This is a genomic window from Xylanibacter rodentium (genome assembly GCF_013166575.1).
Taxonomy (GTDB): Bacteria; Bacteroidota; Bacteroidia; order Bacteroidales; family Bacteroidaceae; genus Prevotella; species Prevotella rodentium.
This window is the reverse complement of the sequence record NZ_JABKKE010000004.1, coordinates 57672-115342: the sequence shown is the minus strand read 5'-3', so window position 1 is coordinate 115342 and position 57671 is coordinate 57672. Positions and strand designations below refer to the sequence as shown.

The window sequence follows — 57671 nt, the reverse complement described above, 5'->3', positions numbered from 1 at the left end:
GCCGAAGCCGACGGTGCTGAAGAGACCATGCAGTATTACGATGTGGTGAACTTCGCGCGCCGTCTGAAATGTCCCGTATTCTATTCTTTCGGATACAACGACGAAACCTGCTCGCCCACATCCACATTTGCCGCTTACAATGAAATCACAGCTCCGAAAACACTCTCCACTACGCCCACAAGCGGACACTGGCGCTTCACGGAGACGAACGACGAATCGGTGGAGTGGATGAAACATTTTTGTAATTGAGAGTTGAGAATGGATAATTATGATTAGCTTCATGACCTTAATTCAAACGGTTCTATGGTTCATACAATATCCTCTTCTGAATTCTGATTCACATCTGAATAAAAAACAAATACATACTACAATGAAAAAGAAACTAATCGGAATTCTGACAAGTATTGTCACCTGCACTATTTGTCTACAAGCACAGCAGGAGTACAAATTATGGTACGACCGACCGGCCGGCAAATGGATTGAAGCCCTGCCGCTTGGCAACGGCCGTTTGGGCGCGATGGTCTACGGCGACCCGTCGAACGAAGAAATCCAGCTGAACGAAGAGACCGTATGGGGCGGCTCTCCCCACAACAACACCAACACGAAAGCCAAAGATGCGCTGGCCGAAATACGCCGCCTCATCTTCGACGGCAAGAACATGGAGGCAACCGACCTGTGCGGCAAGACAATCTCTTCACCACGCGCCAAAGGCATGCCCTATCAGACAGCCGGCTCACTGCATCTCGACTTCGGCAACTTCCGCAGCTACGCCAACTACTACCGCGAGCTCGACCTCGACCGCGCCGTGACCACCACACGCTTCACCTCGGGCGATGTCGACTACGTACGCGAGACGATAACATCACTTAACAACGACGTTATCTTGATGCGGCTAACGGCTTCCAAGCCCGGCAGCATCTCCTTCACGGCCCGCTACACCTCGCCCATGCCCGACACGAAACGCAGTGTGACAACCGACGGCCTGTTGGTGTTGGAGGGCAAGGGCAGCGACCACGAAGGCATTGAAGGCAAAATCCGCTACGCCACCCTGCTGCAATGCCAGCTCGACGGCGGCCGCCAGAAGTCGCAGGGCGACACCGCGCTCGTTGTAAGCAAGGCCAACAGCGTACTGCTGTGCATATCCATCGGAACAAACTTCAAGAACAACAAAGACATATCGGGCGACGCCATGACCAAGGCCAAAGCACTCCTCGGCAAGCGCCCCGCACTGAACAGCTTCGAACAAGCCCGCGACGCACACACCGAAGCCTACCGCAAATACTTCCGCCGCTCGATGCTCGACTTAGGACGCAACGCCCAGGCCGACAAGCCGACGGACGTGCGCATCCGCGAGTTCAACACCCTGTTCGACCCGCAGCTGCCCGCCCTGCTGTACCAGTTCGGGCGCTATCTGCTCATCTGCTCCTCGCAGCCCGGCGGCCAGCCCGCCAACCTGCAAGGTATATGGAACGACAAGGAGCGCGGAGCGTGGGACGGCAAGTACACCACCAACATCAACGTCGAGATGAACTACTGGCCGGCCGAAATCACCTCAATCCCCGAAATGCACGAGCCGTTCCTGCAGCTGATACGCGAGGTGGCCGAAACCGGCAAGCAAAGCGCCTCCGAGATGTACGGCTGCCGCGGCTGGATGCTGCACCACAACACCGACATCTGGCGCATCACCGGCTCGGTCGACAAGCCCTCAACCGGTGTATGGACCACGTGCAACGCCTGGTTCTGCCAGCATCTGTGGGACCGCTACCTCTTCTCGGGCGACCGCCGGTATCTGTCGGAAGTATACCCGATAATGAAGTCGGCATGCGAGTTCTACTTCGACTTCCTGGTCAAAGAGCCCAAGAACGGATGGCTCGTGGTGTCGCCCTCGTGCTCTCCCGAGAACCCGCCAAACATCAACTGCAAGCGCACATTCACCATCGTGGCCGGATGCACAATGGACAATCAGATGGTTAACGACCTGATGCGCAACACCCTCGAGGCCGCCGACATTTTGGGCGAGAGAGACAAGACCTTTGTACGCGAGCTGAAGAAAACCATCAAGCAACTCCCGCCCATGCAGATAGGCCACTGGGGACAGGTGCAGGAGTGGATGCACGACTGGGACAATCCCAAGGACCGCCACCGCCACGTGTCCCACCTGTGGGGCCTGTATCCAGGACGTCAGATAACCGTCAACAACTCTCCCGAGCTGATGGCTGCGGCCATGAAGACGCTCAAAGCCCGCGGCGACCACTCCACCGGTTGGTCGATGGGATGGAAGATAAACTTCTGGGCACGCCTGCTCGACGGCGACCACACCTACAAGCTCATCTCCGAACTCATCAGCGTGTGCACCGAAGAGCGCGGACAGGGCGGCGGCCTTTACCCCAACATGTTCGACGCCCACCCGCCTTTCCAAATCGACGGCAACTTCGGCGCCACAGCCGGCATTGCCGAGATGCTCATACAGAGCCACGACAACGCCCTGCATCTGCTGCCCGCCCTGCCGAGCGTATGGCGCGAAGGCAAAGTCACCGGATTGCGTGCCCGTGGAGGCTTTGTGCTTGAGTCGATGGACTGGCACGACGGCCATCTGTCGCAAGCCACCCTGCGCTCCACCATCGGCGGCACGATGCGCGTGCGTAGCGCCGTTCCGCTGACACTCGACGGCAAAGAGTTGAAGCCCGCCACCGGCGAATGCCCCAACCCGATGCTCCGCTCGCAGACCATCCGCAAGCCATTGGTCAACAAGAAGGCTCCCAAAGATGCGATTACAATCCGCACCTGCCACGAATACGACATAGCGACAACCGCCGGCGGCACGTATGTACTGAAACAGGCCGGTAACAATTAAAATATCACTGCGACAATGAGAATACTCCAATTCTGCATCATGGCGGCGACACTGGCAACATCTGCAGTACTGGCAATGTTCACAGCGCTGCCCGCCTCTGCGCAGGACGCCCCGCGAACCACCAACCTCGGCATCAGCGGTCCGTCGATGACTGCCGTGGGAGGCCCCGGCGCCCACTTCCTGAAGTACAACAGCAACCCCAACGCCGGCAGCGCCGTGCGCGACGGACTCATCCCACCCATAGGTCCGCTCATCGACGCGCAGATACGCGATGCCGTAATCTGCGTGGGGCACGACGGCCGCTACTACATGACGGGGTCGTGCGGCGACGATATATGGAAGCAGAACGACGGCGTGGAGCTGTGGGTATCGTCCGACCTGCGCTCGTGGGACTACATGGGACTGGTGTGGTCGTTCGACCGCGACGGCACGTGGCAGCGCGAATGGCGTCATCACCACCGTCCGGTGCGCGCCCTGTGGGCACCCGAGATTCACTATGTAAAGGGCAACTACTTCATCACCCTGAGCATGCCACCCGGCGACAGAGGACTGCTGAAAAGCTCTACCGGCCGCCCCGAGGGCCCGTATGTCAACGCGCTGGCCGACGACGGTAAGTGGGACGGCGACATCGACGCCTCGCTCTTTGAAGATACCGACGGCACCGTCTACGTGATATGGGGCGGCGGATGGATAGCACGCATGAAGGACGACATGAGCGGCATGGCCGAAGAGCCGCGCCAGCCCATACTCCTCAATCCCGATACCGTGGCCTCGCACCACGCCCGCACATGCCCCAAGCGCTGCGGCGCCACCGACATAGGGCACGAAGGCGCATCGCTGTTCAAGCGCAACGGTCTGTACTACCTCACCGCCGCCGACCAGTACGAGGGCCGCTACAGCAGCATGGCCGCCGTTTCGGAAAACATCTACGGTCCCTACCGCATGCGCCACGAGGCAGTGCCGTGCGGCGGTGGCACCGGATATTTCCGCGACCACAGCGGCAACTGGTGGTGCATGTTCTTCGGCAACGACAACCAGGCACCATTCCGCGAGATGCCAGCCATGATACGTGTTGACTTCGCCACTGACGGGCGAATATTCCCAGCCAGACAACAGCCTCATCTCAATGCTGCAGAGCAGGCACGATGGAATGTGATGTGGAAAAAGAAGTGGAGCTCTTTTTAAATGAGATTCATTTCATGAATTAATGGGGCTGTATCAAAATCCGGTTCATTAAAGTAGGAACATGTTCCTGCTTTAACACAGCCTCCTACCCGATGTTTAGTTCCGGTATTGTAGCTTTGATACAATGATGTGGATTGGATAAGGCTCTGAAATTTCGATATCCATCTACTCCCCTCACAAAAAAGTCAAGTTGTTAAAGCATGCCAATAAACCATAAACGTAATACAACTTAAATATATTTTGAAAGTAATTAACTACGCCGACAGTATATGCTCCTGATAAGTTACGTAACTTTGCATTCAACAACAGAACAACTTATTCATCATTTAAACATTATTCATTATGAAAACAAAAGAAACAATGCCCGTGAACGGAAAATTCGAGTTGATAACACTGCCATACGACGCTAACGCACTTGAGCCCATCATCAGTTCGGAAACCATCGGCTATCATCACGGCAAACATCTGCAAACATACGTGAACAATCTGAACGCAGCACTGCCCGGAAGCCGATACGAAGGAATGTCACTCGAAGAAATCGTAAAGACGGCCGACGGTACTGTGTTCAACAATGCCGGCCAGATACTCAACCACAACATGTACTTCACCCAGCTCTGCCCGCCCTGCGATACAGAGTGTGTTCCCGCATGCAAACTGATGAGCGCCATCGACAGTCAGTTCGGCTCGTTTGAAACATTCAAGCAGGAGTTCGTACAGAAAGGGTCCACTCTCTTCGGCTCGGGATGGGTGTGGCTGTCGGCCGACAACTCCAACAAACTCATCATTACACAAGAGCAAAACGCCGGCAACCCGCTGCGTCAGGGGCTGCGTCCGCTGCTCACCTTCGACGTATGGGAGCACGCCTACTACCTCGACTTCCAAAACCGCCGTGCCGACCATCTGGCCGAGATATGGAAAGTAATCGACTGGGAGGTTGTAGACAAAAGATTTGAGCAATAACTGACCCGACAGCATCAACAATGCATTCTGGTTGGAAAACCAGCAATAGCAAATGAAAGATTGGGACCGGAAAATCATGATTACTCCTGCTGATGGAACATCCATGGAGTGCCAAGAGTGCAAATCATAATTCTCCACTCCCAATCTTTCATTTGATAAATTTCAATTCTACTATAATAAAATCGTCAATTATGCCTGTGTTCTCCATAAAAAGCCATACCTTTGTATGGTGATAAGAAATCAGAAAATCTATCAGACAAATCAAACGTAATAGAATGAAAAGCGATCCGAAAAACTGTCTCTATTGTCAGAACAATGAGACACTGAAAAGTCTTATGATTGAAGTGGCGAAATTGAGTGTTTCGCGTGTGTTCATATTCAAGGAGCAGACCTACAGGGGACGTTGCCTCGTGGCATACAACGGACATGTGGACGACTTGAATCTGATGAGCGACGACGAGCGCAACGCTTTCATGGCCGATGTGGCCAATGTGACACGAGCCATGCAGAAGATATTCAATCCCGCAAAAATCAACTATGGAGCCTATTCCGACACTTTGGAGCATCTGCACTTCCACCTCATCCCCAAGTACGAGGACGGTCCCGACTTCGGCGGTGTGTTCCGGATGAACCCCAAGCAGGTGTATCTTACCGACGAGGAATATGCCCAAATGGCAGAAGCGTTGAAGAAAGAACTGTGACAGATTCTTTCCATCAGCAATCAATAAAGCCTTGGGTCCAAATGCACAATCATGATTGCGCATTTGGACCCAAGGCTTTATTGATAAATAAACACTATACTTAATCAGCGCTGTTCTCCGGACGGAGCTGGCGCACGGTCTCTGCAGCACGCCACATTTCCATGTTACGCATGGCCTCGAGTTCCTTGTTGAGCCCTTCGCGATAATCGGCCTTTGAATTGCTGTCGATGGAAATCTGCGCCTCGTTTCCGGTCTTCACGGAGTAATATAGCCACTGCATGACAGGCTTGATGGCGTCGCGGAAACGGGGAGCCCAGTCGAGCGCGCCACGCTGTGCCGTGGTAGAGCAGTTGGCATACATCCAGTCCATACCTTTCTGCGCGAAAAGCGGCATCAGACTCTGTGTAAGTTCCTCAACAGTCTCGTTGAAAGCCTCCGACGGCGAGTGGCCGTTTTCGCGAAGCACCTCATACTGAGCTTCGAGCAATCCCTCGATAGCACCCATCAGCGAACCGCGCTCGCCTGTGAGGTCACTCGTTGCCTCACGCTGGAATGTAGTCTTGAAAAGATAGCCCGCACCGATACCTATACCGAAAGCAATAGTCTTCTCCTCAGCCTTGCCCGACGCATCCTGATAAACGGCATATGAACAGTTAAGTCCGCGACCCTCAAGGAACATTGTGCGGAGCGATGTGCCCGAACCTTTGGGAGCAACGAGAATAACATCTATATCCGACGGAGGTATAACGCCTGTACGGTCACTCCAGTTGATTGCAAAACCATGTGAATAGTATAGAGTCTTGCCAGGTGTAAGATAAGGCTTGATGGATGGCCATGCCTGAATCTGGCCTGCATCCGAGAGCAGCATACAGATTATCGTACCTTTCTCGGCAGCCTCCTCAATAGAGAACAGTGTCTTGCCCGGCACCCATCCGTCGGCCACAGCCTTGTCGTATGTCTTGCCCTGTCGCTGCCCTACAATGACGTTGAATCCATTGTCACGCAGGTTGCAGGCCTGTCCCGGACCCTGGATACCATATCCGATTACAGCGATGGTTTCATTTTTCAACACTTCACGAGCTTTCTCCAATGAAAATTCTTTGTTGGTGACAACTGTTTCTATTACGCCACCGAAATTCATTTCTGCCATATTATATCTGTTTTTTACAGCGGCTACGTCAACTGTTCGCCGCGGGTTATTATTAATCTTGTCACTAAAATGAGCTGCAAAAGTATAAAATTAAAACGAAAACACCAAATTTACTTTCATTTTTCTACAAATTCAATCTTACATCTGCACACTTCGGTTTCTTTTGAGCCGGTATCCTCACACTTTGTTATGCGCACGCAGCACTCATCGTCAGCCGTTTTTTCGCTGTAGAAATTCAGCCTGTCACCGGCATGACTCTCGGCCACATAGGCTATATCGAAACGGTGCAGCCGGTATATCCGGTAGAAGTCGACAGAAAAGAGGTCGAGCACATGCTCTATATACTTAACCGAATTGATGTGTCCATTCACATCCACATCGTTATAATATGTATCTATGGTACGCACAAGTTCAGCGCCGCCACCCATCTTCACACGCGAGCTCTTCTCTATGGGGCATTCACGCTCCGTCTCTATCCATTCGCGGATGGAACCATCACGTATGGCGAATATATCCTGCGGCTGTCTCGTGTCGGTGTCAATCATGGCCCATACACTGCGACCATATCCGAACACACGGCCGTCTTCACCAACCACACTGAAATTACGGTTTGTGAAATATCTCATAGCGCTCTCCACCCATGTCTCCACATAAAACTTGGAATACTGCTCCGGCATCTCCTCCATCTCTATAGCCAGCCGGGACAATACCCATGTCTTGTGTATCGGATTGAGATAGTTCATTCCGAAACCGCGGTCGGTTGAGTGAAAGTCGGCCGCATTGAGCATGTGGTTGCCGAGGTGCCCCATAAATAGCCTGTGCGAGAAATCACAGTGGAACGGCTCTGCCATAAAGAGATATTTTCCTGTCTTATCCATAATAAATGCGGTTTACACTTTACCTGATTTCCTCTTTTCCAAATAGTCGGTAACTTCCTCCTGCGTGCTCCGAGTCACGGCTATACGCCCCGAGCGCGTGTACTGCAGGACACAGCCGAAGTCATCGAGCACCCTGTACAGACTCAGGATTTCTTCCGTGCGTCCGTTTTTCATCACAATCACATATGTGGGATTCACCTCGGTAATTGTAGCCTCATGACGTCGTATTGTGCGCGATATTTCCGGATTTCCCAGCACCACGTCAGTGGCGAGCTTGTACAGTCCAGTCTCTCGGATGAACAGTTCGTCATCGGTATAGAACAGAGCTTTCACCACATCTATCTTCTTCTCTATCTGCCTCGTTATCTTCGTTATCTGGTCTTCGTCGCTCCATGCCGTTATGGTATACTTGTGAATCCCCACAATACTCGATGCCGATACATTCAGACTCTCTATATTTACCTGACGACGTGTAAACACGGCAGTAATCTGGTTGAGAATACCGGCAAGGTTCTCTGAATAAACCAACAATGTATATAGTTTCTTATCTTCCATTCTTTATTGTCCTCTTGCTTTTCTTTCTAAATGTCTATCGCCAGCATCATCTCGTCAATGCTCTTGCCCGGAGGTGTCATAGGCAGCACGTTGTCGTCCTCCTTTATGGCGCATTCGAGGATATAAGGCCCACCGGTGGCCAACATCTTTCCGACAGCCCCGGCAAGGTCAGACCGGTCCGTAACTACAGCATAGGGGATACGGTAGGCCGCCGCTACATGACTATAGTCCGGATTCATCATACGTGTGAACGACTGCCTGTGTCCGAAAAACATGTCCTGCCACTGACGCACGTTGCCAAGATAGTTGTTGTTCATCAGAATCATCTTGACGGGTGCCTGCTGTTCCATGATGGTACCTAACTCCTGAATGCTCATCTGGAAGCCTCCGTCACCCGAGAACATACACACCGTGCGTCCCGGGGCACCGAATGTTGCACCGATGGCTGCGGGAATGCCGAATCCCATAGTGCCCAGGCCTCCGCTCGTAACGATGGAGCGCTTGCGGTTATACTTGAAGTAACGACTTGAGAACATCTGGTTCTGTCCCACATCGGTCACCAACACGGCCTCGCCTCCGGTTGCCTCAGCCACGGCATTGACAACCTCACCCATCAGCAGCGGACCACCGGCAGGATGTATGGCCGGTTCTATAACAGCCTCACGCTCCTGCTCATAAAGCGGCTTGAAACTGTCAGTCCACTCATGATGGTCATTCTTTCTGAGCAGACGGGTTATGGCCGGCAGTGTCACCTTACAGTCGCCAATCACAGCCACATCGGTCTTTATGCACTTGTCTATTTCAGAATGGTCGATGTCGAGGTGTATGACCTTGGCCTGCCGGGCATATGTTGATGTGAGTCCCGTAACACGGTCACTGAAACGCATTCCGATGGCGATGAGCACATCACACTCCTGTTCCTTGATGTTGGGTGCCAAATTGCCGTGCATGCCCAACATACCCATATTGAGCGGATGGTCTGTCGGTAAAGCCGACAAACCGAGCAGCGTACGGGCTGCGGGTATGTCTGCCTTTTCCAAAAACTCCACCAGCTCGTTGTGCGCTCCGCCCAATTCCACTCCCTGTCCAACAAGAGCCAAAGGGCGTTCCGCATTGTTTATCAGATCTGCTGCAGCGGCTATGGCAGTGGCGGACGGTTGGGGATAAGGCACATAGCTGCGTACAAAATCAACATGCTCAGGCTTCCATTCCGTAGTGGTTATCTGAGCGTTCTTCGGGAAGTCGAGTACCACCGGACCAGGCCGGCCCGTGCGGGCTATATAGAAAGCCTTGCTCACCGCCCATGCAATATCTTCCGCACGGCGAATCTGATAGCTCCATTTCGATATAGGCTGCGCCACTCCCACGAGGTCGACCTCCTGAAAGGCATCGGTGCCGAGTGCCGCCGTTCCCACCTGTCCGGCTATCACGACAATGGGTGTAGAATCAAGCATGGCATCGGCCACACCCGTAAGCGTATTGGTGGCGCCCGGACCGCTCGTTACTATGCATACCCCTACCTCACCGCTCACACGTGCATAGCCCTCGGCTGCGTGCGTGGCAGCCTGCTCGTGGCGCATCAGTATGTGATCGAACGTCTTCTTATCGCCCCTCGTATAGTCGTAAAGCGCGTCAAACACAGGCATTATCGAACCGCCGGGGTAACCGAAGATGGTATTCACACCCTCGTTCCTGAGGGCAAGCATAAGTGCTTCTGCTCCTGTAATCATATATTTCTGTTTCTTTTTTGGTTCTTTCAAGGAGTTATTTGGAGTTAACGGGAGTTATCGTTTCGCTGCGCTCCACTCAGGAGTTAAAGACAATAGTCCTATGTCTGTCTACCGAAGCGAAACGTCTGCAGCACACCACCCAAGCCATTGTCTTTAACTCCTGAGTGGAGCGCAGCGAAACGATAACTCCCGTTAACTCATTTAACTCCTAAAAAAACTCCTAACTTTCTTCTCACTCAATCACTCTCACCCCACCCCTGTCGGCCGAGCTTACGCTTCGGGCATATGCCCTCAGCGCTTTCGAAACCACACGGTCACGGGTGAGCGGTTGCTGCGGACGTGCGGCCAGTTCTTCGTCGGTGAGACGCACGTTAATCAAGCGGTTGGGAATGTCTATCTCGATAATGTCGCCATCCTTTATCTTTCCGATGTTTCCACCGGCAGCAGCTTCGGGAGACACGTGGCCTATACTCAGCCCGCTCGTACCACCGGAGAAACGTCCGTCGGTAATCAAGGCACATTCCTTGCCAAGGTGCATGCTCTTTATATAAGAAGTGGGATAGAGCATCTCCTGCATACCCGGCCCGCCCTTCGGACCCTCATAAATGATTACCACACAGTCACCGCTCTTCACTTTTCCACCGAGAATACCGTCACAAGCCGCTTCCTGCGAGTCAAACACCTTTGCCGGACCGCTGAACCGCCATATACTTTCGTCCACGCCGGCCGTCTTCACCACACATCCGTCCTGTGCGATGTTGCCGAAGAGCACAGCCAGCCCGCCGTCTTTAGTATAAGCATGGTCAAGGTCGCGGATACAACCACTGGCGCGGTCAGTGTCGAGCGTGTCCCACTGTGTGTCCTGGCTACCCATCTTCGTAGAGAAGCGTCCTCCGGGAGCACTCCGATATATCCTGTCTGCCTCGACATCCACCGTACTGCCAGTGATGTCATATTTCTCCATGGCCTCGGCCAGTGTCAGTCCGTCCACACGGCATGTGGCTCCGTCGAGAAGTCCGCCCTTGGCGAGTTCGTTCATTATACCGAGTATTCCGCCCGCCCGTCCGCACTCCTGCACGCTGTACTTCTGAGTATTGGGAGCCAACTTGCACAGGCACGGCACACGGCGGCTCAGACTGTCGATGTCCTTCATCGTAAATTCAACACCCGCCTCCTGCGCCACGGCCAGCAGATGGAGCACAGTGTTGGTGCTTCCGCCCATGGCTATGTCGAGAGTCATTGCGTTGAGGAACGCGTTGCGGGTGGCTATCGAGCGCGGCAAGACACTCTCATCGCCGTCCTCGTAATAAGCAAGCGCATTCTTCACCACTTGCCGCGCGGCGGCCTTGAACAGCTCCACGCGATTCTTGTGTGTGGCAAGAACAGTTCCGTTGCCGGGCAACGACAGTCCGATGGCCTCGGTGAGGGAGTTCATAGAATTGGCCGTAAACATGCCCGAGCAACTGCCGCAGCCGGGACAGGCACAGCCCTCTATCTCGGCCATATCCTCATCGCTCACCGACGGGTCGGCCCCTTTTACCATTGCCGTTATCAGGTCGGCATTCTCGCCGCGCCAGCGGCCGGCCTCCATCGGGCCTCCCGAGCAGAACACCGTCGGTATGTTGAGCCGCATCGAGGCCATAAGCATACCCGGCGTAACCTTGTCGCAATTGGATATGCAAATCATGGCGTCAGCCTTGTGGGCATTGACCATATACTCTACCGAATCAGCAATGATATCGCGCGAAGGCAGCGAGTAGAGCATACCGTCGTGTCCCATGGCAATACCGTCGTCAATAGCTATCGTATTGAATTCGGCCGCATAGCACCCCATAGACTCTATCTCCTGCTTGACAATCTGTCCTATCTCGTGCAGATGCGTGTGACCGGGAACAAATTGGGTGAACGAATTGACCACCGCAATGACAGGTTTGCCAAACTGCTCTCGTTTCATACCTGTAGCCACCCACAATGCGCGGGCTCCGGCCATCCGCCGTCCTTCGGTACATACGGCACTTCTTAACTTATGCTTCATATATTGTCTATAATTATTTTCGTGATTAGGTATGTTACGAATTTTATGCAAAGTTAATCGGTTTTTCCGTAACAGCCAATATTTTTCCAACTAACTTGCGGTAATATTTTGAAATCATAAGAAAAACAGGCTCAAAAATTACAAACTGAATCAAATATTGCACTATCAATGACGTTTTGTGCATAAACATCAGCCATTGTCAAGCATCATGAAGCACGGGCGGTGACAGAAAGACATGATGAACACGATACGGTACAACAGAAAAATATCTTCACAATTGTTGCTATATAAAGAAACTTTTAGTATCTTTGCAGAATGAAAGAAGAACGGAAAATCATAGCATACAAGCATTATTTTGCCGATTTTATAAAATCGTTAGGTAGTGCGGAAGCAAAGAAGGTGATATACGTGCTCGACATGCTTAAAACAAAAGAGCGCATAAGCACCAAGTTTGTGAAAGCGATACGCGACGGTCTGTATGAGATAAGAGTGGAATGCGCCGGAAATATATACCGTGTGTTTTTCATTTTCGATAATGGCAACATCATCATTCTGTTCAACGGCTTTCAAAAGAAGACGCAGAAAACACCTGCGAGTGAGATAAACAAAGCAATGAAACTAAAAGAAGAGTATTATGGAACTAAAAGAGATAGACAAAAACCTTTATAGTGTTGACGATTGGATGGATGAAAAGTTCGGCAAAGTGGGCACGCCCGAACGCGAGGAATTTCGCAAGGAGGCTTATGCGTACTGTGTGGGACAGATAATATCTGACGCGAGAAAGCAGGAAAAGGTCACCCAGAGCGAACTGGCAAAAAGGGTTGGCACGAACAAATCGTATATATCGAAGATTGAAAACGGAGTCATCGAGCCGGGCGTAGGGCTCTTCCTGCGCATCATCGACGCACTCGGACTGAAATTCGATATAGTCAAACCTATTATATAATGTAATATCCTATCCCCTCCCATTGGAGGGAGGCCGGGAGGACACTTTGTTATTTATTTTCTTAATTTTCCGCACTTTTTTATTTCCATTCTGGAAAAGCTGTAAGGCCCTCTCTGCTTTCTTTACACGCATTTCTTACATGGTTTTCTTGCCGTAAAGGCCTCCCGACCCTCCCATTACGGCGTTGTTGTCTTCCCGCGGCGGCCTCGTTGCAGAGCCGGGAGGCCCTTACGGCAACCTCGGGATGGCCTCTCTGCTTTTCTTACATGGCGCTATTGCGCGTCATTACGCGTAAGTAACTGATTATCAGTGCCTCCTATTTTGAACGAAAAATGCGCTATTTTGGGCCGTAGGCGGCAAAACGCGATTTTGTGCAGAACGACGAAGTGTTTTGTAAAGATATATCAGTCCCTCCTAACCTCCCCAAAGGGGAAGAACCGACCGCACATGGTAAACCATATTTCACCACGGTACGTCCCTACTTTGGGAACTGCGGCTGCAAATTCTTCATTTGAAAAAGATTCTTCACTCTTCATTCTTCACTCTTCATTTAAGATGATTCTTCATTTAAAATCGTTATTTTTGCATACGGATAAATACACATCAGACAATGGAGCCACGAAAATTCAACGTCAGCGAGTTCGGTTACAGCATCGAACAGACATTCGATACCGACGATACGGGCCGCAACCGCGCCGGCGGAGCATACACGCCCGAGTCGCAGGAACAGTTTTTTGAGGAGCTGGAGCGGGCACTTGCATTCGCCCCAAACCATCGCGCCGTGTACCGGATGATGGGCCGTACATACACTCGTGTTATCGACCTGCACACGGCTTTCACGCGCCTCAACCTCGTGGGAGCGTTTGCCAAGACCGACTATCTGCTGAAGGAGGGCCACGCCGACGCGGCGCTGGCGAAGGCGATAAACGACACCCGCACGCGGTTGCGACGGCAGGGCGAGATGACCGACGGCGAGATGGAGGAGTGGCACCGCCACGACTTCATGCACCTGTGCCTCTTTGTGGCCTATATATATAAGGTGGAGGTGCCGGAGGATTTGCGCCGGCAGTTCCCCACCGGGACGAAACAGCGGCAGAGCCGACGGCTGCTGGGCGAATATATGCGCGTGGTGGTGAACCGCTGGGACGACGAATACATATATGCCGACACTGCCGACGGAGACGGCAGAGAGGTACAGGTGTGCTATACCCACGGCAACACCATATACGACTACGACCGCTCGTATCTGCGCGACCTGATGTACCGCGGCGCACAGCTCAACCTGTTGCGCCCGAGGGCCGACACCGACGGCACCATCTATCCCGAGCTGTTCGTCTTCGAGCCCGACTATCTGGTGGACGTGAGCGCCGTGGCCCACTGCTTCACCCACTATGCCGAGTCGCCCTACGTGCATCTGCTGCGCAAGTTGCAGCCCGCGGCCTGTTCACAGCCCATATTGCTGGGTAACTTTGCCGGTCAGATGCTCGACGAGACGATACAGGACAAGGCGGGCACCGACCGGAACTACAGTGAGAGCGTGCGCACCTTCTTCAACGACAACGCCATGCAGCTCATTTCGGCGGGCGTGGACAAGTCGTTCCATACCGACGCCATGCAACAGAAACAGAACATAGACCATGCCATGCGAGTGCAGCTGCCTGGAGCGGTGAAACGGTATGACGCAGGCAACGGTGTGGTCGAGCCGTCGTTCTTCTCGGAGATGCTCGGTCTGCAAGGACGTATGGACTACATACAGACAGACCATGGAGTGATAATAGAGCAGAAGTCGGGCAAGGGCGCTTTTCCCTACGACAACTTCATCCGTCCGCGACACACGGAAGAGCACTATGTGCAGATATTACTGTACATGCTCATATTCAGATACAACTTCCGCGAGGTGTACGAGAAAAACCGGCGCGAACTGTTCCCTTTCCTTCTATACTCCCGCTACCGTGAGAGTCTGCTCGGAGTGGGCTTCGCTCCCGAACTGGTGTTCAGAGCGATGAAGCTGCGCAACAGAATAGCATGGACGGAGATGATGTACACCAGTGAGGGAGGATTCAGAATTCTGGAAAACATCACCGCCGAGAAGATGAACATGAAGAACGTGAAGGGACGGTTATGGGAAGAATGGCAGAAACCTCAGATAGACATGCTGATTACTCCTATACACGAAGCCGACACACTGGAACGCGACTACTTTTTCCGCTTCATGACGTTTGTTGCCAACGAGCACACTCTGTCAAAACTGGGCAACAAGTCAAAGGAGAACTCGGGATTTGCCGCCAAATGGCACGACTCGCTCGACGACAAACTGCAGGCCGGCAACATATATTGCAGACTGACCCTGATAAGTCCAACTGCCGATACCGAAGGACATGTGTCTATTGTCACCCTGCGCTTTGACGAACCGGAGGCAAACGACATGTCAAACTTCCGCACGGGCGACATCGTGATACTATACCCATACGATGAGGGCAAAGAACCCGACGCCCGAAAGAGCATGGTGTTCAGATGTATCATTGAGGACATCGGCACCGACACGCTCCGGCTCTGCCTGCGTCACAAGCAGGCCGGAGCGAAAGTCTTCGTACGCGACAAAGACAGGCCGTGGGCCGTAGAGCACGACTTTTTCGAGTCATCAATGGATTCACTCTACCGCGGACTGCATGCCTTTCTCCGTGCGCCACACTCGCGACGTGATCTGCTGATGCTACGCCGCGAACCCGAAACAGACACAAGGATTACATTGAAAGGCGACTACGGACAATTCAACGAACTTGCATTGCGGGTGAAGCAGGCACGCGACTTCTTCCTGATCATCGGGCCGCCGGGCACGGGCAAAACATCATTCGGCATGCTCTACACGCTGAAGGAAGAGCTGTTGGAGGAGGCGTCGAATGTAATTGTGCTGTCATATACCAACCGTGCTGTCGACGAAATTTGCAGCAAACTCGCAGCCGACGGAATCGACTTCATACGACTGGGCAGCCGGCTGAACTGCGCCGAGGCATATCGCAGCCACATGCTCGGCACACGGGTGGAAGGATGTGGAAATATAGCGGACGTGAAAGAGATGATAGCGGCGGCACGCGTCTTCGTGGGCACAGCCACGGCACTAAACGGCAACATGGCTCTTTTGGACATGAAACAGTTCTCGCTCGCAATAATAGACGAGGCGTCACAGATACTCGAACCTCATCTCATCGGGCTGCTAAGCGCCAATCACGGCACACCGTCCATACGCAAGTTCGTGATGATAGGCGACCACAAGCAACTGCCGGCCGTGGTGCAGCAGAGTGCCGAGGTGTCAGCGGTGAAGGAGCAAAGCCTGCGCAACATTCTGCTCACCGACTGCCGCCTGTCGCTTTTCGAACGACTGCTGCGACGCTACCACGACCGCGACGACGTGCGGTTCATGCTCAGCCGCCAGGGACGCATGCACCCCGACATTTCACATTTCCCCAACCGCGAGTTCTACGGCGGCCGCCTGTTGCCCGTGCCGCTACCGCACCAAAAGGGGGCCCTGCCGCCAACGGTCGATTCGTCCGACGGCATTGTCCGTCTGCTGCGCACACGGCGTATAGCCTTCATTGCCACAGAAACTCCCGACGATGATAATCTGGACAAAGTCAACACCGTGGAGGCCGAAATGATAGCGGCCACAGTAGTGAAGATTTATGAAATCGAACATGAGGGATTCGACGCCGACACTACCGTAGGCGTGATAGTGCCCTACCGCAACCAGATAGCCACCATACGCAGCTGCATAGCCCGCTACAGCATCAACGCACTGCACGACATCACAATCGACACCGTGGAGCGATTTCAAGGCAGCCAGCGACGGTATATCATCTACGGATTCACCATCCGCCATTATTATCAGCTGCGATTCCTTACCGACACCACTTTCGAAGATGTGGACGGCACCGTAGTCGACCGCAAGCTGAACGTTGCCATGACACGGGCCGAGGAGCATCTCATAATGCTGGGCCACGCCCCGCTACTGGCAAAAAGCCCCGTCTTCTCACGTCTGATGGACTTCATGCGGAAAAAAAACTGTTTCCTCGAGGTGGGAAGAAAAGAGTATGTGGCGGGAAAATTCTGAAGGAAGGCATTTTTACATGCCATTACTTTGCCAGTTCCAACTGGTTCTTTACCAATTCGTAATAATACCCCTTGGCTGCGACCAGTTCATCGTGACAGCCGTTCTCCACTATCCTTCCATGTCTGAGCACAATGATGTTGTCGGCATTCCTGACTGTTGAAAGGCGGTGGGCTATCACCAGCAGCGTACGGCCGGAAAACTCCCCTATGATGTTTTCCGTTATCTTACGTTCGTTCTCGGCATCAAGAGAACTTGTAGCCTCGTCCAAAAACATGTATGCCGGACGCTTGTATATGGCACGAGCAATCATTATCCGCTGTTTTTCACCACCACTTACACCATACCCATCGGCACCGATACGAGTATTCATACCAAGTGGCAGACTGTCTATATATTCGGTGAGACAGGCCATTTCCAGGGCTTTATCCAGCCTTTCCCTATCGTATTCCTCACCCAATATAATATTGTTCTTGATTGTATCGGAGAATATGAAGTTTTCCTGCATAACTATGCCGGAAGCCTTTCTTATGGAATCAGCCTTGTAGACACTGATGTCCTCTCCCCCTACTGTGATTTGTCCCCCGACTGGACTGTAGAATTTCAGCAGTAGTTTCATTAGTGTGGTCTTTCCGCTTCCGCTCTCACCGACAATAGCCGTCATTTTGCCGGCCGGTATCTTCACACTGACGTCATACAGGGCCGCCTTTCCCGTACTGCCTGTATATCTGAACGTGAGATGTTCCATTTCAATATCCATAGGCCGGTCTGAAGGCAGAACGGCCAAATCGTCGGTATCCTCGTTCCTGCAAAGATAGACTTCTTCTGAACGTTCAAGACTTATCTTTGCGTCCTGAAACTGCTGCAAGAAACCTGTGAGTTGTGCCAAAGGTCCGTTTACCAGACCTATTATGGTGGAAATGCTCATCATCATGCCAAGTGTAAGATTTCCGTCAACAACCTCCGCTGCAATCCAATACGTTATAAGTATATTGCGGATTTGCCCTATCATGGCATATCCGGTCTCCTGTATCTGTCCTAAACGCAACACTTTCTTCCCCATCCTATATCTCTCTTCCTGCATCCTTTGCCATTCCTCTATCTTATATTGACTGTATGCATTGATCTTGATGTCGGTTATACCGTTCATCATCTCATACAACTTATTTTGGTTTTTGGCTGCAATTCTGAAATTTTCATAATCCAAAGATTTCCTTTTTTCCCAAAAATGGCTCATCCACAGAGCGCTCAAGGCGGTAAGCGCAAGATAGGCCGCAAGAACAGCCATGCTGTAATATCCGATAACGGTAAGCAACACGAAAGCTGAAACTATGGAAAAAGCAATCTGCATGGTGGAACCGGTGGCAAATCCCTGCAGGCGGGCATGGTCACCGATGCGCTGGTTGTAGTCGCCCACGCTCTTTGTCTCGAAAAATGTCATGGGAAGACGGAGCAACTTGCTGAGATAATCCTGAAGAATATTTATGTTTATCCGTGTAACCATATACAGCGTAACCCAACTGCTGATGATATTCATGGAAAATGAACCAATGAAAATGAATATCTGGGCAATTAGCAACGATGTTATCACAGTCATGTCACGGCGGCCTATACCTATATCGACCATTGCTTGAGTAAGAAACGGGACTACCAATGACAAAAGGATACCTAACGACATGCCGAAAGCAATGACCATCAACTCACGCTTGAATGGCCACACATACTTACGGGCAAACCTTACCAGACTGTGCTTCTCCTTCACCGCTTCCCGCTCAAAAAAATCATCGGCTGGCTCACACGCCACTGCCACACCCTTGCTATCATTCAGCCAATAACCGGAAAACTCTTTTTCACTGAATGTATGCCGGCCGTATGCGGGATTGGCCACGCAATACTTCCACTCCCCGCCAATACGGCTTTTCTTCACATCATACAGCACGACAAAATGGTTTTGCTCCCAATGTAGTATGGCTGGAAGTGGACATTTGTCCCTCAGTTGTTCTATTGTCATTTCAAAAGAAGCCGAACGTATCCCGATTTCTTTCATGGCATTGCGTATACCGGCCACACTGACCCGATACATCCGGTGCAATCTTCCGTGCAAACACATCTTTGTCTTTCACTATACCCGGCAGGTCGCTCATATCGAGCACTGCCGGACGGCTGTTGTTGCGTGTCTCCCAGCAGATATATCTCAGATCGTAATTGACAACAGTCGGTGCCAGTTTGGGATTGTTCATGATGACTGTCTGTGCAAAACTCTCGTCGGGAAAAAGTGTGTCCGTATAATATCGCTCTATGAAACCGCTTTGTCCTATCATATATTCCACACATTCACGTGTCAGACTCCACCATGCCGGTCCTCCATATAACGGCACATCGGGCAACACCCTGTACTCATGTAACTTTTTCTGCTGTTCCAGTTCTTTATGGTATTGACTGTTGTCTTCCGGTTTTACCCTTATGTCATACTTCTCAAGTCTATGGTAAAACACAATCTTGTCATAAGGATTCTTCGATATATCACCATTTTTCTCCCATTTACAGTAATTCAAAAATTCCTACCCCTATTCTTCACGAAGAAACGTTTGAATGTGTCCACGTCTTTTGTCAAAGCATCCGCATCGCTTATCAAGTGCAGATATTCCACATCGCCATACTTCAACGCCTCTTCACACAACCGGAGCGTGGCTCTTACTATGCCATAGCTTGCCCAGCAAACCGGGAAAACCTGTCCCACATAGCATACATTCGGTAGACTCTCCAGCGAGTACCTGTCCTCCTGAGTCAGTACGGATTTCCTGTCCCAGTGTATGAAGATGCGGAAATCATCATCAAACCGCTTTACGAGCTGCCTCACATATTCTATGTTATGATAGGCAATTATAAGGATGGCATGTTTCATATACTATTTCTTTTTCGGTTGTTTGTTCAGCTTGTAAACAGCACGCAGCATGGCATACTGCGGAATGCTGTTCACCCATGTCTCCACACGTCCCTGACCGTTGATGGTATAGTTGATGTTGCTCAGATTGCCCAATATGTCGAAGCCCTCAAGTGCAACGGTGAACCGCCCCTTATCGAAACTCTTTGCCAATCGGGCGTTCCACACCAGCTCGTCGGTGTTCATCGAACGGTTGCTGTAGCCCCGGCGGCTGTACATCGTCAGATCGGTTGAAAACTCTATGCCCCAAGGAAGATTCAACAGAGCATTCATGCCATAGTCAATGTTGGCCGCATTGATGCTTTGAAAACCCTCACGACTGTTACGGACATTGGAATAGCCGACACGGCCTCGCACTCCCACCTTATTCTTTCCGAAACGGTAGTCCATTCTCAGGTTCTCCCGGGCCCACACCTGACGCACAATGCTGCGAGACGGGGCCACAGCGGCATCAAGACTGACAAGGTCAACGTTATGACCATGATCGACCTCGGTGGCGGTGCTCAACGTAACACGCCGCTTACGGTCGACGGGAGTGGTGAAATATACATGCAGCCAAACGTCCCAGTTGCCATCAACATTATCTGGCTGATAGGTGCGTATGCCTGTTGTCTTGTCGTAAACATAACCCATGGCAACGGCATCGTCCACATGTGAGTAGCCGGCGTTGGCAGAAAGCATCCTGCCCGTGCCTTGCAGCCATTTGTCGGCACGATAGCGGAAATCGATGCGGTGACGCAAAGTATTCTTCAGATTCGGATTTCCGAGGTGGATGTTCAGCGGGTCGCTGTCGAACATCATATCGATGAGATTGAACATATCGGGAGTGTTCACCGTCATACTGTAGTCAAGGTGTAGCTCGTGACGGTAGCCTGGAGTATTATAGGACGAGTTGAAACGAGGAGAAGGCAGCCATCGGCCTATGCATCGGCGGTTGTCAATGAGCCCGACAAAGTGCATACGTTTGTCCTCGTAAGTATGGGCGAAAGGCTCCACGCGGATATACAGGCGGCTCTCGTTGCCTTTCCTGTTTTTCCAGCGTTTGTAGTTGAGCATGATGACAAACGAGAGATAGTGTGTAGTGATGTGTTGCTCGGTACGGTAGCTGTTACGTGGGTCGAGAATGCGCATCAGATTGTCGGTTACTGACGGCAACAAATCATCACCCATTCCCAATGAATCCGGCATATTGTAACCATAAAGGGTATTGGTTTTCTTCTCATAACGATGCGACATGCTGTAAAAAGGCCGCAACAACCAATTCTTGGTCCTGATGTAATACTCTGCACTGAAATTATAATTGTACTTATGTCTGTCCATATCCGTATATTGGTCCCGAAAATCATTGTTCCCCGCCGCATAATTCAAGAAATATCTGTCAAACGACTCGAAGCCTGAATTTTCATGGCTCGTGGCTGCTACAATAAAAAGACCATCTTCTGTATGTGGCATTTTTATGGAGCTGTTTATGGTTACTTGGCTTTTCATATAGTTCCCTTTTCCACTAAATATCCTCAACTCCCTGTTCAACAGAGCCATACTGCCGGTGTTGCCGGTAAACAAGCTGTCGTACAACATACTATAGACTGATGGTGACTGCGAAAATGTGCCGCTCAACCGGTTGTAGTCTGACTCGGTTCGCTGATACCGGAAAAAAGGTTTTATCAAAATATAGTTATACCATTTTTCCTTTCCCAAATAAAGTTTCAGACTGTTGTCGGTCAATATTTCTGTTTCCTTGTTATCGGCATTATACCACGATCGATCGTATGTATCACCATCCGGAAGAAAATTCTGTTGTTCTCTCCGACTTTGATAGTCGTTGCCGGTATTTTTTGCCTGTACGAATCCCTCAAAGTCGTATCTTTTCCATTTGTCCGATATATTGTAATCGAAGCCTCCCATTTTGGTTGCCGTAAGACCGCCATTAAGATCCGACGGTGACCACTCTCCGTTTTTGCCGGGCTTGCGCTTGTCATTAAGATTGTTGATATTGGCAAAAAAAGACAGGCGTGAATTTGGAGTGAATCTAAGCGCGAACAGTCTTCCGAGATAGCGGTCTTCTGTTCCTCCTCCCAGTTCAGCATTGGCAAACCACCCTATCTCATATTCGCGTTTTATCTGAACATCCATAACATAACGTCCCTCATCAACTTTCGTACCCAACATTTTGCTTAAATCACTTTCCTCTTCATATACTTTGAGGTTTTTTACCGTATATGCCGGCAGATTCTCAAGCAAGACTTCATTCTTGCCTTTGAAAAAATCCTTGCCGTTGAGCAGAAGATTATCCACAAACCGCCCGTTCACATATATACGTCCGTCGTCTTTCAGTTCCACTCCGGGCAACTGACTTATAAGAGCATCAAGCATTGAGCCTTCGGCCAGTTGGAAGGCATCAGCATTATACACAAGCGTATCTCCCTTATAGAAGAACTTAACTTTGGTCGACTTTACTACGATTCCGCCAAGCGCTATTTCTTTTTCTTTCATGCTAAGCCTGCGCATCACCACATCTCCCAATGACACATTATTCGCCCGACCATAAAAAGATACTGAAACCGGCCGGTATTCCGTCTTATAATCAGGATGAGAAAAACGAACAATAAATTCTTTCTTTGTTCCGCGCAAGCCCTTGACATCAATAAGGAAGAAATTTCCCGTCCAACCGGGTTTATATCCGGTACTCAAGCATGAATCAACCAAAGTACTGTCAAGATCAAGTACCTCCATCTTGATATTTTCCTCAATCATTTTTCTTGTAAACGAATGTACCAAAACGCCTCTTATGGTGGTCGTCCCTTCTTTCTGGGCAAGAGCAGTGGTATTACCAGAAAGTAATATTACTATAGAAATCAGTAATATGTGTATAATACTATATTCTTTCATACTTGTGTTTATCTTATAAAGTCATCCATGACCATGAACAAAAGTTTCCATTTGCATTTCGAGTAATGCGAGTTTGTTGTCCGTATGGAATATGTGAGGACCATACTGATGAACATGAATCCCTTCGGTCTCTGTGCAATACACGTTGCCACCCAAATGAGAACGCCGATCTATCACAAGACAACGTTTGCCACGCTGTAAAGCAATATAAGCAAACACAGCATTGTGCAGTCCTGCGCCAACCAATAGATAGTCATACTCACTTTTCATGGTACATGATATTATTATGTCATAATTTCAACTGCCCGTAGAACAAATATACACCACACTTAATCTTGTATTCATCTATGCAAAAAGTTTCTCCGACAGTACTACAGCACCATCATCTGCAAAATACAATTGACATTGAACAGTAATTAAAGTGCAACAAATACATTCTTATTCATAGGTTATAAATCAGTTACAAATATATTCAAAATAATTGATATAAAAAAATATCATCGGGTGTTTTTAATATATTTAACATTAATTCTATATAAAAGTAAGTAAAAATAATTGATTGTACTATTTTCCACCCTCTAATTGAATATTTATATGCATATATTTTATATCCAACGCACGTTATTTCACCACCATTTTTATCAACAATATACATCAAAAAGAATATTACAACCAATCACTGGTGCTTCGAATTGATCCGTCGTTTTCTGAAAACCATACCATGACCAATGGACAGTCATTGCTGTCACGGCATATACATTCCATTCAGACAACAGACCTGCATTGCTCACAGACCGTTCCATGATGTCGTAACAGGCTGCGAAATCACGGAATACAGTGTCCTTCTGCACTTCCAGATCAACGTTTTTATATATTGCAGTCCGCTAAACTTTCCACGGTCATGTGAACGTCACACCGTTATCTCGCCCGAACCGTAGCAACGATGGTGCCGTTCGTCGTAGACCACACAAAACTGACCCGGCGCCACGCCCTGTATGGGCTGTTCGGCATGCACGATGTAGCTGCCGGGGCCCGTCTGCTCGAGCACGGCGGGATGATATTCGGGCGTGTGGCGTATCTTGAATGTTATGCGCTGCATGTCCACAGGCATGGTGAGAAAGTGGAAGTCGTGGATAGGAAAATCCTGACGGTAGGCCGTGCGCGGCTCGAAGCCGTGGCTCACATACAGTATGTTGCGCTCCACGTCCTTCTTCACGGCATACCACGGGCCACCGCCGAAACCGAGGCCGTGGCGCTGACCGATGGTGTGGAACCATAGTCCGCGGTGGCTGCCTATGCGCTTGCCAGTCTCCAGTTCGAGCACGTCGCCCGGCCGCTCGCCGAGATAGCGGCGCAGATAGTCGTTGTAGTTCACCTTGCCGAGAAAGCAGATGCCCTGCGAATCCTTGCGGCGGGCTGTGACAAGATGCTCACGCAAGGCTATCTCCCTCACCTCGTCCTTTACATAATGTCCTATCGGGAAGAGCGCCTTGCGTAGCTGCCAGTCGTATATCTGCGCGAGAAAGTCGGTCTGGTCTTTCACCGGGTCGGGACTGGTTACGAGCCACTTACGGCCCTCCGCGTCCGTTTCGGTACAAGCATAGTGACCGGTGGCAATGAGGTCGTAGTCGCGGCCCCGCTTCTCGTGAAACGCCCCGAACTTTATCAGTCTGTTGCACATCACGTCGGGATTGGGCGTGAAGCCCGCACGCACCTTGTCCATCGTGTAGCGCGTCACGCGGTCCCAATACTCCTTGTGACAGTCCACCACCTCAAGCCGGCAGCCGTAGCGCGACGCCACTGCCGTAGCCATTTCAAGGTCTTCCTCACTCGTACAGTCCCATTCGGCCTCTTCTTCCGGCCCTATCTTTATATAGAAGCAATCGGGCTTGAGGCCACGACGCGCCAGTTCGTACACCACCACCGAGCTGTCCACTCCTCCCGAGAGCAGCACGGCTATCTTCTTTTCCACAATATTGTCTGTTGTATTCATATCATAAAAACGTCAATCTGTACATACGACTGTATGAAACGGCATGACGAAAAAACGTAGCCGCTTTAAAATCTGCCTTTAATAAAAATCAAAAAGCCTCACGATATTTGTTCTCGTCCTTATCGTCGAGCATGCTCAGGTACGACTGGTAGCGGCTTTCGGCGATATAGTGTTCCTCCAAAGCACGCAGCACGGCACAACCAGGCTCATGGCGGTGGGTGCAGTTGCTGAAACGGCAGTCTTTGGAAAACCGGAATATGTCACGGAAATAGCCCGTCAGTTCCTCCGGCTCTATGTCGAACGTACCGAAGCCCTTTATGCCCGGCGTATCTATGATATATCCATCGGCATGCACATTGCCATCGGTATTACTGTCTTGTGTGGCAGACGGAGAACCGCCGGCACGCGGCAAAGGCAGCATCTCGCTGAAAGTAGTGGTGTGCATGCCCGTGTTGTGAGCGTCGCTGATTTCTGCCGTACGCAGATTTGCACCCGGCAGTATGCTGTTGATAAGCGTCGACTTGCCCACACCGCTGTTACCGCTGAGCACCGTAATCTTGCCGGCAAGCAACTCACGCAGCCCATCGATGCCGCTGCCTGTGGCAGCCGAAACGGCACGACACTCATAGCCAATGTTCTCGTAAAGGGCTATCACCATTTCCTGATACCGACGCTCATCGTCATCGAGTATATCAGTCTTGTTGAACACCATAACCACAGGAACACGATAAGCCTCGGCCGATGCAAGAAAACGGTCGATAAACGTAGTGCTGGTCTGCGGACGGTTGACCGTGACCACAAGCATGGCCTGGTCGACATTGGCAGCAATGATATGACTTTGCTTCGACAGATTGGGCGACTTGCGTATGATATAGTTGCGACGTTCCTCTATAGCAGTGATAAAAGCTGTTCCCTCGTTATTGGGTACAATCTCCACCCTGTCGCCTACGGCCACAGGATTGGTGCTGCGGATGCCTTTCAGGCGAAAGTTGCCTTTTATCTTACAATCCACCTGCCTGCCTTCATCAGTCTTTACCGTATACCAGCTACCGGTGTTTCTTATTACCAAACCTTTCATATCCTGTTTTTTACTTTATCTTCAGGAGTTAAAAGAATTGTACCATTTATATTCAACGTTTATACCTGTATATTTAAGTTCATACCTATGGAAGTAGGCAGACGCCCTGCAAGGGCAACAAGCACATAGCCCGGGGCAGAGCGTAGCGGCACCCCAGGGATTCATACATTGGAATTCCCTGCGTCCTGAAAGGACAAAAGCGTTAATAGCCATACATATTATCTTTGTGCGCTTTTGCCCTTTCAGGGCGTTGAAAATTGTCCGATCTTTGAATCCCGGGGTGCCGCTACGCTCTGCCCCGGGCTATGTGCTTGTTGCCCTTGCAGGGCGTCTGCCTACTTACATAGGTATAAACGTCTGAACAAAACGGTAAAACCCCATTTAATTCCTTAAAACAAAAGCGGATTAAACCGTCATTATCTCCTTGTTCTTTGCGGCAAGCAGATCGTCAACCTTCTTGATATACTTGTCATGAACTTTCTGAAGTTCGTTCTCGGCATCCTTCTCTACATCTTCGGACAGTCCGTCCTTTATCGCCTTCTTCAACTTGTCCTTCAGTTCACCCCGCACATTACGGATCTGCACCTTTATGTTCTCGCCATACTTGTTGCACTGCTTGGCCAGTTCCTTGCGGCGTTCCTCTGTAGGCTGCGGTATTCCCAGACGGATCATTTCACCGTTGTTCTCGGGAGTGATGCCGACATCGCTGTCCATGATAGCCTTCTCGATGCTGCGTATCATCTTCTTGTCCCAAGGACGGATGGCTATCGAGCGGGCATCGGGGGTTGACACTGTTGCCACCTGATTGAGAGGTACCATCGAGCCATAGGACTCCACTTTAACACCGTCAAGAATGGCAACGTTGGCACGGCCTGCACGCACACGCGACAACTGTTCGTCAAGGAACATCACGGCCATCTCCATCTTCTCCTCAGCCGAGGTCAATGTTTCTTTTACGTCTATCATAATATATAAATGTGTATATGTTTGTTTCGTTTTACAAATGTAAGTATTTAATTCCACACGTACAAGTAATTAAGTTTTTTTTTCTAAAAAGCCATAGCACAACAACTGCCCGTCAGGCGCAAGAACGTCGGATCTAATCCCGCGTTTTCTCGCCATGACAGAGTTGGAGCAAGTTTCACTCTTCCCATACAGCTTGACGAACACGCCCCTCTCCATTATGAACACAGCCCAACGAAAATACATCATTATTAACACACAAGGCAATGCCTGTTCCGGGATATTTCCGTATCTTTGCCCAGTCATTCACTAACACAACAACAATTATGAAGAAATTAGCAAAACAACTCACAGACCTTATCGGAAACACACCGCTGCTTGAACTCGGCAAATTCTCGGCACATAACGGAATCGATAAAGCAATAATAGCCAAAGTGGAATACTTCAATCCAGGTGGCAGCGTAAAAGACCGCATAGCCTTGGCGATGATAGAAGATGCCGAACGCTCCGGCTTTCTGAAACCCGGCGCCACCATCATCGAGCCCACAAGCGGAAACACCGGCGTCGGACTGTCACTGGTATCGGCTGTAAAGGGCTATAGGCTTATACTGACCATGCCCGACACGATGAGCATAGAACGCCGCAACCTCGTCAAGGCATACGGAGCCGAAGTGCACCTCACGCCCGGTGCGGAAGGCATGGCCGGGGCCATCAGAGCTGCCGAAGAGCTGCGCGACTCCATTCCCGGTTCCGTGATACTACAGCAATTTGAAAACAAAGCCAACCCGAAGAAACATTATGACACCACCGCCAACGAGATATGGAGTGACACCGACGGCAACATAGACGTCTTTGTGGCCGGTGTGGGCACGGGGGGCACCATATCGGGCGTGGCGCGCCGCTTGAAAGAGCTCAACCCCAACATCAAGATAATAGCCGTCGAACCGTCATCGTCGCCGGTACTCAGCGGCGGCAAAGCCGGCCCCCACAAGATTCAGGGCATCGGTGCGGGCTTCATTCCGGCTATATACGATGCCGATCTGATAGACGAGGTGGTAGACGTGGACAACGACGACGCCATACGCGCCGGCCGCCAACTGGCCATGCAAGAAGGACTGCTCGTTGGAATCTCATCGGGAGCCGCCGCATTTGCCGCCACCGAAATAGCCCGGCGTACGGAATACGAAAACAAGAACATCGTGGTGTTGTTGCCCGACACAGGCGAACGATATCTGTCAACGGTGCTCTATGCCTTCGACGAATATCCGCTCTAACCGGAAGTGGGGATGTCGCATAATTCATGCCCGTTAAGTCGGAATCATACGGCATGTGCTATATTCCCGGCACGCCGGCATTCATATTTTTCTTTACTTTAACATATGTTAAACGACATCCGAATCGCTGTTTTCCGGTTACGGCCCGAAAACAGCGATTTTTTGCGTCAAAAGGGAAGCGCTGACTGTCAGCACTTTACGCCGGCACAGCTTTGTCAAGAAAGCAGAGAGGGCCTTATCACCATGCAATAAGGCCCTTACGGCACTGCAACGGAGGCCTCGTCGCACCACGAAACGGCCGTTACGGGATTGCAGGGAGGGCCTTACGGCAAGTTGACCATGCCAAAAACGTATGTAAAGAAAGCAGAGACGGCCTCTCGGCTTTTCTATTTCACGGAAAAAGAAATGCAAAAAATTAAGAATTAACAAGACAAACACCGACATCCAGGCACTTCACGCCGTCAGTGACAAAAGAAAAACACGGATTTATTTGGTTATTAGTTTGGTTTTCAGTATCTTTGTGCAATAAAAAACATATCATTATTAATCTAATGACACTATTAAATGTCCACAAGAATACTCTCGATATACTGCATAATAATCATATGTCTTTCGGCTGTCAGCGTAAAGACAAGAGCACAGAATGAGCGTCTGCCACAATACACATTGGAACACCCGCTCATATATGAAGACATTTGGGATTTGCCGCCATACACATTCCTCACGAAAGAAGGAGACCCTGCCGGATTCAATATCGACCTGATAAAAACGATACTGAAAAGGCTCGACATACCATACATCATACGTCTGAAACCTACAGCCGAGGCATATCAAGATCTGAAAAACGGCAAGTCAACCCTGATGCTGGGTATGCACACCGACTATCATTCACAATTCGGACGCTATGGCAATTCGGTCGTGGCACTGTTCACACACGGAGTGGCACATTCAGCCGACCAATATTGTGACATAGAAGACATGAACGACCTGAAAAAGCATAAGGTAGTGGTCCAGAACAACAGTTTCAGCCACCGCAAGATGGTGACTGACGGAATGGAAGAATATGCAATGCCGTCCAACGACATTTACGACGCTATGAAGCAAGTGGACTCGCGGGACAGCGGGCAAGTACTGTGGAACACGTTGTCTCTGAAATACGTCATAAAGAACTACAATCTGAAGAATCTCACAATCTCTCCAATCAATATTCCAAACGGCGAATACCGGTTCATGTCACATGACATGAAACTGCTCAGTATGATAGACAGCGTATATGAGGTGATGACCATCAACGAAGAGCTGCAACCCATGCGGAACAAGTGGTTCTATCCGGAAGTGAAGCCGAGCCGGATACCCAATTATGTATGGTACATTGCCGGAGGGCTGGCACTTACGGTGATAATACTGATGGTGTACCACAAGGCACACAAAATAATGGAAAACAACTTGAAACGAGACAACGAGAACCTTAACAAGCGTCTGTCACTATACATGCGCTCGGCAAAGATACAGATGTGGACATACGATATCCGACATAACATATTCACAACATTCAAACCCGACGGAGACATACGTGAGATTTACAAAGAAGCAAGTTTCGCCATGTTCTTCAATCCCGAAGATTTCAACAACATACGCAAGGCAATACAAGAAATATCCGACGGACATACAACATCGAAAACCATGCTGACACGGGGTCACAAATTTGAGACGGAATACGAAAACGAACTGTATTTCAACATAAAGATTTCCATATTACACACCAAGGACGACAAACCCGACATATTGCTCGGAACCCAACAGGACGTTACCGACGAACACCGCAAACAGCTTGAGACACAGAATTTGCTGATACGTTTCCAAACCGTGTTCAACACAGTGAATGTGGATATGGCCGTATATGACAGTAACGGAATATTGACAAATATCAATACCTGTGCACGCAAGACATTTACAGGCAAGGAAGAACGCTTCAACAGCCAGACAGACATCAACAATGTGCTCAACAATGTGGCATTCGACATGAAGAGCCCGGAAACAGTGTATGCTTCGTCAATAATAGACCACAACAACGAAAAGACCGACGCACACAAACAGTCTGTAATGCCGGGACACATCAAGAACTACGAAATGATGGTGTTGCCAATATTGAAGGACGAAGGCAACCTGATAGGATATTTCGTAACAGGAAGAGACGTGACCGAACTGGCAGAAAGCATAAAAAAAGAAAAAGAAGAAGCCAAATTCATAAAAAAGGCTTCGGAACAACTGACCGAATATCTCAACAACATAAATTACGCGCTCAGCGTGAGCCGTATCTGGCTGGTGAACTACAATCCCGACAAGGAACAGATAGAAATAACGCACGATCTGAAGAAGCCGGTGATGAAGCTGTCGCAACTGAGAGCCACAAGCAAACTGGTCAACCCTGACAAGCACAGATTCATGAAACTGATAAACAACATGGACAGACGCAAAACCAAAACGTTCTGCATAAAAGTGAAAACAATATTCAATGACAGCCACAAACGGGACATATATCTGCAAGTGAACGGAGTACCCATCTACGACAGCAACGGGCATCTGGACCATTACTTCGGACTATGCCGGGACGTCAGTGTATTCGAGGAGACCGAAACACGCCTTCTGGAAGAGAGAGAGAAAGCGCAAGCGGCAGAAACAGTCAAGAACACGTTCATGAAAAACATGAGCTATGAGATACGTACACCACTCAACACTGTGGTAGGATTTGCAGAACTGTTCAACACAGAACACGATCCGGCCGACGAACCGCTTTTCATGGCTGAGATAAAGAAAAACTCAAACATACTGTTGCGGCTCATCAACGACATACTTTTCCTCTCACGGCTCGATGCCGACATGGTGGAAATAAAAAAAATGCCGGCAGACTTCGCTGAAATATTTGACGCACACTGCATGATAGGCTGGAACATGGAAATAAGCAATGACGTAAAGACCGTAATTGAAAACGATTACGAACATCTCGTGGTAGACATAGACGCAGGATATGTGGGACAAGTGATAGAGATTGTAGCGTCGAACGCAGCCCACTTCACCAAAACCGGCGTAATACACTGTCACTACGAATATCACCACGACGAACTCGTGATATGTGTGAAGGACACGGGAATAGGCATAGACGAGGACACGCTCAAAAAGCTCTTTGAACGTGAAGAGCTGTATGAAGACGTTGACCGTTGCAGTATACGTCTCGGACTGATGATATGCAAAAAACTTGTGGAAAAAATGGGCGGACGATTCGACATGGAATCGGAATTGGGCAACGGTACCACCGTATGGATAACCATACCATGCGAAGTAACGGCAAACAAGAAAAAGAACAATTTGATCTGATGACAGACGATATGACTACAAAAGCATTTCATACCATATATATACACCTGACGGCAGTTCTGATAATGATGTCAGGGTGCTGTACGTCACTGTATGCCAAAGACAAGACAAACATATTGGACTACACTGAGCAGCGGCCGTTGAGAATCGTGTCCGACTGGAACCTCGCACCGTATGAGTACTACAGCATGAATGGAGAACCCGACGGATACAACATAGAAGTGCTGGAGACCATACTTGACAAACTGGACATACCCCACGTGTTCATGCTAAAGAAATGGGAACAGGCCGTAAAACTGTTTGACAATGGAGAGGCCGACCTCATAATAGAGCCTTTCAACAACAGATACAAATATAAAAACACCACTTTCCGCGGCAGGAAAACCCTGTCCACATATAAAATCAAGATCATATACCGTCGGGGGACAAAACCTGTAACAAGACTCAAGGACATAGACAAAAACTCCAAAGTGGCATTGAAAAAATACGATTATTCAACGTTCATCGCTCTTGAGCGAAACGACATAAACAACAGCCAGCTTATATTCAAGACGCCCAAAGAGGCCCTGCAAGGAGTGAACAACGGGACATACCAATACTTCATCTGGGGAGAGAGACCTGCCACCAAGATGATAAAGGGGCTCAATCTGAACAAGCTGGCAATGAGCGACATCGACATTCAGGGTGGAGACATGCGCTTTGTCAGCCACAACAAACAGCTCATCGATGAACTTGACGAGCAATTTGCCCGCATGGAACAGTCGGGACAGATAAACAACATACGCAACAAATGGTTTTATCCGGAAAGACTGCAAAACGACGCGTCACCCACTTCACTGTTTATCATCGCCATAATAACTGTCTGCATAATAGCAATAACAATAACCAACAGGATGATTAAGGCAAGAATCAAAGAAAACATGCAGAACATATTGGAGAAAAACAAGATAATGCAGGAAGCGCTGAACATGAGCGACGGTTACGTGGTCCGGCTTGACATAATCCATCCTATGGTTTACAATATACATGGAAATCATCTGCCACCGTCAGGAATAACCGCACAGGAATATCAGGACCGGATACATCCGGACGACAGGAAAGCCATGTGGCAATACACCGAAAATATCATAAACAGGAAGTACCGGGGTGACGGCATGAAATACAGATACAATACAGGAACAAAAGAGAATCCGATATGGCGGATTATGTACAACCAGTCGACAGTGGAAATCAACAAAAACGGTAAAGTAACAAACATAATAAGCACACTGAGTGACATCACGGAAAAACAGGAAAATGAACAAAAGAGCCGTGAACTGGCTGACAAATACAACAAAATATTCGAAATGTCCATAATAGGAATGGCATTGTACGACAAGCACGGCCATCTTATAAGCACCAACAAAAGAATGCGCAGTCTGATGAAGTTTGAAAATAACAACGACGAGTTTTACCGCAACAAGAACCTCTTCGGATTTACACACATACACAACTGCATATCACCGGAAAACATCGAAGATGTAAACTGCTGCGCAAGAATAAACATTCCCGAGCGCGGAGTGCTGGAATACGCGGAAATGTTCATACGCCCGATAAGGAACCAGAAACAGGAACTCGTGTACATTCTTCTCACCATGCGGTCCATAAGCGAAGAACGCAACATCTATCTGCAACGCAGCGAGAACAACAAGAAGATACGCACATTGTACATGAAGATAGCCAAAGCCGAAGAAGAACTGCGCTATCTGCTAAACGAGAGCGACATGAAAGTATGGCATTCTTCATTTGCAAACCGCGAGATAACATTCTTCAAGGACCCGCGCAACTACGAGAAAAAAATAAGCTTCGACGACTTCGTGGAACATGTGATCGACGAGAACGACAAACCGCTGGTACGGAATTTCATCGAACTGCTGCACAACGACATAACACCAAAGACAAGGGAACTCAACATGAGAGACCTGTTCAGTGACAACGGACAAAGACGCTGTTACTCCGTCAACAGGATACCGGAATACGACGACAAGGGCAACGTAACGGGATATTTCGGACTCATCCGCGACATAACCGATATCATACAGGCTCAGGACAAACTGCGCGAAGAAACCAGGAAAGCCAACGAGTCAGAACAGCAGAAGAGCATATTCCTGGCCAATATGAGCCATGAAATACGTACACCGCTAAATGCCATCGTCGGATTCTGCGACCTGCTGTCGACAATAGACAGTCCTGACGAAAGAAAAGAGTTCATACGCATAATTCACAATAACTGCAACATGCTGCTCCACCTTATAAACGACATACTGATGGTATCAACGATGGATTCGGCCGGTCTTACCATAGAACGCCGTGACATTGATTTTGCCGGATCATTCGATGAGGTGTGCTCGACACTGGCACAACAGGTTGCGGAAAAAGGACTTGAATTCATCAAAGAAAACCCATGTACCTCATTGTGGGCCAAAATGGACTTTGACAGAACACAGCAAGTCATCATCAATTTCATTACAAACGCCATAAAGCACACATCACAGGGACATATACGTCTCGGATACAGACCCGAGAACGGCGGTATACGCATATACTGCGAAGACACCGGCAGCGGCATTCCAAAGGAGAAGTGTGAAGACGTGTTCAAACGTTTCGTGAAGCTCAACGACTTCGTACAGGGCACCGGCCTCGGACTGAGCATCTGTAAAGCCATTGCCGACGGATACGGAGGCGACATCGGCGTAAAGTCAGACACCGGTCAGGGAGCCACATTCTGGATATGGATACCGTGCGAGACAAGCAAACTTGTGTATAAAGAATGACAACAGCAACAACCTATAAAGCAATAATAATATGCAAATCAGCAAATATGTCTTAGCCAACGACCGCGACATGCAGTGGGGACTCACCGTGAGTACCGTAGGATATGAAGAGATAGCCCCGGGCGACCCCTATCCCACCCGAGGCCATGCCGACGGATATTATTTCCACGTCGAAGAAGGGCGCGAACTCAACGAATACCAGCTGCTCTACATCACAGAGGGAAAAGGTGTATTCACAAGCACTCACCAGCAGGAAACGGAATTGAACGAGGGAGACATGTTTCTGCTCTTCCCCGGTGAATGGCATACATACCACCCGGATCCCGAAACAGGATGGAAAAGCTATTGGATAGGATTCAAAGGGAAAAACATAGACGAGCGCGTAGGACTGAGATTCCTCCTGCGTGAAAAGCCTATATACCACATAGGATTCTCCAGCGTGATAGTACAACTGTACGAATCGGCATATGCCACAGCAACGGCAGAGGAAGCATACTCGCAACAACTGCTCGCCGGAATAGTAAACCATCTCATAGGCATGATGTACTCACTCGAACGTAATATAGAGCTGAACAAGAACCACGCCCACGTCGACATGGTAAACCGCGCACGACTGAGAATACGCGAGGCCTTGGAGAGCAGCCTCACCATACAGCAAGTGGCCGAGGAACTTGGAGTGAGCTACTCCAACTTCCGCAAACTGTTCAAGGAATACACCGGACTGAGTCCCGCGGCATACCAGCAGGACCTGAAACTGCAACGTGCCAAAGAACTGCTCAAAACCACCAACTTGAGCATAAAGGAAATTGCATATAGGCTCAACTTTGACTCACCGGACTATTTCTCGGCAAAATTCAAGATAAAGACAGGCCGAAAACCAAGTGAGATGAGAATGAGACGGTAATATATTCTTATTATTGGAAACTGGGAATGCTGAATTTTTCATTCTGCATTCCCAATTTCCAATTTCACATTTTCAATTCTGAGACAGATTCGTCTAAAAGATGAAAGTCTTCTCCAACCAGTAACAGCCTATACCGGCCATATAGCCCACGAAAGCAATCCACGTGATATGCTTCATATACCATCCGAAAGAAATCTTCTCCAGCCCCATCACAACGACACCGGCAGCAGAACCGATAATGAGCATAGAGCCGCCAACACCGGCACAATATGCAAGAAGTTGCCAGAAAATACCGTCTACAGCCATATCACCTACAGCCTCAACAGGATACATACCCATACAACCGGCCACCAAAGGGACATTGTCGACAATGCTCGAAAGCACACCGATGATACCTGTAACCATATAATAATTGCCGTCAAAGGCCACGTCAAGTCCCTCGCCCAACATCGTCAGCACGCCGATGGTCTCCAAGCAGGCTACAGCCATAAGTATACCCAGGAAAAACAATATCGTACTCATATCTATGCGTGTAAGTATCCTGGTGATACGCTTTTGGGTATCATCCCCCTCATCTTCACCACGACTGCGATAGAATATTTCTGTAACAGTCCAAAGTATACCCAAAACAAGAAGTATGCCTACAAAAGGAGGCAAATGAGTTATCGACTTGAACACAGGAACAAATATCAGTCCGCCCACCCCAAGCATGAATATCACTTTGCGTTGAAATGCCGTAAGACCGCTACCCGTATCTGTCGACTCGTCACTTCCGTCAACTGCAGCAAAGCTGCCTTTCAGCGAGAACGACAAGATATAGGCGGGAATAACCATCGACACCACCGAAGGAACGACAATTTCACTTATCACACCAAGTGCAGTAATAAGACCCTTGTTCCATAGCATAATAGTAGTAACATCACCGATAGGCGAAAAAGCGCCACCGGAATTGGCTGCAATGACCACAAGCGAAGCATAGACAAGACGGTCTTTGCGTTCAGACACAAGTTTACGCAAAATCATTATCATCACAATACTCGTGGTCAGATTGTCGAGAATGGACGAAAGAATGAAAGTGAGCAGAGCTATGCGCCATAACAATGCCTTTTTGCTTGTGGTACTGAGCAAGTCGCGCACAAAATTGAATCCGCCGTTCTGGTCTACAACCTCAACAATAGTCATGGCACCCATCAAAAAGAACAACGTTGTAGACGTACTGCCGAGGTGCTTCTCCATCACCTCACTGACAGCCAAAGCGGCATGCTCGCCAACCGCATCGGCCAGATAGCTGCCCGGATCGAGCATGAACAGTGTCCAGCAGAACACAAACATCAGCAAGGCTATGGCAGCCTTGTTCACCTTAGTCACGCTTTCGATGGCTATACACAGATAACCTGCGACGAAAACGATGACAATCGCAAGAGTTAATGTTGTCATTTTTTGTTATTGATTAATTTGTTTTTTTAGTTTGTTTTTCCGTCATTTATGGCCAGCAGCATACAGTACTTCCCCAAGCCGGAAGGCTTGACGCATAAGCATTTACGCCCAGCCTGCGACAGCCATACCTCCGCTTTCAGTGCAAAGGTAACAATAAAATCGGTATGCGATACTGCCTTACGGGCTTTTTTTCACGTAATCGTTTTCTCACCCTCTCATGAACGGTTGTGACATTACTTCAACCACAATTCCAACAAGACATATTACATGACCTACAATCGTCATCACAGTCCCACGCTAAAATTATACAGACAAAACTTTTGGTACAAAAATCAAATAATAATGCCGTCAATTAATAATAAAATGTTATCTTTGCAAATGGAAGTTTTAATACTAACACTGCTAACAAAACAAATCAATGGAAAATAACAAGAAATATTTCTTCGCTGTCGATTTGGGCGCTACCAGCGGCAGAACCATCATCGGAACTTTGGGTGACAAGCGCATCGAACTGGAAGAACTGACACGATTCGACAACAATCTGATAGAGACCGGCGGACACTTCTATTGGGACATCTATGCACTATACAATGAAATAATAAAAGGTCTCAAGCTCGCCGCACAACGTGAGTTGCCAATCTGTTCCATCGGTATTGACACATGGGGCGTAGATTTCGTTTGTGTGGGACGTGACGGTGCTCTGCTACGCAACCCGCTGGCTTATCGTGACCCGCACACTTTCGGAATGATGGAAGAGTATTTTGACAAAGCCGTGGAAAAGAAGACGGTATACGACATCACCGGAATACAATTCATGAACTTCAACTCGCTGTTCCAACTCTATGCCATGCGACGCGCCGGCAATACGGCATTGGAAAACGCGGATAAGATTCTCTTTGTGCCCGATGCACTGAGCTACATGCTCACAGGCAAGATGGTATGCGAATATACCATAGCATCAACAAGCCAGATGCTCGACCCGAGAACCAAACAACTCGACGAACGCCTGCTCAAAAGCGTAGGGCTGAACCGAGACAATTTCGGCGAGATGGTCAATCCGGCCGTAAAGATAGGCATGCTTACCGAAGAGGTACAGAAGATGACCGGACTGGGAGCTGTGCCTGTCATAGCCGTGGCAGGACATGATACGGGCAGTGCAGTGGCTGCCGTACCGGCACGCGACGAGAAATTCGCATACCTGAGCAGCGGCACTTGGAGCCTTATGGGCATAGAAACAAAGGATGCCATAATCAACGACCTGAGCTACAATCGCAACTTCACCAACGAGGGAGGCATAGAAGGCACCACACGCTTCCTGAAGAACATCTGCGGCATGTGGATATACGAACGCTGCCGCAAGGAATGGACCGACGCCCCGAAATCGCACACCGAACTGCAGGCCGAGGCTATGAAACAGCCGGCTTTCCAAAGCATCATCAATCCCGACGACACCATGTTCGCCAATCCTTCGTCGATGATAGAGGCGATACAGACATATTGCCGCGAAACGGGACAGCACGTGCCCGAGGGATACGCCGAGATATGCCGTTGCATATTCGAGTCGCTCGCATTGCGCTACCGTCAGGTGTTCGGATACCTCAAGGAAATGGCATCATTCCCGCTCGGTGTTCTGCATATAATCGGCGGAGGCTCGCTCAACAACTATCTGAACCAGTTCACGGCCGACTCGCTCGGTGTGGAGGTGCTGGCCGGACCGCAGGAAGGAACTGCCATAGGCAACATCATGTTGCAAGCCAAAGCCTCGGGCGACGTGAGCGACATATGGGATATGCGCCGCATCATCGCCAACAGTATCGAACTGAAACGCTTCGTGCCGAAAAACACCGAAATGTGGGACAAGGCATACGCACGGTTTGTCGAAATCGTAGAAAAGAAGGGATAGAAAGGGACATAAGAAAACGAGAAGACAAGGGATTCCTAAAATCATTCCCATGTATCCCGTCCTTCCCATAAAATAAATATATCAACAAACTAATAATTATAAAATCTAAAAACAAAATGAAAGAAGAATTGGTAAAGAAGGCATACGAAGTGGCCAAAGAGCGCTACGCAGCCATTGGAGTTGATACGGAGAAAGTGCTGGAGCAGATGCAGAACTTCCATCTAAGCATGCACTGCTGGCAAGCTGACGACGTCGCAGGATTTGAGAATCAGGGCGGATCGCTGACAGGCGGCATTCAGGTGAACGGAAACTATCCCGGCAAAGCACGCAACATTGACGAACTACGCTCGGACATCCTCTACGCGAAGTCGCTCATACCGGGTACACACCGTCTGAATCTGCACGAGATCTATGGCGATTTCGGTGGAAAATACGTTGACCGCGACCAGTGCGACGTCACACACTTCCAGAGCTGGATTGACTGGGGTAAAGCCAACAATACACTGCTCGACTTCAACTCTACATCTTTCTCTCATCCGAAGAGCGGCGATCTGAGCCTCGCCAACCCCGACAAGGGTATCCGCGACTTCTGGATTGAACACTCAAAGCGTTGCCGCGCCATTTCCGAGGCTATAGGTAAGGCTCAGGGCGACCCTTGTATCATGAATACATGGGTACACGACGGAAGCAAGGACCTCACCGTTAACCGACTGATGTACCGAGAACTGCTGAAAGATTCACTCGATCAGATTTTCGCACAGAAATATGACAACATGAAAGACTGTGTGGAGTCTAAAGTGTTCGGTATCGGTTTGGAGAGCTACACTGTCGGTTCAAACGACTTCTACACATCTTATGCCGCAAAGAACAACATGATGATAACTCTCGACACCGGTCATTTCCACCCGACAGAGAGCGTTGCCGACAAAGTTTCTGCCATGTTGCTGTTCGTGCCTGAGCTGATGTTGCACGTATCTCGCCCGGTACGTTGGGACTCTGACCACGTTACCATAATGGACGACCCTACACAGGATTTGTTCAGCGAAATTGTCCGCGCCGGCGCTCTCGACCGCGTACACTACGGTCTCGACTATTTCGACGGCACGCTCAACCGCATCGGTGCTTACGTCATCGGTAGCCGCGCCGCCCAGAAATGCATGCTCCGCGCCCTGCTCGAACCTATCGCCACACTGCGCAAATATGAACTTGACGACAAGAAATTCCAGCGCCTGGCACTGCTTGAGGAGTGCAAGAACCTGCCATGGAACGCTGTTTACGACGAATTCTGCTTACGCAACAATGTTCCTGTAGGCGAGGAATTCATCACTGCCGTTGAGAAATACGAGGCTGACGTGACTTCAAAGAGAGCATAACACTCTTTCCCTCGAGTCAAAGGTAAAAGGAATTATCGCGGACCAAGCCCGCGATAACTCCTTTAATTTATTTAACCCCTAAAATAAAAAGAACATGGAAATAATATTCGGATTACTAATCATAGCCATCGGCGCTTTCTGCCAGTCGAGCTGCTACGTGCCAATCAATAAAATCAAAGATTGGTCATGGGAGTCTTATTGGATTGTACAAGGAGTGTTTGCATGGCTAATCCTGCCGCTGCTTGGCGCCATGCTGGCCGTACCGGCTGGGCACAGCTTGTGCGAACTCTTCTCAATGAGCAGTTCGTTCAATCTGTGGATGACAATGCTATTCGGCGTTCTGTGGGGCGTGGGCGGCCTTACTTTCGGTCTGTCCATGCGCTATCTCGGTGTAGCTCTCGGACAGTCGATTGCCTTGGGAACATGCGCCGGATTGGGAACAATCATGGGCCCTGTGCTGCTCAACATATTCTTCCCCGAACTTAACGCGCTCGAATCACTCACCTTTGCCGTAATTCTCGGTGTTGCCGTTACACTCGTCGGCATCGCCATCATCGGTGTCGCCGGTTCGATGAAAGCAGCATCGCTGTCTGAGGAAGAGAAGAAAGCGGCCGTGAAAGACTTCAACTTCCCCAAAGGTCTGGCCATCGCATTGCTCGCCGGCTTCATGAGCGGTTGCTTCAATGTCGGTCTGGAATTCGGCAAGGAAATCAACTTCGGCGACCTTACTCCCGATATGTACAAGACGTTGCCCGCAACATTCCTCGTTACACTGGGCGGATTTGTTACCAACGCTATCTACTGCTTCTTCCAAAACAACAAGAACGGCACGTGGGGCGACTATAAGAAAGGCAACGTATGGCTGAACAATGTTGTTTTCTGTGCATTGGCCGGTGCATTGTGGTACAGCCAGTTCTTCGGCCTGTCACTCGGCAAAGGCTTCCTCACAGAATCCCCCACGCTGATGACGCTGTCATTCTGCATCCTCATGGCGCTTAACGTGGTGTTCTCGAATGTATGGGGCATCATTCTCAACGAATGGAAAGGCTGCTCACAGAAGACCATCACGGTGCTGGTAATCGGCATTATCGTATTGATAATATCGTCATTCCTACCGCAGCTCATATAAAGAGTGAAGAGTGAAGAGAATCTAGTTAAGAGTGAAGAGTGAAAAGTGAAGAGGTATGATTACCGCGCAAGCCCAAAGCCTTTATGCCGGTAATCATACCTCTTCACTTTTCACTCTTCACTCTTAGCTTTTCACGAGGCTCTAAAGCTCCAGGATGAGCGTCTGACGGGGACGCAGCCTCACATTCTTGTCAATCATGACTGTTCTTCCGGTGATGACATCCGTGGCTTTCTTTTTGCTGCCAATGATTTCTGCATAGCGGGCAACAACCAGTTGCGCAGGATCCTTGGTGCCATTGACGATGGTCATCACGCTCTTGTTCCGATACTGGCGGGCTATGACGTAAACACCTTTCTGAGGAGTGAACTGCACCTGGTTGCCTTCGGTTATCACCTTGTTGCCATGACGCCAGTGCAACAGTTTACTCAGCCAGTTGAACATGTTGTTCTCTGCTTGTGTTCTGCCTTCAGCTGTAAAACAGTTGTGCTCGTCACCGGCCCAACCTCCGGGAAAGTCCTTACGCACATTACCGTCTGTCTCCGCCTTAGTACCGTTCATCAACACCTCAGTGCCATAATACAGTTGCGGTGTGCGGTTGATGGTGAGCAGAAGTGCAAGCGCCTGCTTCAAAGCCATGGTATCCTTGCCCGTGCCGAGAAAGCGGTCGGTGTCATGGTTCTCCACAAAAGCCATCACGCTCTTTGGATTGGGATAGAGATAATCGTAGCAAAGCACGTTGTAGATGCGGTTCATACCGTTCCACCAGTCATCGGTAATCTCGTTCTTTGCCTGGTTGATGCGGTCAAAGAACGCAAAGTCCATCACCGTCTTCAGGTAGCTGTTCTTCTCCGACAGTTTTGAATCTTTCTGCCATGCGGCGGTATAAGCAGGTTCGGTGACCCATGTCTCACCCACTGTGTTGAAGTTGGGATACTCCATGTCGAGGGTCTTCATCCACAGGGCCATCGCGTCACGGTCGGCATAAGGATAGGTATCCATACGTATGCCGTCAATGCCCACACTTTCTATCCACCATTCACTGTTCTGGATGAGATACTTTATAACGTGAGGATTGCGTTGGTTCAGATCGGGCATGGTAGGAACGAACCAACCGTAGACAGTTTCACGGAGGTCTACTTTGCTGGCATAGGGGTCAAGTACAGGCGTCAGTTTATAACTGGTCTGCAAATACTTGTCGTTCACACTGGCCGTACCGTCCATGGTGCCTATTGACTTCTGATGCTCTACGCCCTTATTCTCGGGAAAAAGCCACTCCGGAGTGTTGAACCAATCCTTCGACGGCATGTCAGCAATCCACGGATGGTCGAAACCACAATGATTGAAGATCATGTCCATCACAACCTTTAAACCTTTGGCATGCGCCTCAGCAATGAGTGCCCTATACTCCTCATTGGTTCCAAACCGCGGGTCTACACGATAGTAGTTGGTCGTGGCATAACCATGATAAGTGCTATTCTTGCCATCGTTGGGAGAGTCATTCTCCAACACCGGTGTAAACCACAAGGCTGTCACGCCCAACTCGTTGAAATAGTCGAGATGCCGGCGGATGCCTTCCAAGTCGCCACCATGACGCAGGCTCGGAGCCTGACGGTCACACACTTTGTCGCGCATGGTCTTGAAGGCGTCGTTATCGGTCCGACCGTTGGCAAAGCGGTCCGGCATCAGCATATAGAGCACGTCGGCGTTGCTGAAACCGATGCGTTTCTCACCGGCCATCTCTCGGTTCTTTAAGGTATATGTCACCTCTTTTGTTTTCTTGCCTTGCTTGAAGTTCAATGTCATCTCGCCGGCTTTCGCTCCATGCAGGTTGAGATAGACAAGCAGGTAATTGGGTGACTCCAGACGTACGAGGGAATCAATACGAACGCCCGGATACTGCACGTCGACATCCAGATCCCGGATATCCTTGCCATAGACCATCAGCTGCAACGAGGCATCTTTCATACCCACGTACCAGTCCGTGGGCTCTATTCGGTCAATCTTAAAACTTGCATTCATGTTCATGACACAGAGAAGCAACGTTAAGGTTATTATTATTTTTCTCATTATATAAATATAATTGATACGTTTATGAATCGTTGTTTTTATGCAGTCGCAATAACTCCTTACGGAACAACAACTCTCTTTAATTCCTTAATAAAAAGCATTTGTCTTTAACTCCTGAGCGACCTCAGGGAGCGATAACTCCCGTTAACTCCTTTACCCCCCCCGATAAATCAGTAACTCATTTCTCGAAGAGAATCAATGCCGACTGTGCATCCACCTGTACGCGGCTGCCTTCCATCGTACCCATGCCCTCCTCATTGATGACAGCATTGTTGCAAACGATGGTATAACTGCCTTGGGGTACATTGACCGTCTTGGCAGACTTGTTACCATTCAACACAACAACAATGCGCTTGCAGGAGTCTATGCCCTTCAGGTCTTTCAGTTGGAAAGCCACGAGACAATCCTCCGTTTTCAGGAACTCCAGATGACGTCGCACCTTGTCAGCCTCAGCCAGACGGAAAGCCGGATGGTTCTTGCGCAACCGGATTAGACGGCTGTAATAGTCGAACACCTGCGGATATCTCTTCAGGTTATCCCAGTCAAGGCAGTTGATACTGTCGGGAGAATTGAAGCTGTTATGTACACCTTTCTTGTCGCGGAGCATCTCCTCGCCACTGAGGATGAGGGGAACACCCTGCGACGTAAACACAGCCGTCTGGGCCAACAGGTCAAGGCGTATCAACTCTGCCATACGCAGATACTCGGGCTTCGAATTATCCTGCAAGCCAGGTACGCTGGCCTTCAAGCGGTCAACAAGACACATATCGTCGTGGCAGCTCACATAGCTTATATGCTGGGTTGGTTGGGCTGTCCAAGGCTTTTTGTCGTAGTTCACCTTCGTCATGTCCACCTGCGGATGGGCAATGCCACCCACAATGCCGAACTTCAGGCTCTCCTCCTCACCGGCGATACCTGCCAGAAAAGCTCCTTTCGTGTCATCGCTGAACGGTCCGCGCAGAGCGTCACGCATGTCATCGCTGAAAGCACCTATGCCGTTCAGCCTGTATGTCCGAGCCTTCATCGCCAACTTCTCCTGCGGATATGCACACGTGCCGGCACTCCATCCCTCACCATATATATAAATGGAAGGGTCTATCCAGTTGACTGCATCACGTATCTGCAGCATTGTCTCAATGTCGTGAATACCCATCAAGTCGAAACGGAAACCGTCGATATGGTATTCGTCAATCCAATATTTCACGCTCTCCAACATGAATTGGCGCATCAGCGGTCTCTCCGAAGCGGTCTCGTTGCCACATCCGGAGCCGTCACTATACGTGCCGTCGGCTGTCTTTCTGTAGTAGACATCGGGATATGTCAGCTGGAAGTTGCTGTTCTTAATGTCGAAAGTATGATTGTACACCACATCGAGAACCACCCTTATACCGGCCTTATGCAAAGCCTGCACCATCTGCTTGAACTCTTTGATGCGCACGGCCGGCGTAAAGGGGTCTGTAGAATAACTGCCCTCCGGCACGTTGTAGTTCTTCGGGTCATATCCCCAATTATACTGCGGCACGGTCAATTGGGTCTCGTCTACCGAAGCATAGTCGAATGACGGAAGGATGTGGATGGCGTTGATGCCCAGATTCTTCAAATGCTCTATGGCCTTGGGCTCTGTCAGAGCCAGGAACTTTCCCTTATGCTGCAAGTCAGAAGAAGCGTCGATGGAGAAATCGCGCCAGTGCATTTCGTAAATTACGAGATCAGCCGGACTCTTCACCTCCGGACGCCTGTCGTTCTCCCACCCCTCGGGGTCGGTCTGCTTCATGTCGATGATGGCACCACGTTGCCCGTTGATGCCCACCGCCTTGGCAAAGACACCGGGACATTCACCCCTGCCGATATTGAAGGTATAGAACTTTCCTTCCAGATTCCCCTTTACCGTCACCTCCCAACGGTCAGCGCCCACAACCTTCATATTGACAGTCTGGACAGCCTTGCCGCCCTGTCCTTCATTGTAGATGCGCACTTGCACCTTATGTTTCTGTGCTGTAGGAGCATTAAGCCGGAATACGGTTTCTCCTGCGGAATAGCTTATCTCGTTGAATGTCTGCTGTGCCATAACGGTTTGAGGCAGGATAGCCGCTGCAAAAGCGACGGCTATCATTCTGTTTATGTAATTCATCTTCTTTTCTCTGTATTTATTGTCAAACAGCCTTTAATGATACGGCGAAACCGCCACCGCGAGCCTCCTTTATCTTCAGCGTGTCACCCTTCTTCACTGTCTTGTGCACAATCTTGTAAGCCTTGGGATTCTTCTCGTAGTCGGCATCGGCTGCATCCTGATATATGGCACACTCATACTTTCTGCCTTTGTCGAGGAAATCGAGCTTTACCACAGCCAGATGCTCCTCCTCGCCCGTCTTGCCGCCAACGAACCAGTCGTCGGTTCCCTTCGCCTTGCGGGCCACGGTGATATACTTGGCCGGTTCTGCCTCTATATACTTTGAGTCATCCCAATCACAAGCCACATCGCGTATGAACTGGAAGGCATCGTCATATTTCTCATAATGCTCAGGCAGGTCGGCCGCCATCTGAAGCGGACTGTACATGACAAGATAAAGCGCCAGCTGACCGCAAAGCGTAGTGTGGACATAACTGGTATTATTGCTCCATGTTGAGAGCTGTGTCTCAAAAATACCCGGTGTATAATCCATCGGACCACCCTGAAGACGTGTGAACGGCAACATTACCGTGTGATAGGGAACGCTGCCGCCGAATGCTTCGTACTCCGTGCCACGGGCACTCTCGTTACCCACGAGGTTAGGCCATGTACGGCAGATACCTGTGGGACGTGTCGCCTCATGGGCATTGACCATGATGTGGTGCTTCGCAGCCGTCTCTATGACATGCTGATAATGATTGTTGCTGAGCTGACTGTAATGATACTCGCCACGCGGGATGATGTCACCCACATAACCCGTCTTCACGGCATCGTAGCCATACTTATTCATCAAGTTGAAAGCGTCCTCCAAATGCCGCTCATAGTTCAAGATGGAAGCAGAAGTCTCATGATGCATCATCAGCTTCACACCCTTCGAGTGGGCATAGTCGTTGAGCATCCTGATATCGAAGTCGGGATAAGGGGTAACGAAGTCGAAGACATCGAGCTTCTGGTGACCGAACCAGTCTTCCCAACCTTCATTCCAGCCTTCCACCAGCACCTCATGCAGACCGTTCCTGGCGGCGAAGTCGATGTACCGTTTCACCTCCTCGTTGGTAGCACCGTGAACGCCGTTGGGCTTGCACTTGCCATAATCGGTGACACCCAGACGCACAGAAGGATAATCATAGGTGTAGGCCCAACTCTTGGTCCCCACTATCATGTTCCACCACACACCGCAGTACTTGGTGGGATGAATCCATGATGTATCGTCTATCTTGCACGGCTCGTTAAGGTTCAATGTCAACTTGCAAGAAAGCATGTCACGGGCGTCATCACTGACCAAGACCGTACGCCATGGAGTGTTGAACGGCGTCTGTATGAAACCTTTCCGGCCCACGGCATCCGGCGTCAGCCACGACTCGAAGGTCAGCGTCTTCTCATCGAGGTTGAGGTGCATCGTCGGATAATCCAGACAAGCAGCCTCGTGGATATTAATATAGAGACCGTCGTTGGTCTTCAACTGCAAGGATGTCTGCACACCAGTGTCAGAGAATACTGTAGTGGAAGAGTTGCTCTTGTAAACCTCACGGTTATTGCTGATCACCTCTCGTATTCCCGTCATAGGAGTTATCTGATACTCATATTCCTGAGTGTCATAATCACCCGGTATCCAATATGCCGTATGGTCATCGGTCATGGCAAACTGAGTGTGCTCCTCCTTTATGACAAAGTAGTTGAGTTCGTTCTGCTGTGGAAACTCGTAACGTAAGCCCATGCCGTAGTCATATACACGGAAACGGATGGTGATGTTGCGTTTGGTAGAAGGCTGATTGAGGTTCACCTCAAGCTCGTTGTAGTTGTTGCGGATGGTAGCCGTCTCACCCCATACCGGCTTCCATGTCTCGTCAAACGATGACGTCTTCGATCCTGTCTCACTGAAGCCGTCCATCAGGTCGGTTTCGTCCTTTCCTTTTGACGCATGCTTGTCCTTGACCAGCTCCAGACCGAGATGCGACGGCTTGCACACCGTCTTGCCCTTGTAGCTCATCTCGTAAGTAGGCTGTCCGTTACCCGTTAAGGAAAACTTCACCTCTACGTTACCGTTGGGAGATGTCACACTTTGTGCCATTGACATCATAGGCAGCAGCACGAGAGACATCATTGCTGATTTCTTATTCATAGACATAAACAGTATTATTATTTTTTACTTTATTTTCTTCTCTACAATCTCCCCGACTGCAACATCAACTCCTTCATTTCCGCCATGAAATCGTTGTCTGCCATCAGGTCCTCTATGTTGAGATGCATCCTGTAACGCCAGTAGTGCTTGGGATTTGCCGGGATGTTGATGCGCTCGGCGTTGGCATCTACCAGACGTATCCTCCCGCTGATGGCCAGCCAGTCCTGTATGCTCAAGATGCAGAGCATCGACGGAGAAGTAAGATGACGGTAAATGATGTCCTTTGCCAACCAGTCAGGCAGCGGATGGGGAGCAGCTCCCTGCCGGTGGAGCATGTTGTTGTAATAGTCCTGCGTGCGCTCCCAGTTCTCGCCCCACCACTGGCGCAGTGTGGGCATGTCATGACTGGAGATGGTACATACCGAACGATACGGATAGCTGCTCAGATGTCCGAATCTCACCGTCGGGTCTTTCGGCATGCTCTGCAGTTCAAGACTCAATATCTTCAACTCGCTCATCACCCATGGCACACAATCGGGCACCATACCCAAGTCTTCAGCACACACCAACATGCGTGTGGCCTCCACCAGCTTGGGCATCTTCTTCATGGCCTCCTTATACCAGAACTGGTTGTTGCGACGGTAGAAGTAGTCGTTATACAGTCGGTTGAACGATGCCTTATCGTTGTCGTAAAGCGACTCGTAAATGAAATCGAGTTGCGCCGAAATACGCGGGTGGAACATGTTGCTGTCCTTCCTGTCACGCACAAAGAGCACGTCACTGATAAGGGCATAAAGTCCGTCTCTGAGCCAAAGTTCTTTCTCTTCAGTGACATCGGCAAAGAGAGCCGCCACCTTTCTCTGCGTGTCCACCTCCGGTTTCATCGCATAACGCTCGTTGTCAAGACGGTCAAGATATTTCTCGCGCACCTCAGCGGCACGCTCACGGAACACACGGTCAAGCACCCAGTCGGTAATGAACGGTTGGGTGAAGCGCTCCTCCTGAAAGTTGAGCCCGTATGACGCTATCTCCTCACGCGACATGGCCAAAGCCGGCGAGAACTGTCCCAGCAGTCCATGTACGGCATTGACAGGAATCTCCCATATGCGGAAGAAGCCCAACACATGGTCTATGCGGTAAGCATCAAAAAACTTCGACATGTTTTGGAAACGGCGCACCCACCAGGCACAATCGTCCTTCAGCATCTCGTCCCAGTTGTAAGTGGGGAACCCCCAGTTCTGACCGTTTACGGAGAAGTCATCAGGCGGTGCACCTGCCTGTCCGTTGAGATTGAAGTATTTCGGCTCCATCCACACGTCGCAGCCGTAACGGTTGACACCGATGGGGATATCGCCCTTCAGAATAACCCCTTTCTGCTTGGCATAGTCATGAGCCTCTTTCATCTGCGTGTTGAGCACATACTGCATGAAGTAGTAGAAGGAAACCTCCTTATACGCCTTACATCTCGGAGAACAGAGAGCCTTACGGTCATCCTCGTTCCATGTATTGTGATCGGGCCACCGTGAGAAATCGGCCGTGCCGTACTTGTCTCTCAGCATGCAATACTGACCGTAGGGCACAAGCCACAGCTCTGTATCCCTAAAAAACTCCTTGAAGCCGACGCTTTTCATAATCGTTTCACCTTCCTGGTCAAACACTTTGCGCAGATAGCCCACCTTGAAGTCGTTGACACGCTCGTAGTCTATCTGCGGCAGTGCGTTGAGCTCGGCACGCGTCTTCTCAGCCTCGGCACGTTCTTTGGCATCGGCAAGTTCAGGCAGGGCACGGAGATCGGCATACTGCGGATGCAGAGCGAAGATACTGATACAGCTGTACGGATAGGAGTCGGTCCATGTGTGAGTTATGGTAGTGTCGTTAACGGGCAAGAGCTGGAGCAACTTCTGACCGGTCTTTTCCACATAGTCTATCATAGTTTTCAGGTCACCGAAGTCACCCACGCCGGCACTGCCACCGCTTCTCAACGAGAACACAGGCACCAATGTTCCTGCCAGTTTGCGGTCGCAATGGGTGAAGAAAGCCTGCCCCATATGGTATACCACCATTTCGCCGGCCTTCATCTCCGGCAGGTCGACGATACGGTTCATGCACGTCTCCCAATGTTCGTTCCCTGTCGTCTTGCTGTCTGAACCCACAAACTTGAATTCCATCCGACTGTCCTCCAAAGCCTCAGCGTCGATATCCACAATCCACTCGTTGTAAACATGTTGCGTCATCCTGACGGCAAGGGCTATGTTCCAGTCGCCCAAAGCCTTGCCGGCACCTGTCACCGTCAGTACCTCACCATCTCTCAGCTGCGGTGCTCTCACCTGCAGGCGCACAGTCCGGACAAACTCCGAAGGCTGCACCACAGCAGGCTGCTGATGGTTGATGCAGTCAGTAAAGGCGCTACTGTATAGATAAGCATCCTCCGGCATCGTTTGCCACCTGTCATAAACCACATAGGTGTCTGCGCGGCCGGCGGAAATATCCAAACGGTGCATGACCACCGTCCATTCGCACCTGCTCACCTTGCCGTCACGCATCACGCTATAATAATAGGAATATGACTGCTTCGGAGTCTTCACCGCCACGGTTTGGCTCCACCGAACCCCATCGCTTGTCAGCATGTGATACTTTGTCAAGCTGCCACTTTCCCAAATATTCAAGACGAGACTCTCACCGAAAGTCGTCCTATAGTCGATGTTGAATTGAATTGTCATGGCTGTTTTTACATTTTAGTTGTCATTTATTCTTTATATTGGCCACTGCCAACGAACCGCAGACCATCAGTATACCTGCCACAATCATCATGTTGCTCTGATGGGAGCCTACAATGCCAAGGACGCTGCCGCCACATACGGCCGCCACAATCTGCGGTATGCAGATTGTTCCGTTGAACAGACCCAGATAAGCCCCCATGTGTCCGTAGCCCTGCAAGGCGTTGGTAACAAAAGTGAATGGCATGGCCAACATGGCCGCCCAGCCCGCACCTATCATCAAGAACGGGATAATCTGCAGATACTGGTCGTGCAGAAACGGTATCAGGACGAAACCCGCACCGCCGATTACCAGACTGACGGAATAGGCAACCTTGGTATTCTTGAACATCGGGAGCACCACGGCCCACGCCACACTGCCTATTGCCTGTACGGCAAAGAGTATGCCCACCCAGTTGCCGGCTTCCTGAAACGGTTCGGAGCCTGGGTCGGTAGTGTTCCAAACGGTCTCGGCGATGGCACCGGTGGAATAGTTCCAAAGATATAGGAACGCGGCCCAGCTGAAAAACTGCACCAGACCCACCTTCCAAAATGTCGAGGGAGCCTTGCGGAGCAGAGAGAGCCAGTCGCCCTTGTCTTCCGTCGTGTCTTGCTTCAGCTCTTCGCTCTGTCCGTTATATTCGGCATATTCCTGCGGATTCCACTCCTTCACATTCATCGTGGTGTAAATGGCACACAGAATCAGAATGACGGCACCTATATAGAACGACCAAATCACCGAGTCTGGCACCACACCCTTGTCTGCCACATTCTTGATACCCAAGAAAGTGAAGAGGAACGGGAAAATGTAGCCCACCACCGAACCGGCATTGCAGAGAAAACTCTGTATGGCGTATGCCCTGGCTTTCTGTTTTTCATTGACCATGTCACCCACCAGCATCTTGAAAGGCTGCATGGCCATATTTATGCTCGTGTCAAGAAACATCAGGGCAATCAGACCGAAAAGCATGGCTCCGCCTACTGCCAGGCCCAACGAGCCGGCATTGGGCAGGAGGCACATCACAATGACGGCTACCACAGCACCTATAAACAGATAAGGTATGCGGCGACCGTAACGGCACCATGTCCTGTCGCTGAATGTGCCGACAATGGGCTGCACAAGGATTCCCATCAGCGGAGGCAGAATCCAGAAATAACTCAAATCGTGAGGATCGGCCCCCAACGTTGCGAAAATACGCGAGATGTTCGCACTCTGCAGAGCATAAGCTATCTGTACTCCAAAGAAGCCGAAACTCAAATTCCAGAGTTTCCAGAATGGTAAATCAGGTTTTTGTTTCATTATCGTTATATATTTTATTGTTTCAGGTCTCTTATCATATATATTCACAATCACCGAAATGCTATTTTTTAAACACCCAAGCAAGAGCCGCTATCTCGTAGTACCTCTTATCACCAAGCTGGTTCTTACCATACCACGCACCGTTTTATCCATCGGAAGAGAGCCTTCCACCAATCCTATCAAGATGTCGGCTGCCTTCTTTCCCACCAAAGTGCCTCTCTGATCCACTGTCGTAAGCAGCGGGTCGCAGGCTTTGGAACGGTCGCCATTGGTGAAGCCACAGATACTGATATCATCAGGCACTTTAAATCCCATGTGTTTCGCCGTATAAAGTATACCTATAGCCGTATCGTCGTTGATGGCAAAGAATGCGTCAGGACGAGGATTCTCCCGCAAAATGGGGGGGGTAAATGCCTCAGCCTCAGCACGATTATCGCATAATTTCACCCAGTCGGGATTTTCCCTAAGTCCATGCTTGACAAGAGCATCATGATAACCATTGTATCTGTTCTTGGATATCTCCATATTCATTGGCGAACCATAGAACGCTATACGGCTGCAACCGGATTCAATCAAGTGGGAAACTGCTGTATAAGCTCCCATATAGTCATCTACAACCACTCGCGAACAATTTATCCCCGTACAGATACGGTCATAGAAAACCAACGGTATACCATTTGACATCAATTTCTGAAAATGACCATACTGCTTTGTATCTTTCGCTTGCGACACAATGATACCACACACCTTGTTCTTGTAGAAATCATTGCAGATGGCCACCTCCTTTTCATAACGTTCGTTGCTCTGAGCCACCATAACACTGTATCCGCGCGAGCGGGCTTCTTCCTCAATACCGGAGAGGACAGACATAAAGAAATAATGTACCATTTCAGGCAAGATTACTCCAATCACCTTCATCGGCTTCACTTTGCTATGCCGTAATGCTTCACCTATCATATTGGGACAGAAGTTGTACTCACGTGCATACTGCTGTATACGTTCCTTCTGGACAGCACTGATACGTGGACTGTCCATCAACGCTCTACTCACCGTGGATACTGATACGCCGAGGTCGCGAGCAATATCTTTCATTGTTTTAGGCATTATCTTGCTCATAGATTGAGGCTTTGACTACGTTGGCAAAATTATTAAATATTATGATAATATTCCATCTTTCGTTTACTTATATCCCGCTTTTTATCATGCAATCGTTTGCACTACAAAAGTAACGGATTTTAATCAATAAAAGTACATGGAATAGTAAAACAAACTACTTTTGTAGCTATAAAAGTCCAAGATGTGGGTATAAAGCCAACTAAAACATTTATTACTATAATTAATATTAACTTAAAACCAAAACGACGATGAAGCAGGTAAAATTCAAATTGCCTCTAAGGACATTGACTCTCGCTGGAGGTCTTCTCCTTGCTGCAAGTTCCTTTGCGCAATCAAATGCCATCAAGGGACAAGTAAAAGATGCTTCGGGTGAGCCCGTTATGGGTGCTACCATCACAGCCAACGGCAAGCCTCTCGGCATTACCGACATCGACGGTAACTTCTCCGTCAATGCCGCACCTGGTACAGAACTGACTTTCACCTATTTGGGAATGACCGCCCAAACCGTAAAAGCTACTACCAACATGGCCATCGTCATGAGCGATGACACCAATGCATTGAACGAAGTTGTTGTCATCGGTTATGGCCAGGCGAAAAAGAATGACCTTACCGGTTCGGTTACAGCCATCAAGCCTGATGAAAAGAACCACGGTCTTATCACCAACGCCCAGGATATGATGCAGGGCAAGATTGCCGGTGTGAATGTCGTAAGCAACGGTGGCTCTCCCGGTAGTGGTGCAAGAATCCGCATCCGTGGCGGTTCGTCACTCAACGCCTCCAATGACCCGCTGATTGTCATTGACGGTCTGGCTATGGACAACCAGGGCGTGAAGGGTCTTTCCAACCCGCTTTCTATGGTCAACCCAAACGACATCGAGAGTTTCACAGTGTTGAAAGACGCTTCTGCCACCGCTATCTACGGTAGCCGCGGTTCTAACGGTGTCATCATCATCACCACCAAAAAAGGACGCAAGAACATGGCTCCGCAGGTGAGCTACAACGGAAGTGTATCCATCTCCACAAAGACCAAGACTCTCGACGTGCTTGACGGCAATCAGTACCGCGAGTTCATAAAGAGCTATTACGGCGAGGAATCGGATGCCGCCGCCCTTCTCGGTACGGCCAACACCGACTGGCAGGACAATATTTACCGCACTGCCGTCAGCCACGAGCATAACCTCACCATTTCCGGCGGCATAGCCAACATGCCATATCGTGTGTCGGTAGGTTACACAGGCCAAAGCGGTATTCTTAAGACAAGCGGTTTCCGTCGCACGACAGCCAGCATGACCCTCAATCCATCGTTCTTTGATGACCACCTGAAGTTTAATGTCAACGGTAAGTTCATGTATGCCAAGAATCAATACGCCAATACCGACGCTATCAGCAACGCCGCACGCATGGACCCGACACAGCCTGTGTACAGCTGGAACAGTCAGTTCAAGAACACCAACAGATACTTTGACTGGATGATTGCCGGAACGACGCTGAACGACCCCGATTATCCGCTCATGCACAACAAAAACGCCACTTCCAACCCCGTAGCAATGCTCAACGAAAAGGATGACAGGGCAAACTCACGCGACTATATGGGCAATGTTGAGGTTGACTATCAAGTACACGGTTTTGAAGACCTCCGTCTTCACATGAATTTCTCCGGTGACTGGGCCAACGGCAATCAGTACACGACATACGCCCCATGGGGACCGACGAACTTCTACTATGGCAACGACGGATTTACGAAAGAGAGCAAATACAACCTCACATACACTGCATACGCACAGTACTACAAAGACTTTGCAAAGACGCAGCACTTTGATATAATGGGTGGTTACGAGTGGTCGCACAACAAGTATTGGGGCAACTCACACTACGCAGGCATCTATCCGTCCACCAACACGGAGACTGACAAAGTGGGGACACTATATAACGAATCGATAAGCGAATGGAAACAGGAGAGCTATCTCGTCAGTTTCTACGGCCGTGCAAACTACATCGCCTTCGATCGCTACATGCTCACCGCCACCGTCCGCCGCGACGGTTCGTCACGCTTCAAAGAGCATTGGGCAACATTCCCGTCTGTAGCTCTCGGATGGAAAATCAACGAAGAGGCATTTCTCAAGAATGTCAAGGCACTGTCAGAGTTGAAGCTCCGTCTCGGTTGGGGTAAGACAGGCCAGCAGGACGGTATAGGCAACTACAACTATTTCGCTTCTTACAACGTAAACAGCACCAACACCAACGGCCGTTACCCGATCAATGGCGTGAACGACAGCGGTCTCCTCTATCGTCCGGACGCTTACAACGAGAATCTTTCGTGGGAAACGACCGAGACATGGAACGCCGGTATCGACTTCAGCTTCCTCAACAACCGCATTACAGGTAGCGTTGACTACTATTACCGCAAGACAACAGACCTTATCAACACTGCGACAGTGGCAGCCGGCTCAAACTTCCGTAACCAGGTGTCCTCAAACATCGGTTCGCTGAAAAACACCGGTGTCGAGATGTCACTCACCGTGCGCCCCATCCAGTCAAAGAACTGGAACTGGGAGGTCACAGCCAACGCAACATACAACAAGAACGAGATTACCGAACTCACAGGCAAATCGGCCATCGTCATGACAGGAGGTATATCCTCCGGTACCGGCAACCTATGCCAGGCTCACTCCGTAGGTCATCCGGCAAACTCGTTCTATGTGTTCCAACAGGTATACGACGCTGCCGGCAAACCGCTTGAGGGCGTGTTCGTCGACCGCAATGCCGACGGAAAGATAACCAACGACGACCGTTATTTCTACAAGAGCCCCGCTGCTCCCTGGATTGCCGGTCTCAGCTCGCGCCTCCAGTACAAGAACTGGGACTTCGGTTTCTCTCTCCGCGCAAGTTTCGACAACTATGTATTCAATGACACACAGGCCGGATACGTGAATGTCGAAAAGAGATACGACTCCTCATTCGACTATCTGCAGAACGTCACTCCTTCCGCTCTTGCCAACGGATGGGTGACATACGACAAGGTGCTCTCCGACCATTTCGTGCAGAACGCAAGTTTCCTTAAATGCGACAACATCACATTGGGTTACTCTTTCGATAATCTGTTCAAAAGCAAAGTATATGACGGACCCTCGGGCCGCATCTTCCTTGCAGCTACCAATGTCTTTACCATCACAAAATATGACGGCATCGATCCGGAAATTTCAGGTGGTGCCGACCGGAACAATCCCGATGGAATCGACAACTACATCTATCCGAGACCGTTCACCATACAGTTAGGACTTAGCCTCAACTTCTGACAACTCATTAAAAGATTATGAATATGAAACTGAAATATTTAAAGAATATACTTCCTGTAGCAGCTCTCATGCTCACAGCAGGATTGGCATCCTGCGTCAACGACCTGGACGTTACACCTGCCGATCCAAGTACGATCATGACTCCTGATGAGCCCGCACTTTACACCAAGTGCTACGCCAACATGGTTCTTGCCGGCCAGACCGGTAAGGACGGTGACTGCGATATCGACGGCCTTGACGGCGGTACAACCGGATTCGTCCGTCAGCTGTTCAACGCTCAGGAACTGGGCACCGACGAGTCGATTTGTGCATGGAGTGACCCCGGTATTCCCGATTTCAACTACAATCAGAACACAGCGGCGCATCCGATGTTGAGAGGATTCTATTACCGTCTGTACAACGGTATCAACTACTGCAACCATTATCTCAACGTGTGTGGCGGTATTGACGGTACACGTACTGCCGAAATCCGTTTCCTCCGCACACTCTATTATTACTATCTGATGGATCTGTACGGCAATGTACCCTTCACATTAAATCTTTCGGCCTCCAACGCACATCAGATAGCCCGTGCCGACCTTTTCAAATGGATAGAGGCAGAGCTTCTCGGCAAGGTTGTCACCATCAATGCCATGGATGATCCGTCTGCCGTCATAGTTGAAACGACAGAAGACGGATGCCTCGCAAAGATGCAGGCTCCCGTTGCACGCACAAGCTCAAAGGCCGACGGCTACGGACGTGCCGATCAGGATGCCGCCAATATGCTCCTCGCACGTATGTACCTCAACGCCAAAGTTTACACAGGTGAAGAGCGTTGGAGTGAGGCCAAGGAATATGCCGAAAAGGTAATCAACGGCCCTCACAAACTCTGGACTACGGGCAAGGGTAAGTGGACGGCTTACCAGATGCTCTTCATGGGGGACAACGGCGAGAGCGGTGCTTCCGTAGAGGCTGTCCTTCCGCTGCTCAACGACGGAGCCATAACCACTGCCTACGGTTGCACCTACTTCCTCATATCTTCTACTTGGAAAGCAGATATGGAAGTGAACGCTGCTGACGCCAGCTGCGGCGACCCATGGTCAGGCAACCGTGCCCGCAGCGTACTGCTCCGTAAGTTTTTCCCCAACTCCGATGCCCCCACTGTCAATATAGAAGACATGGTGGCTGCAGCCGGTGACGACCGTGCTCTCTTCTACGGCATCGACCGAGAGCTTGTTGTCACCACGCCGACAGAATTCTCAAGCGGTTATTCGGTTGGCAAGTTCCGCAATTCCTATTCTAACGGTGGTGCACAGCACGACCCGAAGTGTCCGGACGCCGACTTCTTCCTCATGCGTTCAGCAGAGGCTTACCTCATCGCTGCAGAGGCCGACGCACAGCTCAACGGCGGCGTGACGACAGCCACAGGAACAGGCTACCTCAACCAACTCCGCACCCGCGCCAATGCAACGACCATGAACCAATTCTCGCTCAACCAGATTCTTGACGAGCGTGCCCGCGAACTATATTATGAGGGCTTCCGCCGTACCGACCTCATACGTTACGGATACTATGGCGGCAATACCGACTACAAATGGGAGTGGAAAGGCGGTGATCCCAACGGTGTGAGCTTCAGTGAGACAAGAAACATCTTTGCATTGCCTGATGACGATATCAATGTCAACAAGAAC

General features: G+C 49.9%; 37 protein-coding genes and 1 pseudogene (2 of these 38 cut by a window edge). 17 read left to right on the top strand and 21 right to left on the bottom strand.

Annotated elements, in window-relative coordinates:
• From HPS55_RS03840 to HPS55_RS03820, 5 genes are all read left to right on the top strand, one after another.
• Positions 1 to 249, top strand: the 3' end of a protein-coding gene (locus HPS55_RS03840; RefSeq protein WP_172176397.1) for an acetylxylan esterase. It extends 1047 nt beyond the left edge of the window; the window shows 249 of its 1296 coding nt (coding positions 1048-1296); its start codon lies off the left edge, out of view; its stop codon occupies positions 247 to 249.
• A gap of 121 nt (positions 250 to 370) precedes the next feature.
• Positions 371 to 2854: a glycoside hydrolase family 95 protein gene (locus HPS55_RS03835; RefSeq protein ID WP_172176399.1), complete on the top strand. Its 2484-nt coding sequence runs from the start codon at positions 371 to 373 to the stop codon at positions 2852 to 2854.
• A gap of 15 nt (positions 2855 to 2869) precedes the next feature.
• Positions 2870 to 4039, top strand: coding sequence for a family 43 glycosylhydrolase (locus HPS55_RS03830; RefSeq protein ID WP_172176401.1), 1170 nt, complete (start codon positions 2870 to 2872; stop codon positions 4037 to 4039).
• A gap of 342 nt (positions 4040 to 4381) precedes the next feature.
• On the top strand, positions 4382 to 4999 hold the full coding sequence (locus HPS55_RS03825) for a superoxide dismutase (protein WP_172176403.1): 618 nt from the start codon (positions 4382 to 4384) through the stop codon (positions 4997 to 4999).
• A 275-nt stretch (positions 5000 to 5274) separates the two neighbouring features.
• Positions 5275 to 5700 carry an HIT family protein gene (locus HPS55_RS03820; RefSeq protein WP_172176405.1) on the top strand — a complete coding sequence of 142 codons (426 nt, stop codon included), beginning with the start codon at positions 5275 to 5277 and terminating at the stop codon, positions 5698 to 5700.
• Positions 5701 to 5800: 100 nt separating this feature from the next.
• Here the strand turns inward: HPS55_RS03820 and ilvC are convergent, their stop codons facing one another.
• The 5 genes from ilvC to ilvD form a co-directional block, all read right to left on the bottom strand.
• On the bottom strand, positions 5801 to 6850 hold the full coding sequence (ilvC, locus tag HPS55_RS03815) for a ketol-acid reductoisomerase (protein ID WP_172176407.1): 1050 nt from the start codon (positions 6848 to 6850) through the stop codon (positions 5801 to 5803).
• A 116-nt stretch (positions 6851 to 6966) separates the two neighbouring features.
• Complete coding sequence (locus HPS55_RS03810) at positions 6967 to 7728, bottom strand: acyl-[acyl-carrier-protein] thioesterase (RefSeq protein WP_172176409.1); 762 nt, start codon at positions 7726 to 7728, stop codon at positions 6967 to 6969.
• Positions 7729 to 7740: 12 nt separating this feature from the next.
• Complete coding sequence (ilvN, locus tag HPS55_RS03805) at positions 7741 to 8283, bottom strand: acetolactate synthase small subunit (RefSeq protein ID WP_172176411.1); 543 nt, start codon at positions 8281 to 8283, stop codon at positions 7741 to 7743.
• 26 nt (positions 8284 to 8309) lie between these two features.
• Positions 8310 to 10013: a biosynthetic-type acetolactate synthase large subunit gene (gene ilvB, locus HPS55_RS03800; RefSeq protein ID WP_172176413.1), complete on the bottom strand. Its 1704-nt coding sequence runs from the start codon at positions 10011 to 10013 to the stop codon at positions 8310 to 8312.
• A 232-nt stretch (positions 10014 to 10245) separates the two neighbouring features.
• Positions 10246 to 12048: a dihydroxy-acid dehydratase gene (gene ilvD, locus HPS55_RS03795; protein WP_172176415.1), complete on the bottom strand. Its 1803-nt coding sequence runs from the start codon at positions 12046 to 12048 to the stop codon at positions 10246 to 10248.
• A 315-nt stretch (positions 12049 to 12363) separates the two neighbouring features.
• On the opposite strand from ilvD, the gene HPS55_RS03790 reads away from it, so the two are divergent.
• Complete coding sequence (locus HPS55_RS03790; protein ID WP_172176416.1) at positions 12364 to 12717, top strand: type II toxin-antitoxin system RelE/ParE family toxin; 354 nt, start codon at positions 12364 to 12366, stop codon at positions 12715 to 12717.
• Positions 12683 to 12994: a helix-turn-helix domain-containing protein gene (locus tag HPS55_RS03785; RefSeq protein WP_172176418.1), complete on the top strand. Its 312-nt coding sequence runs from the start codon at positions 12683 to 12685 to the stop codon at positions 12992 to 12994. Before HPS55_RS03790 ends, HPS55_RS03785 begins: the two co-directional genes overlap by 35 nt.
• Positions 12995 to 13398: 404 nt before the next feature.
• Here the strand turns inward: HPS55_RS03785 and HPS55_RS14285 are convergent, their stop codons facing one another.
• Positions 13399 to 13530 carry a hypothetical protein gene (locus HPS55_RS14285; protein ID WP_256372658.1) on the bottom strand — a complete coding sequence of 44 codons (132 nt, stop codon included), beginning with the start codon at positions 13528 to 13530 and terminating at the stop codon, positions 13399 to 13401.
• Between the two features lie 74 nt (positions 13531 to 13604).
• On the opposite strand from HPS55_RS14285, the gene HPS55_RS03780 reads away from it, so the two are divergent.
• Positions 13605 to 17102 carry an AAA domain-containing protein gene (locus HPS55_RS03780; RefSeq protein WP_172176420.1) on the top strand — a complete coding sequence of 1166 codons (3498 nt, stop codon included), beginning with the start codon at positions 13605 to 13607 and terminating at the stop codon, positions 17100 to 17102.
• A 22-nt stretch (positions 17103 to 17124) separates the two neighbouring features.
• Here the strand turns inward: HPS55_RS03780 and HPS55_RS03775 are convergent, their stop codons facing one another.
• The 8 genes and pseudogenes from HPS55_RS03775 to frr form a co-directional block, all read right to left on the bottom strand.
• Complete coding sequence (locus tag HPS55_RS03775) at positions 17125 to 19146, bottom strand: peptidase domain-containing ABC transporter (protein WP_172176422.1); 2022 nt, start codon at positions 19144 to 19146, stop codon at positions 17125 to 17127.
• On the bottom strand, positions 19112 to 19654 hold the full coding sequence (locus HPS55_RS03770) for a beta-1,6-N-acetylglucosaminyltransferase (protein ID WP_172176424.1): 543 nt from the start codon (positions 19652 to 19654) through the stop codon (positions 19112 to 19114). The genes HPS55_RS03775 and HPS55_RS03770 overlap by 35 nt, the downstream gene beginning before the upstream one ends.
• Positions 19651 to 20004, bottom strand: a complete 354-nt coding sequence (locus HPS55_RS03765; RefSeq protein WP_172176426.1) for a beta-1,6-N-acetylglucosaminyltransferase — start codon at positions 20002 to 20004, stop codon at positions 19651 to 19653. The genes HPS55_RS03770 and HPS55_RS03765 overlap by 4 nt, the downstream gene beginning before the upstream one ends.
• A 3-nt stretch (positions 20005 to 20007) precedes the next feature.
• The gene (locus tag HPS55_RS03760; RefSeq protein WP_172324695.1) at positions 20008 to 22932 is read right to left on the bottom strand and encodes an outer membrane beta-barrel protein; all 2925 of its coding nucleotides are present in this window, start codon (positions 22930 to 22932) and stop codon (positions 20008 to 20010) included.
• A gap of 72 nt (positions 22933 to 23004) precedes the next feature.
• Positions 23005 to 23202 (bottom strand): annotated as a pseudogene (locus HPS55_RS03755) (NAD(P)-binding protein); the annotation flags it as partial.
• Between the two features lie 640 nt (positions 23203 to 23842).
• Positions 23843 to 24925 (bottom strand): tRNA 2-thiouridine(34) synthase MnmA, encoded by a 1083-nt coding sequence (gene mnmA / locus HPS55_RS03750; RefSeq protein ID WP_172176432.1) that lies wholly within the window; start codon positions 24923 to 24925, stop codon positions 23843 to 23845.
• 88 nt (positions 24926 to 25013) lie between these two features.
• Positions 25014 to 26003 carry a ribosome small subunit-dependent GTPase A gene (gene rsgA / locus HPS55_RS03745; RefSeq protein ID WP_172176434.1) on the bottom strand — a complete coding sequence of 330 codons (990 nt, stop codon included), beginning with the start codon at positions 26001 to 26003 and terminating at the stop codon, positions 25014 to 25016.
• Between the two features lie 405 nt (positions 26004 to 26408).
• A complete protein-coding gene (gene frr, locus HPS55_RS03740; protein WP_172176436.1) occupies positions 26409 to 26969 on the bottom strand; it encodes a ribosome recycling factor in 561 nt (186 codons plus the stop codon).
• 323 nt (positions 26970 to 27292) lie between these two features.
• Here frr and cysK point away from each other — a divergent pair, with 323 nt between their 5' ends.
• The 4 genes from cysK (at position 27293) to HPS55_RS03720 (ending at position 35332) form a co-directional block, all read left to right on the top strand.
• Positions 27293 to 28240 carry a cysteine synthase A gene (gene cysK / locus HPS55_RS03735; protein ID WP_172176438.1) on the top strand — a complete coding sequence of 316 codons (948 nt, stop codon included), beginning with the start codon at positions 27293 to 27295 and terminating at the stop codon, positions 28238 to 28240.
• Between the two features lie 564 nt (positions 28241 to 28804).
• On the top strand, positions 28805 to 31615 hold the full coding sequence (locus tag HPS55_RS03730; protein WP_172324693.1) for an ATP-binding protein: 2811 nt from the start codon (positions 28805 to 28807) through the stop codon (positions 31613 to 31615).
• Between the two features lie 11 nt (positions 31616 to 31626).
• On the top strand, positions 31627 to 34428 hold the full coding sequence (locus HPS55_RS03725) for an ATP-binding protein (RefSeq protein WP_172324691.1): 2802 nt from the start codon (positions 31627 to 31629) through the stop codon (positions 34426 to 34428).
• Between the two features lie 31 nt (positions 34429 to 34459).
• Positions 34460 to 35332, top strand: coding sequence for an AraC family transcriptional regulator (locus HPS55_RS03720; protein ID WP_172176444.1), 873 nt, complete (start codon positions 34460 to 34462; stop codon positions 35330 to 35332).
• A gap of 93 nt (positions 35333 to 35425) precedes the next feature.
• Here HPS55_RS03720 and nhaD read toward each other — a convergent pair whose 3' ends face one another.
• Positions 35426 to 36769: a sodium:proton antiporter NhaD gene (gene nhaD, locus HPS55_RS03715; RefSeq protein ID WP_172176446.1), complete on the bottom strand. Its 1344-nt coding sequence runs from the start codon at positions 36767 to 36769 to the stop codon at positions 35426 to 35428.
• A 418-nt stretch (positions 36770 to 37187) separates the two neighbouring features.
• On the opposite strand from nhaD, the gene HPS55_RS03710 reads away from it, so the two are divergent.
• The 3 genes from HPS55_RS03710 to HPS55_RS03700 all read left to right on the top strand — a co-directional run bounded on the left by HPS55_RS03710 (position 37188) and on the right by HPS55_RS03700 (position 41174).
• Complete coding sequence (locus HPS55_RS03710) at positions 37188 to 38672, top strand: rhamnulokinase (protein WP_172176448.1); 1485 nt, start codon at positions 37188 to 37190, stop codon at positions 38670 to 38672.
• Between the two features lie 116 nt (positions 38673 to 38788).
• A complete protein-coding gene (locus HPS55_RS03705; protein ID WP_172176450.1) occupies positions 38789 to 40045 on the top strand; it encodes an L-rhamnose isomerase in 1257 nt (418 codons plus the stop codon).
• A gap of 94 nt (positions 40046 to 40139) precedes the next feature.
• Entirely contained in the window at positions 40140 to 41174 is a 1035-nt protein-coding gene (locus tag HPS55_RS03700; RefSeq protein WP_172176452.1) for an L-rhamnose/proton symporter RhaT, read from the top strand.
• 141 nt (positions 41175 to 41315) lie between these two features.
• Here HPS55_RS03700 and HPS55_RS03695 read toward each other — a convergent pair whose 3' ends face one another.
• The 6 genes from HPS55_RS03695 to HPS55_RS03670 form a co-directional block, all read right to left on the bottom strand.
• Entirely contained in the window at positions 41316 to 43241 is a 1926-nt protein-coding gene (locus HPS55_RS03695) for an alpha-amylase family glycosyl hydrolase (protein WP_172176454.1), read from the bottom strand.
• Positions 43242 to 43419: 178 nt separating this feature from the next.
• Positions 43420 to 45372, bottom strand: coding sequence for a type I pullulanase (pulA, locus tag HPS55_RS03690; protein WP_172176456.1), 1953 nt, complete (start codon positions 45370 to 45372; stop codon positions 43420 to 43422).
• Between the two features lie 22 nt (positions 45373 to 45394).
• Positions 45395 to 47533, bottom strand: coding sequence for a glycoside hydrolase family 97 protein (locus HPS55_RS03685; RefSeq protein ID WP_172176458.1), 2139 nt, complete (start codon positions 47531 to 47533; stop codon positions 45395 to 45397).
• 41 nt (positions 47534 to 47574) lie between these two features.
• A complete protein-coding gene (locus HPS55_RS03680) occupies positions 47575 to 50253 on the bottom strand; it encodes a 4-alpha-glucanotransferase (protein ID WP_172176460.1) in 2679 nt (892 codons plus the stop codon).
• Positions 50254 to 50275: 22 nt separating this feature from the next.
• Positions 50276 to 51589: an MFS transporter gene (locus tag HPS55_RS03675; protein WP_172176462.1), complete on the bottom strand. Its 1314-nt coding sequence runs from the start codon at positions 51587 to 51589 to the stop codon at positions 50276 to 50278.
• Positions 51590 to 51679: 90 nt separating this feature from the next.
• Entirely contained in the window at positions 51680 to 52705 is a 1026-nt protein-coding gene (locus HPS55_RS03670) for a LacI family DNA-binding transcriptional regulator (protein WP_172176464.1), read from the bottom strand.
• 248 nt (positions 52706 to 52953) lie between these two features.
• On the opposite strand from HPS55_RS03670, the gene HPS55_RS03665 reads away from it, so the two are divergent.
• Entirely contained in the window at positions 52954 to 56001 is a 3048-nt protein-coding gene (locus HPS55_RS03665) for a SusC/RagA family TonB-linked outer membrane protein (RefSeq protein WP_172324689.1), read from the top strand.
• A gap of 17 nt (positions 56002 to 56018) precedes the next feature.
• Positions 56019 to 57671, top strand: the 5' portion of a protein-coding gene (locus HPS55_RS03660) for a RagB/SusD family nutrient uptake outer membrane protein (RefSeq protein ID WP_410543854.1). Its footprint extends 24 nt past the window's final position; the window shows 1653 of its 1677 coding nt (coding positions 1-1653); the start codon lies at positions 56019 to 56021; its stop codon lies off the right edge, out of view.

What these genes read in the sequence shown, in the direction of transcription:
- HPS55_RS03830 (WP_172176401.1), top strand. Translation starts at nt 2,870, where the DNA reads ATGAGAATACTCCAATTCTGCATCATGGCGGCGACACTGGCAACATCT.
- nhaD (WP_172176446.1), bottom strand. Translation starts at nt 36,769, where the DNA reads ATGACAACATTAACTCTTGCGATTGTCATCGTTTTCGTCGCAGGTTAT.
- ilvN (WP_172176411.1), bottom strand. Translation starts at nt 8,283, where the DNA reads ATGGAAGATAAGAAACTATATACATTGTTGGTTTATTCAGAGAACCTT.
- HPS55_RS03725 (WP_172324691.1), top strand. Translation starts at nt 31,627, where the DNA reads ATGACTACAAAAGCATTTCATACCATATATATACACCTGACGGCAGTT.
- HPS55_RS03820 (WP_172176405.1), top strand. Translation starts at nt 5,275, where the DNA reads ATGAAAAGCGATCCGAAAAACTGTCTCTATTGTCAGAACAATGAGACA.
- HPS55_RS03760 (WP_172324695.1), bottom strand. Translation starts at nt 22,932, where the DNA reads ATGAAAGAATATAGTATTATACACATATTACTGATTTCTATAGTAATA.
- HPS55_RS14285 (WP_256372658.1), bottom strand. Translation starts at nt 13,530, where the DNA reads ATGAAGAGTGAAGAATCTTTTTCAAATGAAGAATTTGCAGCCGCAGTT.
- HPS55_RS03710 (WP_172176448.1), top strand. Translation starts at nt 37,188, where the DNA reads ATGGAAAATAACAAGAAATATTTCTTCGCTGTCGATTTGGGCGCTACC.
- HPS55_RS03765 (WP_172176426.1), bottom strand. Translation starts at nt 20,004, where the DNA reads ATGAAACATGCCATCCTTATAATTGCCTATCATAACATAGAATATGTG.
- HPS55_RS03730 (WP_172324693.1), top strand. Translation starts at nt 28,805, where the DNA reads ATGTCCACAAGAATACTCTCGATATACTGCATAATAATCATATGTCTT.
- HPS55_RS03680 (WP_172176460.1), bottom strand. Translation starts at nt 50,253, where the DNA reads ATGACAATTCAATTCAACATCGACTATAGGACGACTTTCGGTGAGAGT.
- ilvC (WP_172176407.1), bottom strand. Translation starts at nt 6,850, where the DNA reads ATGGCAGAAATGAATTTCGGTGGCGTAATAGAAACAGTTGTCACCAAC.
- HPS55_RS03705 (WP_172176450.1), top strand. Translation starts at nt 38,789, where the DNA reads ATGAAAGAAGAATTGGTAAAGAAGGCATACGAAGTGGCCAAAGAGCGC.
- HPS55_RS03695 (WP_172176454.1), bottom strand. Translation starts at nt 43,241, where the DNA reads ATGAGAAAAATAATAATAACCTTAACGTTGCTTCTCTGTGTCATGAAC.
- rsgA (WP_172176434.1), bottom strand. Translation starts at nt 26,003, where the DNA reads ATGAAAGGTTTGGTAATAAGAAACACCGGTAGCTGGTATACGGTAAAG.
- pulA (WP_172176456.1), bottom strand. Translation starts at nt 45,372, where the DNA reads ATGAATTACATAAACAGAATGATAGCCGTCGCTTTTGCAGCGGCTATC.
- HPS55_RS03685 (WP_172176458.1), bottom strand. Translation starts at nt 47,533, where the DNA reads ATGAATAAGAAATCAGCAATGATGTCTCTCGTGCTGCTGCCTATGATG.
- HPS55_RS03675 (WP_172176462.1), bottom strand. Translation starts at nt 51,589, where the DNA reads ATGAAACAAAAACCTGATTTACCATTCTGGAAACTCTGGAATTTGAGT.
- mnmA (WP_172176432.1), bottom strand. Translation starts at nt 24,925, where the DNA reads ATGAATACAACAGACAATATTGTGGAAAAGAAGATAGCCGTGCTGCTC.
- HPS55_RS03670 (WP_172176464.1), bottom strand. Translation starts at nt 52,705, where the DNA reads ATGAGCAAGATAATGCCTAAAACAATGAAAGATATTGCTCGCGACCTC.
- frr (WP_172176436.1), bottom strand. Translation starts at nt 26,969, where the DNA reads ATGATAGACGTAAAAGAAACATTGACCTCGGCTGAGGAGAAGATGGAG.
- ilvD (WP_172176415.1), bottom strand. Translation starts at nt 12,048, where the DNA reads ATGAAGCATAAGTTAAGAAGTGCCGTATGTACCGAAGGACGGCGGATG.
- ilvB (WP_172176413.1), bottom strand. Translation starts at nt 10,013, where the DNA reads ATGATTACAGGAGCAGAAGCACTTATGCTTGCCCTCAGGAACGAGGGT.
- HPS55_RS03700 (WP_172176452.1), top strand. Translation starts at nt 40,140, where the DNA reads ATGGAAATAATATTCGGATTACTAATCATAGCCATCGGCGCTTTCTGC.
- HPS55_RS03775 (WP_172176422.1), bottom strand. Translation starts at nt 19,146, where the DNA reads ATGAAAGAAATCGGGATACGTTCGGCTTCTTTTGAAATGACAATAGAA.
- HPS55_RS03720 (WP_172176444.1), top strand. Translation starts at nt 34,460, where the DNA reads ATGCAAATCAGCAAATATGTCTTAGCCAACGACCGCGACATGCAGTGG.
- HPS55_RS03810 (WP_172176409.1), bottom strand. Translation starts at nt 7,728, where the DNA reads ATGGATAAGACAGGAAAATATCTCTTTATGGCAGAGCCGTTCCACTGT.
- HPS55_RS03780 (WP_172176420.1), top strand. Translation starts at nt 13,605, where the DNA reads ATGGAGCCACGAAAATTCAACGTCAGCGAGTTCGGTTACAGCATCGAA.
- HPS55_RS03825 (WP_172176403.1), top strand. Translation starts at nt 4,382, where the DNA reads ATGAAAACAAAAGAAACAATGCCCGTGAACGGAAAATTCGAGTTGATA.
- HPS55_RS03785 (WP_172176418.1), top strand. Translation starts at nt 12,683, where the DNA reads ATGGAACTAAAAGAGATAGACAAAAACCTTTATAGTGTTGACGATTGG.
- HPS55_RS03790 (WP_172176416.1), top strand. Translation starts at nt 12,364, where the DNA reads ATGAAAGAAGAACGGAAAATCATAGCATACAAGCATTATTTTGCCGAT.
- cysK (WP_172176438.1), top strand. Translation starts at nt 27,293, where the DNA reads ATGAAGAAATTAGCAAAACAACTCACAGACCTTATCGGAAACACACCG.
- HPS55_RS03835 (WP_172176399.1), top strand. Translation starts at nt 371, where the DNA reads ATGAAAAAGAAACTAATCGGAATTCTGACAAGTATTGTCACCTGCACT.
- HPS55_RS03665 (WP_172324689.1), top strand. Translation starts at nt 52,954, where the DNA reads ATGAAGCAGGTAAAATTCAAATTGCCTCTAAGGACATTGACTCTCGCT.